Origin of the sequence: Paraburkholderia sp. J94, assembly GCF_905220285.1 — a bacterium.
Taxonomy (GTDB): Bacteria; Pseudomonadota; Gammaproteobacteria; order Burkholderiales; family Burkholderiaceae; genus Paraburkholderia; species Paraburkholderia tropica_A.
This window is the reverse complement of the sequence record NZ_CAJMZH010000018.1, coordinates 1-57213: the sequence shown is the minus strand read 5'-3', so window position 1 is coordinate 57213 and position 57213 is coordinate 1. Positions and strand designations below refer to the sequence as shown.

Annotated in this window: 50 protein-coding genes, 1 other RNA gene and 1 pseudogene (1 of these 52 only partly in view); 30 read left to right on the top strand and 22 right to left on the bottom strand. The window is 65.9% G+C overall.

Going from position 1 to position 57213, the window contains the following annotated elements:
• The 4 genes from U4Y88_RS31105 to U4Y88_RS31090 form a co-directional block, all read right to left on the bottom strand.
• Positions 1-188 carry the beginning of a DegT/DnrJ/EryC1/StrS family aminotransferase gene (locus U4Y88_RS31105; protein WP_224007276.1) on the bottom strand. 988 nt of this gene lie to the left of the window's left edge, so the window shows 188 of its 1176 coding nt (coding positions 1-188); the start codon lies at positions 186-188; its stop codon lies beyond the left edge, outside the window.
• Positions 189-291: 103 nt separating this feature from the next.
• On the bottom strand, positions 292-663 hold the full coding sequence (locus U4Y88_RS31100; protein ID WP_224007279.1) for an SMR family transporter: 372 nt from the start codon (positions 661-663) through the stop codon (positions 292-294).
• Between the two features lie 251 nt (positions 664-914).
• Positions 915-2606 (bottom strand): glycosyltransferase family 39 protein, encoded by a 1692-nt coding sequence (locus U4Y88_RS31095; protein WP_321788659.1) that lies wholly within the window; start codon positions 2604-2606, stop codon positions 915-917.
• A gap of 223 nt (positions 2607-2829) precedes the next feature.
• Positions 2830-3204, bottom strand: a complete 375-nt coding sequence (locus U4Y88_RS31090) for an Mth938-like domain-containing protein (protein ID WP_224007285.1) — start codon at positions 3202-3204, stop codon at positions 2830-2832.
• A gap of 596 nt (positions 3205-3800) precedes the next feature.
• Between U4Y88_RS31090 and U4Y88_RS31085 the strand changes: the two genes are divergently transcribed.
• The 8 genes from U4Y88_RS31085 to U4Y88_RS31050 all read left to right on the top strand — a co-directional run bounded on the left by U4Y88_RS31085 (position 3801) and on the right by U4Y88_RS31050 (position 12100).
• Positions 3801-5039: a pyridoxal phosphate-dependent aminotransferase gene (locus tag U4Y88_RS31085; RefSeq protein WP_224007288.1), complete on the top strand. Its 1239-nt coding sequence runs from the start codon at positions 3801-3803 to the stop codon at positions 5037-5039.
• Positions 5040-5112: 73 nt separating this feature from the next.
• Positions 5113-6444: a homoserine dehydrogenase gene (locus tag U4Y88_RS31080; RefSeq protein ID WP_224007290.1), complete on the top strand. Its 1332-nt coding sequence runs from the start codon at positions 5113-5115 to the stop codon at positions 6442-6444.
• A 20-nt stretch (positions 6445-6464) separates the two neighbouring features.
• Positions 6465-7916: a threonine synthase gene (thrC, locus tag U4Y88_RS31075; protein WP_224007307.1), complete on the top strand. Its 1452-nt coding sequence runs from the start codon at positions 6465-6467 to the stop codon at positions 7914-7916.
• A gap of 261 nt (positions 7917-8177) precedes the next feature.
• Positions 8178-9398 (top strand): gephyrin-like molybdotransferase Glp, encoded by a 1221-nt coding sequence (gene glp, locus U4Y88_RS31070; protein ID WP_310631772.1) that lies wholly within the window; start codon positions 8178-8180, stop codon positions 9396-9398.
• Between the two features lie 21 nt (positions 9399-9419).
• Positions 9420-9677 (top strand): molybdopterin converting factor subunit 1, encoded by a 258-nt coding sequence (moaD, locus tag U4Y88_RS31065; RefSeq protein WP_224007310.1) that lies wholly within the window; start codon positions 9420-9422, stop codon positions 9675-9677.
• Positions 9678-9705: 28 nt separating this feature from the next.
• Positions 9706-10191 carry a molybdopterin synthase catalytic subunit MoaE gene (moaE, locus tag U4Y88_RS31060; RefSeq protein WP_321788657.1) on the top strand — a complete coding sequence of 162 codons (486 nt, stop codon included), beginning with the start codon at positions 9706-9708 and terminating at the stop codon, positions 10189-10191.
• Positions 10192-10442: 251 nt separating this feature from the next.
• Positions 10443-10745 (top strand): helix-turn-helix transcriptional regulator, encoded by a 303-nt coding sequence (locus tag U4Y88_RS31055; RefSeq protein ID WP_321788656.1) that lies wholly within the window; start codon positions 10443-10445, stop codon positions 10743-10745.
• Entirely contained in the window at positions 10745-12100 is a 1356-nt protein-coding gene (locus U4Y88_RS31050) for a HipA domain-containing protein (protein WP_321788654.1), read from the top strand. The genes U4Y88_RS31055 and U4Y88_RS31050 overlap by 1 nt, the downstream gene beginning before the upstream one ends.
• Before the next feature lie 122 nt (positions 12101-12222).
• On the opposite strand, the gene U4Y88_RS31045 is transcribed toward U4Y88_RS31050, so the two are convergent.
• A complete protein-coding gene (locus U4Y88_RS31045; RefSeq protein ID WP_321788652.1) occupies positions 12223-12810 on the bottom strand; it encodes a group III truncated hemoglobin in 588 nt (195 codons plus the stop codon).
• Positions 12811-13002: 192 nt separating this feature from the next.
• Between U4Y88_RS31045 and U4Y88_RS31040 the strand changes: the two genes are divergently transcribed.
• Entirely contained in the window at positions 13003-13491 is a 489-nt protein-coding gene (locus U4Y88_RS31040) for an Rrf2 family transcriptional regulator (protein ID WP_224007325.1), read from the top strand.
• A 228-nt stretch (positions 13492-13719) separates the two neighbouring features.
• Complete coding sequence (gene clpB / locus U4Y88_RS31035; RefSeq protein ID WP_224007328.1) at positions 13720-16317, top strand: ATP-dependent chaperone ClpB; 2598 nt, start codon at positions 13720-13722, stop codon at positions 16315-16317.
• A gap of 140 nt (positions 16318-16457) precedes the next feature.
• On the opposite strand, the gene U4Y88_RS31030 is transcribed toward clpB, so the two are convergent.
• The 3 genes from U4Y88_RS31030 to U4Y88_RS31020 form a co-directional block, all read right to left on the bottom strand.
• Complete coding sequence (locus tag U4Y88_RS31030; protein WP_405045029.1) at positions 16458-16904, bottom strand: YidB family protein; 447 nt, start codon at positions 16902-16904, stop codon at positions 16458-16460.
• Between the two features lie 105 nt (positions 16905-17009).
• Positions 17010-17633 (bottom strand): helix-hairpin-helix domain-containing protein, encoded by a 624-nt coding sequence (locus U4Y88_RS31025; protein WP_321788650.1) that lies wholly within the window; start codon positions 17631-17633, stop codon positions 17010-17012.
• A gap of 315 nt (positions 17634-17948) precedes the next feature.
• The gene (locus tag U4Y88_RS31020) at positions 17949-19946 is read right to left on the bottom strand and encodes a sigma-54-dependent Fis family transcriptional regulator (RefSeq protein WP_321788649.1); all 1998 of its coding nucleotides are present in this window, start codon (positions 19944-19946) and stop codon (positions 17949-17951) included.
• 470 nt (positions 19947-20416) lie between these two features.
• On the opposite strand from U4Y88_RS31020, the gene U4Y88_RS31015 reads away from it, so the two are divergent.
• Genes U4Y88_RS31015 through lipA form a run of 6 tightly spaced genes read left to right on the top strand, consistent with a single transcriptional unit; the run spans position 20417 to position 26507 of the window.
• The gene (locus tag U4Y88_RS31015; RefSeq protein ID WP_321788647.1) at positions 20417-21478 is read left to right on the top strand and encodes an ATP-NAD kinase family protein; all 1062 of its coding nucleotides are present in this window, start codon (positions 20417-20419) and stop codon (positions 21476-21478) included.
• 51 nt (positions 21479-21529) lie between these two features.
• On the top strand, positions 21530-22306 hold the full coding sequence (locus U4Y88_RS31010) for an SDR family NAD(P)-dependent oxidoreductase (protein WP_321788645.1): 777 nt from the start codon (positions 21530-21532) through the stop codon (positions 22304-22306).
• A gap of 44 nt (positions 22307-22350) precedes the next feature.
• Positions 22351-23328 (top strand): thiamine pyrophosphate-dependent dehydrogenase E1 component subunit alpha, encoded by a 978-nt coding sequence (locus tag U4Y88_RS31005; RefSeq protein ID WP_310630014.1) that lies wholly within the window; start codon positions 22351-22353, stop codon positions 23326-23328.
• A 57-nt stretch (positions 23329-23385) separates the two neighbouring features.
• A complete protein-coding gene (locus U4Y88_RS31000; RefSeq protein WP_310630015.1) occupies positions 23386-24390 on the top strand; it encodes an alpha-ketoacid dehydrogenase subunit beta in 1005 nt (334 codons plus the stop codon).
• Between the two features lie 4 nt (positions 24391-24394).
• Positions 24395-25516 carry an acetoin dehydrogenase dihydrolipoyllysine-residue acetyltransferase subunit gene (locus tag U4Y88_RS30995; protein WP_321788643.1) on the top strand — a complete coding sequence of 374 codons (1122 nt, stop codon included), beginning with the start codon at positions 24395-24397 and terminating at the stop codon, positions 25514-25516.
• Between the two features lies 1 nt (position 25517).
• Positions 25518-26507 carry a lipoyl synthase gene (gene lipA / locus U4Y88_RS30990; RefSeq protein WP_321788641.1) on the top strand — a complete coding sequence of 330 codons (990 nt, stop codon included), beginning with the start codon at positions 25518-25520 and terminating at the stop codon, positions 26505-26507.
• Between the two features lie 183 nt (positions 26508-26690).
• On the opposite strand, the gene U4Y88_RS30985 is transcribed toward lipA, so the two are convergent.
• The 8 genes and pseudogenes from U4Y88_RS30985 to trxA all read right to left on the bottom strand — a co-directional run bounded on the left by U4Y88_RS30985 (position 26691) and on the right by trxA (position 35699).
• Positions 26691-28058: an MATE family efflux transporter gene (locus U4Y88_RS30985; protein ID WP_310630018.1), complete on the bottom strand. Its 1368-nt coding sequence runs from the start codon at positions 28056-28058 to the stop codon at positions 26691-26693.
• 7 nt (positions 28059-28065) lie between these two features.
• Positions 28066-29820: an ArnT family glycosyltransferase gene (locus U4Y88_RS30980; protein WP_224007360.1), complete on the bottom strand. Its 1755-nt coding sequence runs from the start codon at positions 29818-29820 to the stop codon at positions 28066-28068.
• Positions 29821-30130: 310 nt separating this feature from the next.
• Positions 30131-30394 (bottom strand): type B 50S ribosomal protein L31, encoded by a 264-nt coding sequence (locus U4Y88_RS30975; RefSeq protein WP_224007363.1) that lies wholly within the window; start codon positions 30392-30394, stop codon positions 30131-30133.
• 156 nt (positions 30395-30550) lie between these two features.
• Complete coding sequence (locus U4Y88_RS30970; protein WP_321788639.1) at positions 30551-31387, bottom strand: M90 family metallopeptidase; 837 nt, start codon at positions 31385-31387, stop codon at positions 30551-30553.
• Positions 31388-31401: 14 nt separating this feature from the next.
• On the bottom strand, positions 31402-32958 hold the full coding sequence (locus tag U4Y88_RS30965) for an MFS transporter (RefSeq protein WP_321788638.1): 1557 nt from the start codon (positions 32956-32958) through the stop codon (positions 31402-31404).
• Between the two features lie 161 nt (positions 32959-33119).
• Positions 33120-33629, bottom strand: a pseudogene (locus tag U4Y88_RS30960) (MerR family transcriptional regulator); the annotation flags it as partial.
• Positions 33630-33832: 203 nt separating this feature from the next.
• Complete coding sequence (rho, locus tag U4Y88_RS30955) at positions 33833-35095, bottom strand: transcription termination factor Rho (protein ID WP_027818379.1); 1263 nt, start codon at positions 35093-35095, stop codon at positions 33833-33835.
• A 277-nt stretch (positions 35096-35372) separates the two neighbouring features.
• Positions 35373-35699, bottom strand: coding sequence for a thioredoxin TrxA (gene trxA, locus U4Y88_RS30950; RefSeq protein WP_065060043.1), 327 nt, complete (start codon positions 35697-35699; stop codon positions 35373-35375).
• Between the two features lie 518 nt (positions 35700-36217).
• Between trxA and ffs the strand changes: the two genes are divergently transcribed.
• The 5 genes from ffs (at position 36218) to U4Y88_RS30925 (ending at position 41717) form a co-directional block, all read left to right on the top strand.
• Positions 36218-36316: signal recognition particle sRNA small type (gene ffs / locus U4Y88_RS30945), an RNA gene on the top strand.
• A gap of 354 nt (positions 36317-36670) precedes the next feature.
• Positions 36671-39181 carry a DNA polymerase III subunit gamma/tau gene (locus tag U4Y88_RS30940; protein ID WP_321788633.1) on the top strand — a complete coding sequence of 837 codons (2511 nt, stop codon included), beginning with the start codon at positions 36671-36673 and terminating at the stop codon, positions 39179-39181.
• A gap of 79 nt (positions 39182-39260) precedes the next feature.
• The gene (locus U4Y88_RS30935; protein ID WP_027818382.1) at positions 39261-39587 is read left to right on the top strand and encodes a YbaB/EbfC family nucleoid-associated protein; all 327 of its coding nucleotides are present in this window, start codon (positions 39261-39263) and stop codon (positions 39585-39587) included.
• Between the two features lie 211 nt (positions 39588-39798).
• Positions 39799-40395 carry a recombination mediator RecR gene (gene recR, locus U4Y88_RS30930; RefSeq protein WP_321788632.1) on the top strand — a complete coding sequence of 199 codons (597 nt, stop codon included), beginning with the start codon at positions 39799-39801 and terminating at the stop codon, positions 40393-40395.
• A gap of 38 nt (positions 40396-40433) precedes the next feature.
• Complete coding sequence (locus U4Y88_RS30925) at positions 40434-41717, top strand: CaiB/BaiF CoA-transferase family protein (protein ID WP_321788630.1); 1284 nt, start codon at positions 40434-40436, stop codon at positions 41715-41717.
• A gap of 72 nt (positions 41718-41789) precedes the next feature.
• On the opposite strand, the gene U4Y88_RS30920 is transcribed toward U4Y88_RS30925, so the two are convergent.
• The gene (locus U4Y88_RS30920) at positions 41790-42761 is read right to left on the bottom strand and encodes an NADPH:quinone oxidoreductase family protein (protein WP_224007395.1); all 972 of its coding nucleotides are present in this window, start codon (positions 42759-42761) and stop codon (positions 41790-41792) included.
• Positions 42762-43053: 292 nt separating this feature from the next.
• Here U4Y88_RS30920 and surE point away from each other — a divergent pair, with 292 nt between their 5' ends.
• The 5 genes from surE to U4Y88_RS30895 are packed head-to-tail and all read left to right on the top strand — an operon-like array spanning position 43054 to position 47794.
• Entirely contained in the window at positions 43054-43815 is a 762-nt protein-coding gene (surE, locus tag U4Y88_RS30915; RefSeq protein WP_310631414.1) for a 5'/3'-nucleotidase SurE, read from the top strand.
• Positions 43812-44966, top strand: coding sequence for a protein-L-isoaspartate(D-aspartate) O-methyltransferase (locus U4Y88_RS30910; RefSeq protein WP_321788628.1), 1155 nt, complete (start codon positions 43812-43814; stop codon positions 44964-44966). Before surE ends, U4Y88_RS30910 begins: the two co-directional genes overlap by 4 nt.
• Before the next feature lie 5 nt (positions 44967-44971).
• The gene (locus U4Y88_RS30905) at positions 44972-45874 is read left to right on the top strand and encodes a peptidoglycan DD-metalloendopeptidase family protein (RefSeq protein WP_224007404.1); all 903 of its coding nucleotides are present in this window, start codon (positions 44972-44974) and stop codon (positions 45872-45874) included.
• A 12-nt stretch (positions 45875-45886) separates the two neighbouring features.
• A complete protein-coding gene (gene rpoS / locus U4Y88_RS30900; protein ID WP_224007407.1) occupies positions 45887-46969 on the top strand; it encodes an RNA polymerase sigma factor RpoS in 1083 nt (360 codons plus the stop codon).
• A 42-nt stretch (positions 46970-47011) separates the two neighbouring features.
• Positions 47012-47794: a 3'-5' exonuclease gene (locus tag U4Y88_RS30895; RefSeq protein WP_321788627.1), complete on the top strand. Its 783-nt coding sequence runs from the start codon at positions 47012-47014 to the stop codon at positions 47792-47794.
• A gap of 39 nt (positions 47795-47833) precedes the next feature.
• Here the strand turns inward: U4Y88_RS30895 and U4Y88_RS30890 are convergent, their stop codons facing one another.
• The 3 genes from U4Y88_RS30890 to U4Y88_RS30880 all read right to left on the bottom strand — a co-directional run bounded on the left by U4Y88_RS30890 (position 47834) and on the right by U4Y88_RS30880 (position 49522).
• Entirely contained in the window at positions 47834-48709 is an 876-nt protein-coding gene (locus tag U4Y88_RS30890) for an endonuclease/exonuclease/phosphatase family protein (protein WP_321788625.1), read from the bottom strand.
• Between the two features lie 85 nt (positions 48710-48794).
• On the bottom strand, positions 48795-49142 hold the full coding sequence (locus U4Y88_RS30885) for a hypothetical protein (RefSeq protein ID WP_224007415.1): 348 nt from the start codon (positions 49140-49142) through the stop codon (positions 48795-48797).
• 161 nt (positions 49143-49303) lie between these two features.
• The gene (locus tag U4Y88_RS30880; protein ID WP_321788623.1) at positions 49304-49522 is read right to left on the bottom strand and encodes a hypothetical protein; all 219 of its coding nucleotides are present in this window, start codon (positions 49520-49522) and stop codon (positions 49304-49306) included.
• 386 nt (positions 49523-49908) lie between these two features.
• Here U4Y88_RS30880 and rlmD point away from each other — a divergent pair, with 386 nt between their 5' ends.
• Complete coding sequence (gene rlmD / locus U4Y88_RS30875; RefSeq protein ID WP_321788736.1) at positions 49909-51264, top strand: 23S rRNA (uracil(1939)-C(5))-methyltransferase RlmD; 1356 nt, start codon at positions 49909-49911, stop codon at positions 51262-51264.
• A gap of 99 nt (positions 51265-51363) precedes the next feature.
• Here rlmD and U4Y88_RS30870 read toward each other — a convergent pair whose 3' ends face one another.
• A complete protein-coding gene (locus tag U4Y88_RS30870; RefSeq protein ID WP_224007433.1) occupies positions 51364-52254 on the bottom strand; it encodes an outer membrane protein assembly factor BamD in 891 nt (296 codons plus the stop codon).
• Between the two features lie 40 nt (positions 52255-52294).
• Here U4Y88_RS30870 and U4Y88_RS30865 point away from each other — a divergent pair, with 40 nt between their 5' ends.
• Together U4Y88_RS30865 and pgeF are read left to right on the top strand one after the other, a co-directional pair.
• Positions 52295-53617, top strand: coding sequence for an RluA family pseudouridine synthase (locus U4Y88_RS30865; RefSeq protein ID WP_310631421.1), 1323 nt, complete (start codon positions 52295-52297; stop codon positions 53615-53617).
• Positions 53614-54480, top strand: coding sequence for a peptidoglycan editing factor PgeF (gene pgeF, locus U4Y88_RS30860; RefSeq protein WP_321788621.1), 867 nt, complete (start codon positions 53614-53616; stop codon positions 54478-54480). Before U4Y88_RS30865 ends, pgeF begins: the two co-directional genes overlap by 4 nt.
• Before the next feature lie 69 nt (positions 54481-54549).
• On the opposite strand, the gene U4Y88_RS30855 is transcribed toward pgeF, so the two are convergent.
• Positions 54550-54900: a hypothetical protein gene (locus tag U4Y88_RS30855; RefSeq protein ID WP_321788620.1), complete on the bottom strand. Its 351-nt coding sequence runs from the start codon at positions 54898-54900 to the stop codon at positions 54550-54552.
• 138 nt (positions 54901-55038) lie between these two features.
• Between U4Y88_RS30855 and phaC the strand changes: the two genes are divergently transcribed.
• Entirely contained in the window at positions 55039-57030 is a 1992-nt protein-coding gene (gene phaC, locus U4Y88_RS30850) for a class I poly(R)-hydroxyalkanoic acid synthase (protein ID WP_224007446.1), read from the top strand.
• Positions 57031-57213: the final 183 nt, after the last annotated feature.

Here is a 57213-nt window from a genome sequence, read left to right as displayed (position 1 = left end):
TTGAAGGTGCGCACCGGACGGCCGCCGCAATACTCGGAGAGCGCGGCTTCGAAGGCCTGGTTCTGCGGACCGGTCGTGATCCAGCCCGAGCGGAGCACGTCGACGACGCCCTGGATGGTTTCCTCGTCGATCTCGGGTTTGACGAACGGGAGGAACGGAACGGAGGACTGCGCGGATGACTGGGTCATGAGGGCTTGGCTCGTCAGAACGTCAGATAGTGGGTGAGGCTGCGGCGGCGCGGCGAAGCATGCGCCGCGGACCTTACGATTTGCTTCGAAATGGCGATGTGGCCTAGCTGCGCGCCAGCACGAACACGCCGATCAGAATGATGCCGATGCCGATGAGGCGCTGCACGCTCATCACTTCGCCGAACAGATACCAGGCCGCGAACGCGTTGACCACGTAGCCGAGCGAGAGCATCGGATAGGCGATCGAGACGTCGACGCGCGACAGGCCCACGATCCAGACCACCACGCTGAACACGTAGCAGGTGAGTCCGCCGACGATCGGCAGCTGCGTGGCGAGCTTCCAGCCGATGGGCAGGATGTTCGCACGGGTGAATTCGAAGTGTCCAACGGCATTGACACCGGCTTTCAGCAACAGTTGCGCGCAGGCATTCAGGCCGACGCCGGCCAGGATACAGATAAGGGAAATCGGATTCATCGTTCTCGATGGTCAATTCGGTTATGGGGGCGGACCGGGCGCGGGGCCGGGCGGGCCCGGCTGGCGGTTCGCGGCGGATTTTGCGTCGCCGCTCGCCAGGCATTGGCCGCAACATTGGCCGGGCGCTTGCCGCACCATCGCCGCGCACCGGGCGGCTCGGGCCTGAAGGCGCGCGAGCCGGCTGCCGGACGCGCGCCTTCAGGCCCGCAACCCGGCATTATCGCTCAAGCGCGCCGCCGCTCCGCACGGGCTCAGGGTTGCGGCTTTTCCACCACCACGCGACGCGCGTCGCGCGCGATCACCTGCATCGGGAAGCCCTGCGCGGCCAGTTCGTTGTAGCGCTGTGCGGGCAGGAGCGCCAGCGCATAGCGTTCGGCCTTCCAGCGCTGCTCCCAGTCGGCGACGGTCGGCACCCATTTCTGCGGCTCCTCGGAGATGCCGAAGGCCAGTTCGTCGGTGACTTCCACCATCGTCATCGAGTGGCGCACGTAGAAGGGCAGCGTGTGATCGAGCACGCCGACCGAATAGAACGGCGTGTCGGGCGGCAGCTTGGCGATGGCCGCGCGCACAGCGGGCGCGAGCGGCGCGCCGGAGCTCAGCGTGCCGAACACATCGTGGCCCGTGCCGGCGATGGTCGCGAGCAGCAGCCACGCGGTGCCGAGCGCCAGGGCGGGCGCGCGCGCGCCGGTCTCGGGCGTGTTCTTCGCGCGGGCGAGACGCAGGCCGATCATCGTCGCGATGAATGCGCAGGCGGCCGCCGCGAACACCCAGACCTGATATTCGCGATAGAGCGCGTTGGGGTTGCGCGAGTCGCCAAGACGCGTGAGCACGAACGAACCGGCCATCAGCGCGACGGCCAGCAGCGCATAGCCGATCAGATGACGGTTCCACTGCTTTTTCGTCATCAGCGGCAGATAGAGGCCGATGACGAGCGCGAGCGGCGGGGCGATCGGCAGCGTGTACGAGATCAGCTTCGAATGCGACGCGCTGAAGAACAGGAAGATGAACGCGCTCCAGACCAGCATCAGCGTGACGGGGGCGAAGCCGTTCGGCTGGCGCGGCGTGCGCAGCGCGTGGCGCAGGCTCTGCACGCTCACGGACAGCCACGGCAGGAAGCCCACCAGCATCACCGGCACGAAGTAATAGAACGGGCCGGGGCGGTTCTGCGCGGGCGTCAGATAGCGCTGGAACTGCTGGACGATGAAGAAGAAGTTGAAGAACTCGGGATTGCGTTCCTGCACCAGCACGAACCACGGCGCGACGATCGCGAAGAACACGATCAGGCCGCTCACGAGGTAGAGGCGCTTCCAGAGCGCCCAGTCGCGCGCGACCAGCGTGTAGAGCACCAGCACGGCGCCCGGCAGGATCAGGCCGACGAGACCCTTCGAGAGCACGGCGAGCGCCATCGAGCCCCAGCAGACCCACATCCACAGGCGCGCGGTGTTGCGCGGCAGGTTCGGGCGCTGGGCGAGCAGCAGCGCGCAGAGCGTGAGTTCCATCCAGAACGACAGGGCCATGTCGAGCGTGTTGAAGTGGCCCATCAGGTTCCAGTACGGCGCGCAGGCGAGCACGACGGCGGCGAAGAAGCCGGTGGCGGCGTTGAACACGCGCGCGCCGGTGAAGCCGATCAGCAGCACGCCCGCGAAGCCGGTCAGCGCCGTGTAGAGGCGCGCCTGCCATTCACCGATGCCGAACCAGGCAAACGTGAGCGCGTTCATCCAGGTTTGCAGCGGCGGCTTCTCGAAATACTTGTAGCCGTTGTAGCGCGGCGTGATCCAGTCGCCGGATGCGAGCATTTCGCGCGCCATTTCGGCGTAGCGGCCTTCGTCGCTCGGCAGCAGATGGCGCCAGCCGAGCGGCACGAACCAGATCACGGCGAGAGCGACGATCAGAAGCAGGATCGCGCTGCGGTTGAGCGGCAGCCGCGAGGGCGTATCGTTCATGGATTCCAGCCTGTTTTTGTCAACGTTGCAGTCGGTCGGGCGGCGGCGTGGCTACGCGCCAGGCCCGCGCGGCGCGCAAGTGTACTACGGCACGGGGAGCGTACCTGAAGGCGAGCTTAAGGCGGCGCCATCGGGCTGCTGATCCGGGGCGCGATCAAGTGTCGCGGGCTATTCGCCCCGGGGTTCGCCCTGAGGTTCGTTCAGGGGCGCGATCGCGCTTGAATCAAGCCTCGATCAGCAGCGCGAGCGCCACGCGCCGGCCCTCGGCCATCAGGATGTTGTAAGTGCGGCAGGCGGCCTTGAAATCCATCGCCTCGACGCCGATGCGCTGGGCGGACAGCGGCGCAGTCAGGCGCGGATGCGGAAAACGCAGGCGCTCGCCGCTGCCGAACACCACGACCTCGGGCTTGAGCGGCAGCAGCTGCGCGAAATGTTCGGGGGTGAGGGCGTCGAACGCGTTCACCGGCCAGGGCTGGACCGGCGAGTCGGGCATGACGAGGATGCTGCCGTTGTGGCGTTCGAGATTGATGTCGACGTAATCGGCGCCATAACCGGTGACGGTGTTCAGGGCGCCGCTGGAGTCCTGGTGTAGTTTCAAAACGGAATTCCGAGAGGTTTCGGCGAAGGTTGCGTCGAGTGTTGCGCCGGGTGCCGCGCGACGTCGCGTAATGCCGCGTAACCGACTGTGCATGCCGGGACTGCGTGTGCCGTCGCGCGCACGGCGCGGACCCGCGAGCGCCGCACGCTGCGGCTGCCCGAGGCCCGGCGCGGCCCGTGGCGGCGCTTTGCGCATTGCGGAAGTCGGCCAAAATCCGCTAAATTATAGCTTTTTAGCCGCTGCGGCGCGCCGTCGCCCCAGCGGGGTCCGGCCTGAATCGCTTCGAGCCGTCAGTCCGTGCGCCACATCCGCGCCATTCGCCTGTGACATCCTTGCCGGGCAAACGCAGCGGGCGAACGCAGCCACAAGCTGCAGACTGGTACGTTGCCCGAAGATGTCCGCCGTTTCCCGTGGTTAGCCGGAGTTGGCCTGTGCCGCAGCCACGCTCGCCCCTTGCCTCGTCAGGCTCGCGGCCCGTGCGCCGTCCGGCCCGCTTCGCTAGATACCCGGGTTAGCCGGTGCGCCGTGCCCCGGCCCGTTGCCCGATCAGCCTCTTTTTGGCCCCTTAAGACCGCTTCCCAGACCGAAAGCCCGCCGTGAAACCGATTCTCAAATCCAACAAGCTGCAGAACGTTTGCTACGACATCCGCGGGCCGGTGCTCGAGCATGCCAAGCGCCTCGAAGAAGAAGGCCATCGCATCATCAAGCTGAACATCGGCAATCTGGCGCCGTTCGGCTTCGATGCGCCCGACGAGGTCATCCAGGACATGATCCTGAACCTGCCGGGCTCCTCGGGCTATTCGGACTCGAAGGGCGTGTTCGCCGCGCGCAAGGCGATCATGCATTACGCGCAGCAAAAGGGCGTCAAGGGCGTCGAGCTCGACGACATCTACATCGGCAACGGCGCGTCCGAGCTGATCGTGATGGCCATGCAGGCGCTGCTCAACGACGGCGACGAAGTCCTGCTGCCCGCGCCCGACTATCCGCTCTGGACGGCGGCGGTGAGCCTCTCGGGCGGCACGCCCGTGCATTACATCTGCGACGAGTCGAACGCGTGGATGCCCGATCTCGACGATATCCGCGCGAAGATCACGCCGAACACGCGCGCGCTGGTTGTCATCAACCCGAACAATCCCACGGGCGCGCTGTATTCGGACGAGCTGCTGGAAGGCCTCGTCGCCATCGCGCGCGAGCACGGCCTGATCATCTTCGCCGACGAGGTCTACGACAAGATCATCTACGACGGCAAGACGCACACGGCGCTCGGCTCGCTTTCGGAAGACGTGATCACGGTCACGCTCAACAGCCTCTCGAAAAGCTATCGCGCGTGCGGTTACCGCGCGGGCTGGATGTTCCTTTCGGGCATGACGGGCGAAAACCGCCGCCGCTCGAAGGACTACACAGAAGGCCTCGGCATTCTGGCGTCGATGCGCCTGTGCGCGAACGTGCCGGGCCAGTACGCGATCCAGACGGCGCTCGGCGGCTACCAGAGCATCAACGAGCTGATCCAGCCGGGCGGCCGCCTGTATCGTCAGCGCGAACTGGCGTACAACATGCTCACGGCCATTCCGGGCGTGACCTGCGTGAAGCCGGAGGCGGCGCTGTACATGTTCCCGCGCCTCGACCCGAAGCTTTATCCGATCCAGGACGACCAGCAATTCATCCTCGATCTGCTGCTGCAGGAGCGCGTGCTGCTCGTGCAGGGTACGGGCTTCAACTGGAAGCAGCCGGATCACTTCCGCGTGGTGTTCCTGCCGAACGTCGACGACCTGACCGATTCGATCAACCGGATCGCGCGCTTCCTCGACGGCTATCGCCAGCGTCACGGCACCTGAGCTTCAGCGCCAACGCCACGCAAGCCACGCAAAACGCATTTCCTTTTCACACACTTAGACGAACACACGCTGCATGGAACCGATCAAAGTAGGTCTCTTGGGCTTCGGCACGGTGGGCAGCGGCACCTTCACGGTACTGCGCCGCAACCAGGAAGAAATCAAACGCCGCGCGGGCCGCGGCATCGAGATCGCGCGCATCGCCGTGCGCAATCCGGCCAAGGCCACCACGGCGCTCGGCAGCGAAGCCGGCAGCGTCGACCTGACGACCGACTTCAACGCCGTCGTCGACGATCCGTCGATTTCGATCATCGCCGAAATGATCGGCGGCACCGCGCTCGCCAAGGACCTCGTGCTGCGCGCGATCGCCAACGGCAAGCACGTGGTCACGGCCAACAAGGCGCTGCTGGCGGTGCACGGCACGGAAATTTTCCAGGCCGCGCGCGCCAAGGGCGTGATGGTCGCGTTCGAAGCGGCGGTGGCGGGCGGCATCCCCATCATCAAGGCGCTGCGTGAAGGTCTCACGGCCAACCGCATCCAGTACATCGCCGGCATCATCAACGGCACGACCAACTACATCCTCTCGGAAATGCGCGAGCGCGGCCTCGACTTCGCGACCGCACTGAAGGGCGCGCAGGAACTGGGCTACGCCGAAGCCGACCCGACCTTCGACATCGAAGGCGTGGACGCCGCGCACAAGGCCACGATCATGAGCGCGATCGCGTTCGGCGTGCCGGTGCAGTTCGACAAGGCTTATGTGGAAGGCATCAGCAAGCTCGACGCCATCGACATCAAGTACGCGGAAGAACTCGGCTATCGCATCAAGCTGCTGGGCATCGCGCGCCGCACGGAGAAGGGCATCGAGCTGCGCACGCACCCGACGCTGATCCCGGCCAAGCGCCTGCTCGCGAATGTGGAAGGCGCGATGAACGCGGTGGTCGTGCACGGCGACGCCGTGGGCACCACGCTTTACTACGGCAAGGGCGCGGGCGCGGAGCCGACGGCTTCGGCGGTCGTGGCCGATCTCGTGGATGTGACGCGCCTGCACACGGCCGATCCCGAGCATCGCGTGCCGCATCTGGCGTTCCAGCCGGACAGCCTGTCGAACACGCCGATCCTGCCGATCGACGAAGTCACGAGCGGCTACTACCTGCGCCTGCGCGTGGCCGACCAGACCGGCGTGATGGCCGACATCACGCGCATCCTGGCCGACAGCGGCATCTCGATCGACGCGCTGCTGCAGAAGGAGTCGGAGGAAGTGGACGCACAGGGCAAGGCGGAGACCGACATCATCCTGATCACGCACGAGACGGTCGAGAAGAACGTCAACGCGGCGATCGCGCAGATCGAAAAGCTGGCGACCGTGAAGTCGTCGGTGACGAAGCTGCGCATGGAAGGACTGAACTAAGGTAACGCAAGGACCAGGCAATGAATTACGTATCCACGCGCGGCGCGGGCGCCGGCGAACATCATGCGTTCTCGGACATCCTGCTGGGTGGCCTCGCGCGCGACGGCGGCCTGTATCTGCCGGCGCAGTATCCGCAGATCGGCAAGGAAGAACTCGCGCGCTGGCGCGGTCTCTCGTACGCGGACCTCGCGTTCGAGATCCTCTCGAAGTTCAGCGACGACATTCCCGCCGACGACCTGCGTGATCTCACGCGCCGCACCTACACGGCCGCCACGTACTGCAACGTGCGCCACGGCGAGGACGCGAGCAAGATCACGCCGCTGACCACGCTCGGCGAGGAAAACGGCACGCAGCTTTCGCTGCTCGAACTCTCGAACGGCCCGACGCTCGCGTTCAAGGACATGGCGATGCAGCTGCTCGGCAACCTGTTCGAGTACGCGCTCGCCAAGGCCGGCCAGCAGCTGAACATTCTCGGCGCGACCTCCGGCGACACCGGCAGCGCCGCCGAATACGCGATGCGCGGCAAGAAGGGCGTGCGCGTGTTCATGCTCTCGCCGCACAAGAAGATGAGCGCGTTCCAGACCGCGCAGATGTTCAGCCTGCAAGACCCGAACATCTTCAACCTCGCGGTGGAAGGCGTGTTCGATGACTGCCAGGACATCGTCAAGGCGGTCTCGAACGATCACGCGTACAAGGCCGCGCACAAGATCGGCACGGTCAACTCGATCAACTGGGCGCGCGTCGTGGCGCAGGTCGTCTACTACTTCGCGGGCTATTTCGCGGCCACGAAGAGTAACGACGAGCGCGTCTCGTTCACGGTGCCCTCGGGCAATTTCGGCAACGTCTGCGCGGGCCACATCGCGCGCATGATGGGTCTGCCGATCGAGAAGCTCGTGGTCGCCACCAACGAGAACGATGTGCTCGACGAGTTCTTCCGCACCGGCGTCTACCGCGTGCGCGCCTCGGCCGAGACGTATCACACGACCAGCCCGAGCATGGACATCTCGAAGGCCTCGAACTTCGAGCGCTTCGTCTATGACCTGCTGGGCCGCGATCCGGCGCGCGTCGCGCAGCTGTTCCGCGACGTGGAAGAAAAGGGTGGCTTCGATCTCGCGGCGAGCGGCGACTTTGTGCGCGTGCAGCAATTCGGCTTCGTGTCGGGTCGCAGCAGCCACGACGACCGTATCGCGACGATCCGCGACGTCTACACGCGCTACAAGACGATGATCGACACGCATACGGCCGACGGCGTGAAGGTCGCGCGCGAGCACCTGCAACCGGGCGTGCCGATGATCGTGCTGGAAACGGCGCAGCCGGTGAAGTTCGGCGAGACGATCCGTGAAGCGCTCGATCGCGAAGCCGAGCGTCCGGCGGCGTTCGAAGGCCTGGAGGCGCTGCCGCAGCGCTTCGAAGTCGTGGCCGCCGACGCGAAGCAGGTGAAGGACTACATCACCGCGCATACGCAGGACTGATCGTCCACGATGCTGTGCACGTCTCGGGCGCGATCGGCTCGCGACGTGCACAGACGCCTTCAGGGCGAATTCACGGCATAAGGGCACGCGGCGCAAGGCCGCCTGCCCGCCGCTACAATAACGGCAGACCCACTGCCGAAGGCGCCGCGCGGAGTGCATCGCGTTTGCGCCGCGCCCAGCACGCCACTCATCCCGCCCATGTCCACGCCCCAAGTTCCGAATTCCGGTAGCCCCGCCGGCACCAGCGCGCCGCGCCCGCCGATGATCTCGACCGCCGATGCGCTCGCGACCCTGCTCGCCGCCGCGCAGCCGCTCGCCCAGACCGAAACGCTCTCGACCTTCGACGCGCTCAATCGCGTGCTGGCGGTCGAAGTGGTGTCGCCGCTCGACGTGCCGCCGATGAACACGAGCGCGATGGACGGCTACGCCGTGCGCGCGGCCGAGTTGCATCAGGGCAGCCGCCGTCTGCCGGTCTCGCAGCGCATTCCGGCCGGTCACGCGCCGCAGCCACTCGCGGCGGGCACGGCGGCGCGCATCTTTACGGGCGCGACCGTGCCGCCGGGCGCCGATGCCGTCGTCATGCAGGAGCAGACCGAAGCCGGCGACGGCGAAGTGACGATCCTGCACACGCCCAAGGCCGGCGAATGGATCACGGCCCAGGGTGCGGACATCAAGAAGGATTCGGTGATCCTGCCGGTGGGCACGCGCCTTTCGCCGGCGGCGCTCGGGCTGGCGGCCTCGGTCGGCTGCGCGACGCTCACGGTCACGCGCCGCGTGAAGGTGGCGGTGTTCTTCACCGGCGACGAGCTGACGATGCCCGGCGAGCCGCTCAAGCCCGGCGCGATCTACAACTCGAACCGCTTCACGCTCACGGGCCTGCTGCGCAATCTGGGCTGCGACGTGACCGATTACGGCATCGTGCCCGATCAGCTCGACGCGACGCGCGCGACCTTGCGCGAGGCCGCCGCGCAGCACGATCTGATTCTCACGTCGGGCGGCGTCTCGGTGGGCGAGGAAGATCACGTGCGCCCGGCCGTGGAGGCCGAAGGCCATATCGGCATGTGGCAGATCGCCATGAAGCCGGGCAAGCCGCTCGCGTTCGGCGCGGTGCGCCGCGGCGAGGGGGCGGAGCAGGCGGGCGAGGCGTTCTTTATCGGGCTGCCCGGCAATCCGGTGTCGAGCTTCGTGACCTTCCTGCTGTTCGTGCGCCCGTTCCTGCTGCGTCTCGCGGGCGTTGCGCATGTGAGCCCGCGCGCGCTGTCGCTGCGCGCCGACTTTACGCAGACCAAATCGGATCGCCGCAACGAGTTTCTGCGCGCGCGCGTGAATCCGGCGGGCGGTCTCGATCTGTTTTCGAACCAGAGCTCGGCGGTGCTGACCTCGACGGTCTGGGGCGACGGCATCATCGACAATCCGCCGAATCATGCGATCAGCGCGGGCGAAATCGTGAGCTTCATTCCCTTTACCGAACTGCTGTACTGAGCCTGAACTGAGCTTGAACCGATGAAAATCCAGCTGAAATTTTTTGCGAGCGTGCGCGAGGCCCTGGGCGTCGCCGATGAGACGGTCACGCTGCCCGACGGCATTGCCACGGTCGGCGACGTGCGCGGCTGGCTGCGCGCGCGCGGCGGCGTCTGGGCCGAGACGCTGGCGGAAGGGCGTTCGCTGCGCATGGCGTGCAACCACGTCATGACCGACCCGCGTACGCGTATCACCGAAGGCTGCGAAGTCGCGTTTTTCCCGCCCGTCACGGGCGGCTGAAACCCTCACGGCCACAAGGAGAGCAGTCATGCCCGTGCGGGTTCAGACCGAGGATTTCGACCTGACGACGGAAGTCGCGCAATTGCGCGCCCACAATCCGTCGATTGGCGCGGTGGCGTGCTTCGTCGGCACCGTGCGCGACCTGAACGACGGCAGCGCCGTCGCGGGGATGGAGCTCGAGCACTATCCGGGCATGACGGAAAAGGCGCTGGAGACCATCGTCGATGAGGCGCGCAAGCGTTGGCCGGGCATCGAGGTGCTGATCGTGCATCGCGTCGGCCAGCTCGCGCCGCTCGACCAGATCGTGCTGGTCGCGACGACCTCGAAGCATCGCGGCGACGCCTTCGCATCGTGCGAGTTCGTGATGGACTATCTCAAGAGCGAAGCGCCGTTCTGGAAGAAGGAAGCGACCGAGCACGGCGCGCGCTGGGTCGATGCGCGTGAAAGCGACGATGCGGCGCTGGCGCGGTGGGGCATCGAGTCGGGGAATGCGGCCTTGGGCAAGCCGGATTGAGGCGGCTTGAGTCCCTTTGAGCCGCTGGCTTGCTGTTGTTCCTGGAATATCAGAATAACAATCGAACCGGGCCCATTCGCGGAATAATTCCTGAATATTGAGAACAATGCCTGTGATGAGCGGGCGGTGTCGCTTTATTCCTGAAATTTGCGAACTATCGGGGAAATGCAGCTTCCAAGAGGATAATTCTGATATTCTCGGAATTATCGCTGCGCCGATCGGCGTGTTTCATCACTCTGGACGCCCACGCCATGCCCCGCACCTTGCCTCGCCCGATCAAACGTCCGAATCCGCTGGCGCCGGACATGGCCGCGCTCGGCCTGCTCGTGCGCAACCGGCGCGCGCAGAGCGAACTGCGTATCGACGATGCCGCGCAAATGCTGGGCGTCTCCAAAGACGTGCTCTCACGGCTCGAAAACGGGCGCTCCGTCAGTCTCGATAAGGTTTTCCTGATTCTCAACGGACTCGGGTTGAGCCTTTTGGTGCTTCCGCGCAGCGAAGCCACGACCGCGCTGCGCAAGTTGATGCCGGTTGAGGCGCAGGAGGCACCCTGATGGCCGCCCACACGCTGCGTGTCACGACCGGCGACGCACCTGTCGGCACGCTGAGCTTCGAATCGCGCGAGGAGCGCTACGGCTTCGATTACGACGCGGCCTGGCGTCAGCGCGACGATGCTTTTCCGCTCTCGCCGCACATCCCGCTCTCGGGCGAGGTCGCGGCGCCGGGCGCAGTGCAGCGTTTCTTGCAGAACTTGCTGCCGGAGGGACGCGCGCTCGACGTCGCTTCCATCGTCAATCAGATCTCGAAGGAGAACGTCTTCGGGCTCGTGCGCGTGCTCGGCAAGGAGCCGGTCGGCGCGCTGAGTTTCGCGCCAACCGCGGATCTGTCCAGCGCTCCGGGTGAGGCCGCGCTGCCGCTGCGCCGACCGATTTCGGCGGAGGAACTGAGCCAGCGCATCCGTGAGCGCGATCTCGTCGATTTCCCGGTCTGGGACGGCAAGGTGCGGCTCTCGGTTGCGGGCTACCAGGACAAGCTGCAGGTGCTGGCGGAAGGCACACGCCTCGCGCTCGCGGACGGCGCCCTCAGTTCGACGCACATCCTCAAGCCCGAGTCGCGCAATGCCGTGACGCCGCATATGGTCGCCAACGAGCATTTCTGCATGACGCTGGCGGCGCGGCTGGGGCTGAAGGTCGCGCCGGTCGAGATCCGTCGCATCCCCGAGCCGATTTTGCTGATCGAGCGTTTCGACCGCGAAGTGGCGTTCGATCCCGTCGATGGCGAGACCGTGATCGCTGTGCGCAGGCGGCATGTGATCGACGGCTGTCAGGCGCTCGATCTGCCCGTGTCGTTCAAGTACGAGCGCAACTTCGGCAATGTCGCCGACGTGCGCAATATCCGCGAAGGCGTGAGCTTTGAAAAGCTGTTCGCGCTCGAACCGTATTTCGACAATCCGCTGTCGACGCGCACGTTTCTCGTGCGCTGGGCCTTGCTGCACGCGCTGATCGGCAATAGCGACGCGCATGGCAAGAACATCTCGTTTTTCATGCGAGCGTCGAATCTGGAGCCCGCGCCGCTGTACGACCTCGTGTCGGTGAACGCGTATGGCGAGCACGTCGAGCAGGACATGGCGATGGCCTATGGCGACGTGTTCCGGCTTCAAGAACTCACGCCGTACGCGCTCGCGGATTTCGCCCAGCGCACCGGCACGCAGCCGCGTTTTCTGGAGCGCGAGATGGTGCGCATGGCGCGGCAGGCGAGTGCGCTCGCGCCGGAACTGGCGCGTGCCGAGGTCTATGTGGGCGAGGAGCGGACGCTGGTGGACGAGGTGGCGCGTTTTGTCGTCGCGCAAAGTCAGGCGCTGCTGAAACTCGCGCCCGAGGTGCCGAAGGTCGATCGCAATCTGTTCTGATGCTGTGGCGCCGTTATGCGCATAAAACGGGGCAGATCGCGCCGTGAGGGATTGAAACTGAGCTCACGATTAATTGCAACTAACAGCCAAGAAGCGCCGACGCCGATAAAAAACAGCGGAGCTTAATCCGCGCGATCGGCTTCGTCGGCGTCCATCGACCGGCCGATGATGCGGGTCGGAAACGGCTCGCCAGGCGGGCGGGTGGGCAGGTCGTGATCGTGCCCCAGACCGGCGGGGCGGCGGCGCGGCGCGACCGCGTCGAGCAAGGCCTGCTGTTCGGGCGGAATCTGATAGTCCCAGCCGAACTTGCTCAATTGCAGGCTCTGCGCGATACGCAGCGCGGGTTCCATGAACTGAAGCGCGGCGGCGGGCTCGTAACGCGCCTGGACGGTGTCGAGGAACAGATGCAGCCAGCGGCTGAAATGGCGCGGCTCGACGCCTTCCACCGGATTGTGGGCCTGCTGCACATTGCCGCGGTACGTTTTCGTGCCGAGCACAAGACTCGACCAGAAGCGCACCATTTTCGGCAGATGGTCGTCCCAGCGACCGGCCAGCATGCCGTCGAAGACCGGACCGAGCAGCGCGTCCGCACGCACACGGTCGTAGAACGCGTAGACGAGTTCGCGGATGTTCTCTTCGGTCGGCTCGGCGTAGGGGGCGGCAGGAACGTGAGCTTCGTTCTGCGTGGAAGCGGGATGGGCGTCGGTCATGTTGCGCTGGTACGGATGATGCGGAGGGTACGTAAGCCGCGGCACATTCCGATACGGTCGGAAATGCCGGAAAATACCTGGAAATACGAAGCGTTCATGATACCCGGGCAGCGCAAAACCCGCATGAACGCTGCATGTTATCTTAGACGCATTAGCGTCACGATTGACCTGACTCATTTTTTAACGATCGCCATGAGACTGACCGACTACACCGACTACTCGCTGCGCGTGATGCTGTATCTCGCGCTGCGCCGCGACGGCCTGGCGACGATCCAGGAAATCTCCGACGCCTACGGCATCTCGAAGAACCATCTGATGAAGGTCGTGCAGCGGCTCGGCGAACTCGGCTGGGTCGACACCATTCGCGGCCGCAACGGCGGCCTGCGGCTCGCGCCGGCTTCGCTCGCGCTGAGCGTCGGCACGGTGGTGCGCCATACCGAGAGCGATTTCGCGCTGGTCGGCTGTTTTCCCGACGAGCACGGCGAGCGTCGCGGCTGCGTCATCGAACCGCAGTGCCGTCTCAAGCATGCGCTGGCGGCCGCGCGCGACGCCTTCCTCGCCGAACTCGACCGCCACACCATCGGCGAACTGGCGCAGCCGGAGAGTGAGCTGAGCAGCGTGCTCGGCATCTCGGCCATCAACTTCATGCCGCGCGCGAAGCCGGCCAGCGCCGCGCGCTGACGGCGCTGGCCGGCGTCCGCTTTACGCCGGTTTTCGCGTCGAACCTCGCGACGCGCGTTGATCAGACAAATCTGCGATTTTCACGGCCGTCCCGCTGCGGGCGGCCGTCTGCGCATCCAGAACGCTTCCATACTAAAAATCGGAAAAAATGACGGCCTGTGCGCTTGAAACTGGCGCAATGACCCTTAAATTTGGTGACAGTCAAGATTACTGGAGGTCTCGTTTTAAATGAGAATCGACAAGCTCACCACCAAGTTTCAGGAAGCACTCGCCGACGCACAAAGCCTGGCCGTCGGCCGGGACAATCAATACATCGAACCGGTCCATTTGCTGGCGGCGCTCGTCGCGCAACAGGACGGTTCGGCGCGCTCGCTGATGTCGCGCGCGGGCGTACAGGTTCAGGCGCTGCAAAACGCGCTCAACGACGCCATCAACCGCCTGCCGCAGGTGCAGGGCACCGACGGCAACGTGCAGGTCGGGCGCGAGCTCACGGGCCTGCTCAATCAGGCCGACAAGGAAGCGCAGAAGCTCAACGACACCTATATCGCGAGCGAAATGTTCCTGCTCGCCGTCGCCGACGACAAGGGCGACGCGGGCCAGATCGCGCGCAAGAACGGTCTCACGCGCAAGGCGCTCGAAGCGGCCATCGTCGCGGTGCGCGGCGGCGCGCAGGTGCATAGCCAGGACGCCGAAAGCCAGCGCGAGGCGCTCAAGAAATACACGGTCGATCTGACCGAGCGCGCGCGCGCCGGCAAGCTCGATCCCGTGATCGGCCGCGACGACGAAATCCGCCGCTCGATCCAGATCCTGCAACGCCGCACCAAGAACAATCCGGTGCTGATCGGCGAGCCGGGCGTGGGCAAGACGGCCATCGTCGAAGGCCTCGCGCAGCGCATCGTCAACGGCGAAGTGCCGGAAACGCTCAAGGGCAAGCGCGTGCTCTCGCTCGACATGGCCGCTTTGCTGGCGGGCGCGAAGTATCGCGGCGAGTTCGAGGAGCGCCTGAAGTCGGTGCTCAGCGACATCGCCAAGGACGAAGGCCAGACCATCGTCTTCATCGACGAGATTCACACGATGGTCGGCGCGGGCAAGGCCGAAGGCGCGATGGATGCGGGCAACATGCTCAAGCCGGCGCTCTCGCGCGGCGAGCTGCACTGCATCGGCGCGACCACGCTCGACGAATATCGCAAGTACATCGAGAAGGATGCCGCGCTCGAACGCCGCTTCCAGAAGGTGCTCGTCGACGAGCCGTCGGTCGAGGCGACCATCGCGATCCTGCGTGGCCTGCAGGAGAAGTACGAGCTGCACCACGGCGTGGAAATCACCGACCCGGCGATCGTCGCGGCGGCGGAACTGTCGCATCGCTATATCACCGACCGTTTCCTGCCGGACAAGGCCATCGACCTGATCGACGAAGCCGCTTCGAAGATCAAGATGGAAATCGATTCGAAGCCCGAAGAGATGGACAAGCTCGATCGTCGTCTGATCCAGCTGAAGATCGAACGCGAAGCCGTCAAGAAGGAAAAGGACGAAGCGTCGCAGAAGCGTCTGCAGCTGATCGAAGAGGAAATCGATCGACTGAGCCTCGAATATAAGGACCTCGAAGAGATCTGGACCGCCGAGAAGGCCGCGGTGCAGGGCAGCGCGCAGATCAAGGAAGACATCGACAAGGTGCGCGCCGAGATCACGAAGTTCCAGCGCGAAGGCAAGCTCGAAAAGGTCGCGGAATTGCAGTACGGCAAGCTGCCGCAACTGGAAGCGCAGCTCAAGCAGGTCGCGCAGGCCGAGGCCACCGAGCAGAACAGCCCGAAGCGTCATCGTCTGCTGCGCACGCAGGTGGGCGCCGAGGAAATCGCGGAAGTCGTGTCGCGGTCGACCGGCATTCCGGTCTCGCGCATGATGCAGGGCGAGCGCGAAAAGCTGCTGCTGATCGAAGACAAGCTGCATGAGCGCGTGGTCGGCCAGGACGAGGCGATCAACGCGGTGTCGGATGCGATCCGCCGTTCGCGCGCCGGTCTCGCGGACCCGAACAAGCCCTACGGCTCGTTCCTGTTCCTCGGGCCGACGGGCGTGGGCAAGACCGAGTTGTGCAAGGCGCTCGCGGGCTTCCTGTTCGATTCGGAGGATCACCTGATCCGTATCGACATGAGCGAGTTCATGGAGAAGCACAGCGTCGCGCGTCTGATCGGCGCGCCGCCGGGCTACGTCGGTTACGAGGAAGGCGGTTATCTGACCGAGGCCGTGCGCCGCAAGCCGTATAGCGTGATCCTGCTCGACGAAGTCGAGAAGGCGCATCCGGACGTGTTCAACGTGCTCTTGCAGGTGCTCGACGACGGCCGCATGACCGATGGCCAGGGCCGCACCGTCGACTTCAAGAACACGGTGATCGTGATGACGTCGAACCTCGGTTCGCACCTCATTCAGTCGATGCACGGCGAGCCGCAGGAAGCGGTCAAGGAAGCGGTCTGGAACGAAGTGAAGCTGCAGTTCCGCCCCGAGTTCCTGAACCGGATCGACGAAGTCGTCGTGTTCCATGCGCTCGGCAAGGACAACATCGAGTCCATCGCGAAGATCCAGTTGCAGCGTCTGCGCGAGCGTCTGGAAAAGCTCGACATGGAACTCGTGGTGTCGGACGAAGCGCTCGGCAAGATCGCGGATGTCGGCTACGACCCGCTGTTCGGTGCGCGTCCGCTCAAGCGCGCGATCCAGCAGGAGATCGAGAATCCGGTCGCCAAGCTGATCCTCGCGGGCAAGTTCGGGCCGAAGGATGTGATTCCGGTCGACGTTCAGGACGGCAAGCTCGTGTTCGAGCGCGTCGTGCACTGAACGCACCGAGTGAGCATCGGGCGCGATGGTGATGCGTCGCGCTACGAATGAAAAGGGCTCCCCAATCGGGGAGCCCTTTTTTCATGGGCGATGCGAAAGCGCCAACGCGCAAGAGACGCGCCGCGCCTCACTTCACCTCATCAAGCCTGCTTGTTGCCGCCGCCGAACAGCGCGGCGAGGCCGCCGAGCGTGCCGAGCACGCTTTCGCTGTTGATCTGGCCGCCTTGCGGCACTTCGCCGTTCGGCGTGCCCGCGTTCACGACGTGCGGCAGCACCTGGGCGAGCAGGCCGCTGACCTGGTCGGGCTGCATGCCGACCTTCTGCGCGAGACCCGAGACCACGTCCGAGCCGAGCACATTGTGCAGTTGATCGGGCGACACGGCCTGGTTCTCGCCGTTGCCGACCCACGATTGCACGACGTCGCCGAGACCGCCTTGCTGGAACTTCTGGATGAGGCCGTTCAGGCCGCCCGGCTGGTTGTTGACGAATTCCATCGCGAGTGCGAGGAGTTGGGCCTGGCCGCCGCCTTGTTGCTGTTGCGACGAACCGAGCAGGGAACCGAGGGTATCAAGCAGGCTCATGACGATCTCACTGAATGATGGCCGCGACGGGGGACGCGGCCGGAAAATCGGACGGCGCGCATCGGGCGCGCCGCGGGACGGCTGAAAGTGCCGGAAAGCGGGTGCGCGGTATCAGGCGCCCGAGGCGGCCGCGTCGGAAGCGGCCTTGCTCTTCTTCGACTTCTTGCCCTTCTTGGCTTTGGTATCCGAGGCGGCGTCCGGCGCGGTGGCGGCGGGCGCGGCCGAACCCGCCTGCGCGGCGCTCGCGGCGGCGGCTTCCTTGTCCTTCTTGCTCTTGCGCTTGGACTTGCTGGCCGTGGCGTCCGAGGCGGCCGGCGCGGTCGTGGCCGTCGGGGCCGTCGTAGCAGGCGTGTGGGTCATCGGGTTCGGCGCGGTGCCGGTCGTGGCGGCGGGCGCGGCCGTTGTGGCCGGGGTCGCCGCCTTGCCGCTCTTGGCCGACGCGGCGGGCTTACCCGCCGGCGGCGCCGACGAACCGTTGATCGTCAGGCCCGCGGCTTCGAGATTCTGCACCGACTTCGGCCCGATGCCCTTCACGCGCGTGACGAGATCGTCGGCGTCCTTGAACGGGCCGTTCTTGCTGCGTTCGTCGAGGATCGCCTTGGCGTGGGCCGGGCCGATGCCCTTGACCGATTCGAGCGCCGCCTGATCGGCGGTATTGACTTCGACAGCCGCGGCGAACGCGGCGGACAGCGACAGACCGAGTGCGAGGAACAGCATCAGCAGCTTCTTCAGCATGGCAATCACTCCATTGAGGGCAATTCGAATTCGGTTAGCCGGGAACGGACGACGCATCCAGTCGGTAGGGCGCTGCGCTATCAGGATAGGACAGTTCGCGCATCCGTGGACGGGAAGCGGTCGATTTATACCGAGCGTTTCGTGGCAAGACAATCGCACCGCACAATATTTAATACTTCTGTGCATTGTGGCGGCGGCCGATCGCGGCAAATCACGGCGAATCGCGGCGGGCGCAACGAGCGCGCGTGCGCCAGGACGGTGCGCGCGTTCGGAAAACTGCGGCTGGAGCGTCGGAAAAACCGTAGGCGCAAACGCTCAGGCCCGATGCGGGCCGACGATACCGTGCTTCGCGATACGCCGATAAAGCGTCGCGCGCGAGATGCCGAGCGCGGCAGCGGCGGCGTCGGGACGCCAGCGGTGCGTGGTGAGGGCGGCGAGGATGCGGGCGCGCTCGGCGTTGCCGGTTTGACCGGTAGCGCGTTCGCTCGACGGCGCCGTGGCGCCGCATGGATCGCACGGCGAAACGGCCAACTGCGCCGCGAGATCGGCGCTCAAATGCCGCGCTTCCACGCGCACGGTGTCGCACACCGCGCATGCGTAGCGCATGGCATTGCGCAACTGGCGCAGATTGCCGGGCCACGCATAGTCGGCGAGTTGCGCGGCCAGCGCGGCGTCGAGCCCGAGCGGGCGGCCCGCGGCCTGCGCTTCCTCGGCGAATACCGCGTCGATCAGCGTGCCGATGTCGCGCCGTTCGCGCAGCGGCGGCAGCGTGAGCACCGCGCCGCTCAGGCGGTAATAGAGATCGTCGCGAAACGCGCCCGCCGCGGCCATCTGCGCGAGATCGCGGTGCGTCGCGCAGATCACGTCGAGATCGACACGCAGCGGCGTCTCGCCGCCGAGCGGCAGCACTTCGCCTTCGGCGAGCACGCGCAGCAGGCGCGTCTGCAACGCGAGCGGCATGTCGCCGATTTCGTCGAGAAACAGCGTGCCGCCATCGGCCAGCGCGATCTTGCCGCGCGCGCCGTGACGCCGCGCGCCCGTGAACGCGCCCGGCGCATAACCGAACAACTCGCTCTCGATCAGCGACTCGGGCAGCGCGCCGCAATTCACCGCGACGAACGGCCGGTTGTGGCGCGGCCCCGCATCGTGGATCGCGCGCGCGAATACTTCCTTGCCCGCGCCGGTTTCGCCGAGCAGCAGAATCGGCAGACGCTTGCCGACCACGCGCTGCGCGATGCGCGCGTTCTCGGCCACATGCGCGTCGGCGCTGCGCAGGAAGGGGCCGAGCGCGCTGCGGTCGTGCGTTTCCTCGGCGCGCGTGGTGCGCATGGCGTGTCCGTCGCGCACGTCGCGCAGCGGCACCGCGCCATGCACGCCCGCCGACGCGGTGCGCCCGAGCGGCGCGCGGATACGCGCGTAAAGCATCGCGCCGCTCGCACGCAGACGCAGCGACGCGATGGCTTCGATGCGGCCGATATCGCGCAGCTGCACGTGTGACGAATCAAAAATCTCGTCGATATGACGCGGGCCTTCGAGGCCCGGAATGATTTCGCGCGCGCGCCGGTTCGCGGCGACCACGTTGCCGTTTTCGTCGAAGGCGATCAGCAGTTCGGGCTGCGCCTCGACGTAATTGCGGCTCTGATGGCCGAACAGGATCCAGCACGACGACGTGCGATGCAGGAAATAGCCGTCCTCGATGAGCGTCGCGCTTTGCCGCACGAGTTGATTGACGATGCGCTGGCTCTCGCGCCCGTCGGGCGACTGCACGGCGGAGGCATCGAGCACGCCGATCAGTTCGCCGCCCGGCGCGAAGATCGGCGCGGCGCTGCAGGTGAGCGTGGTGAACGCGGCGCGGAAATGATCGGTCTTGTGCACGGTGATCGGCGCGAGATCGGCCAGCACGCTCGCGATGCCGCAAGTGCCTTCCTCGCTCTCCGACCAGCACGAACCGATATGCAGGCCCGCGTGCTTGAAGTCGTTGCGGCGCTCCCGGTCGATGCGGTAGTCGATGGTCACGCCGTGCGCGTCGGTGAGCATCACGCAGTAATCGGCGTCGCGCACCACGTCGTGCAGGCGCGTGAGGCACTGGCCCGAGGCGCGCAGAAACGATTCCTCGCGCTCGCGGATTTCGCGCAGTTCGGCGGCGCTCAGTACGCGCGGACCGATCACCGAACCGGGGTCGAGCTGATAGCGCTCGAACGAGCGCTGCCACGACGATTCGAGCCGCGCCGAGCCGGACGGCGCGGGCACGCGGCCTTCGACGGCGTCGCGCACGCGCGCGGCGTGGCGGGTGGGAGCGAGGGCGTAGGGCATGGCGGTTCCAGTCGAATCCAGACCAATCCAGGCGGGGACGCGGAGCGCGCGCGGCGTCCGGCGGGAACCTGTTGTAGCACATCCGGCGCGCGCGATCACACCGCAGCGCAGCAAGCGAGACGGCTGAGACGATCGTCTCAGCGCGTCGCGAGACGCGCATGTGTCGCTGCACAACGGCGGCTCGGGCACGTCGTGCGGGGCGCGGCGCGATGCGGGCCGCGTGTCTCGCTGCACTGCATGGCGTCTCAGTGTCGATTGCCGCGCTCGCTGAGACGCGGCGGCGCGGCGCGGCGCATCGTGCCGGGCGAGCGTGGAACGGCCGCAAAGCCCCGTCGCAGCGGCATTTCGCCCGCGCGAGCGGGCGGCGCGGGCGCATTGGCATAACGCTTGCAGAGTCTGCGGACAAAGGCGGCGTGCAAGCGTCGCTGACACAAGGCATCCGCCCATGCGCGGATCAGGAGACAAAGCCCGTGACGACGCCCGTGACCGTAGGCGTGATCGCGAACCCGGCTTCGGGTCGCGACATCCGCCGCTTGACCACGCATGCTTCCGTGTTTCCGACGGCCGAGAAAGCCAACATGGTCGTGCGCTTGCTCGCGGGCCTCGGCGCGTTCGGCGTCGATCGCGTAATCACGTTGCGCGACAAGACCGGCGTGGCCGCGCTCGTGCTGCGCGCCCTCGAAACGCATGCGGCGGTGGCGCGCCACGAGCGCTGGCCCACCGTCGATTTCATCGATCTGCCGATCAGCGACAGCGCCGCCGACACGCACGCGGGCGTCGCCCGCATGGTGCGCGAGCAGGTCGCGCTGATCGCCGTGCTCGGCGGCGACGGCACGCATCGCGCGGTCGCGGCGCATTGCGGCGACACGCCCTTGCTCGCGCTCTCCACGGGCACCAACAACGCGTTCCCCGAACTGCGCGAGGCCACCGTGGCGGGCCTCGCGGGCGCGCTCGTCGCGACGGGCGCGGTGCCCGCCGAAACCGCGCTCTCGCGCAACAAGCGGCTGGTGGCGCGCTGCGTCGAAGGTCCGGCGCTGGGCCGCGAGGAAATCGCGCTGGTCGATGTCTGCGTGTCGCGGCAACCGTTCGTCGGCGCGCGGGCGATTTCGGATAGTTCGGATATCGAATCGTTATTTCTGGCCTTCGCGCCGCCCGACGGCATCGGGCTCGCGTCGATCGGCGGAGCATGGGCGCCGGTCGGGCGCGACGCGGCGCACGGGCTGCACATGACCTTCGGTGCGCCCACGGACGCGAGCGGCGAGGGCGTGCCGATCCTCGCGCCGATCGCGCCGGGCCGCATCGAGCGGCTCAACATGCGCACCTGCCAGCGGCTCGAAGTGGGCATGCCGATGCCGCTGGACGCGGGCCACGGCACGCTCGCCTTCGACGGCGAACGCGAGATCGAACCGGCGCGCGGCGACCGCTACGAAGTCGCGCTCGACTGGGACGGTCCGTTGACGGTCGATGTCGCGCGCACGCTGCGCTACGCGGCCTCGCATCAGTTGTTGCGCGAGGCGGCGGCGCGCGCTTGACGGCGCGTTTGACGACTTTTCTGCCCACACCCTCAACCAGGAGACATCAGCATGGACGAACCACTCAAAGGCCGGGTCGCGATTGTCACCGGCGGCGCGCGCGGCATCGGGCGCGGCATCGCGCTCACGCTCGCTCAGGCGGGCGCCGACGTGCTGCTCGCCGATCTGCTCGACGAAGCGCTCGCGCAGACCGCGAAGGACGTGCAGGAACTCGGCCGCCGCGTGGTCACTTGCAAGGTCGACGTCACGCAGTTCGCGCAGGTCGAAGCGATGGTCGCGCGCGCGATTTCGGAACTCGGTGGCCTCGACATCCTCGTGAATTGCGCGGGCGTGATTTCGATTCATCCGGTCTCCGAACTATCGGAGCGCGACTGGGACTTCGTCATGGACGTCAACGCGAAGGGCACGTTTCTTGGCTGCAAGGCGGCGCTGCCGCATCTGCTGATGCAAAAGCGCGGCCGCATCATCAACGTCGCGTCCATTGCGGGCAAGGAAGGCTTTCCGAATCTCGCGCACTACAGCGCCTCGAAGTTCGCGGTGGTCGGCTTCACGAACGCGCTCGCGAAAGAGGTCGCGCGCGAAGGCATCACGGTGAATGCGATTTGCCCGGGCATCGTGCGCACCTACATGTGGGACCGGCTCTCCGACGAATGGAAGAACGAAGGCGAGAGCGTCGAGCAATCGTGGCAGCGCCATCAGCTCGCGCTGATTCCGCAGGGCCGCGCGCAAACGCCGGAGGACATGGGGCGGCTCGCCCTGTTCTTCGCGACGATGGACAACGTCACCGGGCAGTCGGTGAACGTCGATGGAGGCTTCACGTTTCATTGAAGGCAACGCAGGCACGACTCATTGTGTTTCATCAGGAGACAACCATGTCGAATCAGTTGAACAAGGAGCAGTTGCTCGCGGCGTATCGCTCGATGCGCACGATCCGCGAATTCGAGGAGCGTCTGCACGTCGAGTTCGCGACCGGCGACATTCCGGGTTTCGTGCACCTCTACGCGGGCGAGGAGGCGTCGGCGGTCGGCGTCATGAGCCATTTGAACGACGCCGATTACGTGGCCACCACGCACCGCGGCCACGGCCATTGCATCGCCAAGGGCGTGGACGTGCGCGAGATGATGGCCGAGATCTATGGCCGCGAAACCGGTTCGTGCCGCGGCAAGGGCGGCTCGATGCATATCGCCGATCTCTCGAAGGGCATGCTGGGCGCGAACGGCATCGTCGGCGCGGGCGGTCCGCTCACGTGCGGCGCGGCGCTCGCGGCGAAGCAGAAGAAAACCGGCGGCGTGGGCGTGTGCTTTTTCGGCGATGGCGCGTCGAACCAGGGCGTGATTTTCGAGTCGATGAATCTCGCTTCGGTCTGGCGTCTGCCGGTGATTTTCGTGGCTGAGAACAACGGCTATGCGGAAGCGACATCGTCGACGTGGTCGGTGGCCGCGGACAATATCGCCGACCGCGCGAATGGCTTCGGTATGCCTGGCGTGATCGTCGACGGATTCGACTTCTTCGCGGTTTATGAAGCGCTAGGCGAAGCCATCGCACGGGCGCGCAACGGCGGCGGTCCGACGCTCGTCGAGATGAAACTCTCGCGCTATTTCGGCCATTTCGAAGGCGATGCGCAAACTTATCGCGCGCCCGGCGAAGTGCAGAAACTGCGCGAGGAAAAGGATTGCCTCAAGCGCTTCGAAGAACGCGTGGTGCGCGCGGAACTCGCGAGCACCGACGATCTGCGCAAGGTCGATGCCGAAGTCAAGGCGCTGATCGACGACGCGGTCGCCAAGGCGAAAGCCGCGCCGCTGCCCGCGCCCGAAGCGCTGTTGACCGATGTGTACGTGTCGTATCCCTGAGCGGCCCGCTGCGCGGGTAGCCACAGTTAATCAGGATTCCAGATCAAGGAGACGAAAATGGCACGGAAAATCACCTATTCGCAGGCGATCAACGAGGCGCTTGCACAAGAGATGACGCGCGACGAAAGCGTGATCGTGATGGGCGAGGACAACGCGGGCGGCGCGGGCGCGCCCGGCGAGCAGGACGCGTGGGGCGGCGTGCTCGGCGTGACGAAGGGGCTGTACGGCAAGTTTCCGGGCCGCGTGCTCGATACGCCACTCTCGGAAGGCGGCTTTATCGGCACGGCGGTGGGCGCGGCGGCGTGCGGTCTGCGGCCGGTGGCGGAGCTGATGTTCATCGACTTCATGGGCGTGTGCTTCGACCAGATCTTCAATCAGGCGGCCAAGTTCCGCTATATGTTCGGCGGCAAGGCGGTCACGCCCGTGGTGATCCGTACGATGTGCGGCGCGGGCTTGCGCGCGGCGGCGCAGCACTCGCAGATGCTCACGTCGCTGTTCACGCATATTCCGGGGCTCAAGGTCGTGTGCCCGGCCACGCCGTATGACGCGAAGGGGCTCATGATCGCGGCGATCCGCGACAACGATCCGGTGATCTTCTGCGAGCACAAGCTGCTCTACACGATGGAAGGCGACGTGCCCGAGGAGTCGTATTCGATTCCGTTCGGCGAGGCCAATATCGTGCGCGACGGCGACGACGTGACGATCGTCACCTACGGGCGCATGGTGCATTACGCGCTCGATGCGGCGCAGAAGCTCGCGAAAGACGGCATTGAAGCGGACGTAATCGATCTGCGCACGACCTCGCCGCTCGATGAAGACACGATCCTCGAAAGCGTGAGCCGCACGGGCCGCGTGGTGGTCGTCGACGAAGCGAATCCGCGCTGTTCGATCGCCACGGACATCGCCGCGCTGGTCGCGCAGAAGGCGTTTCACGATCTCCAGGCGCCGGTCGGCATGGTGACCGCGCCGCATACGCCGGTGCCGTTCGCGGCCTCGCTCGAAGACCTCTATATCCCGTCGGCGGATCAGATCGCCGCCGCCGCGCGCGCCGCAAGGAGCTGAAGTCATGCCGATTCACATGATCACGATGCCCAAATGGGGCTTGTCGATGGAGCAGGGCCAGGTGAACGGCTGGCTCAAGTCGCCCGGCGACAAGGTCTCGAAGGGCGACGAACTGCTCGACGTCGAGTCCGACAAGATCGCCTCGGGCGTCGAGTGCGCGTTCGAAGGCATCTTGCGACGACAGATCGCGCAGGAGGGCGATACGCTGCCGGTGGGCGCGTTGCTCGGTGTCGTCGCCGATGCGGAAACTTCGGATGCCGAAATAGATGCGGCCGTCAGCGAATTTCAGCGCGATTTCGTGCCCGCGAAAGCGGGCGACGCCGACGCGGGGCCGCAGCCGGAGAAGGCGCAGATCGGCGGGCGCACCGTGCGCTGGCTGAAGCTCGGCGAGGGCGATGCGACGCCCGTCGTGCTGATTCACGGTTTCGGCGGCGATCTCAACAACTGGCTGTTCAATCACGCCGATCTCGCGGCGGGGCGCACGGTCTGGGCGCTCGATCTGCCGGGGCATGGCGAGTCGGGCAAGGCACTCGAGAGCGGCGCGCTCGACGAACTCGCGCAGAGCGTGATCGATTTTATCGACACACAGAAGATCGAGCGAACGCATCTGGTCGGGCATTCGCTGGGCGGTGCGGTCGCGATGGCTGTGGCCGAGCGCGTGCCCACGCGCGTGGCGTCGCTCTCGCTGATCGCGAGCGCGGGTCTCGGCGACGAAATCGACGGCGCGTATATCGACGGTTTCGTGAGCGCGGCAAACCGCAATGCGCTCAAGCCGCACGTGACCAAGCTGTTCGCCGATCCGGCGCTCGTCACGCGTCAGCTTGTCGAGGACCTCGTGAAGTACAAGCGGCTCGAAGGCGTGCAGGATGCGCTCGCCAAAATCGCCTCGCAGAGCTTCGCGGGTGGTGCGCAGCGGCGCGTGTTCCGCGACCGGCTCTCGACGCTCGCGCCGAAAGTGCTGGTGATCTGGGGCGACGCCGACCAGATCATTCCGGCGCGGCACGCGCAGGGTCTCGCGCCGACGGTGCAGGTGGAGGTGATCGCGGGCAAGGGGCATATGGTGCAGATGGAGGCCGCCGCCGAGATCAACCGCCTGCTCAAGGCGTTCTTCGACGCGGGAGGCTGAGATGGAGCACGCCGGGTCCGACACGCCGCGCGCCGGCGACACCGCGCTCGGCCAGCACGGCTTGCGCAGCCGCGAGAAGCTCGCGCGCATTCCCGTCAAGATCGTGCCGGCGGGCGAGGGCGCGGCGTTGCCCAAGCCGCCGTGGCTGCGCGCAAAGCCGATGATGAGCACGACGGTGGCCGACGTCGCGGCCGTGCTGCGCGAGCATCGCCTGCATTCGGTGTGCGAGGAGGCGATGTGCCCAAATATCGGTGAGTGTTTCGCGCAGCGCACGGCCACGTTCATGATCATGGGCGGGCTGTGCACGCGGCGCTGTCCGTTCTGCGATGTCGCGCACGGGCGGCCCGCGCCGCTCGACGAGGACGAGCCCGCGCATCTCGCGGCGGCGGTCGCGGCGCTCGGTTTGCGGCATGTGGTGATCACGTCGGTGGATCGCGACGATCTGCGCGACGGCGGCGCGGCGCATTTCGCGCGCTGCATCGCGAGTGTGCGCGAGCGTGTGCCGGGGATCGGAGTTGAAGTGCTGACGCCGGATTTTCGCGGACGCATCGAGCGCGCGCTCGACGCGCTCTCGGCGGCGTGGCCCGATGTGTTCAATCACAACGTCGAGACGGTGCCGTCGCTGTATCGCGCGGCGCGTCCGGGCGCGGATTATCACGGCTCGCTGCGGCTGCTGGCGCGTGCGAAGGCGATGAACGAGGCACTCGTGACGAAGTCGGGGCTGATGGTCGGCCTCGGTGAAACCGACGCGCAATTGCTGGAGACGATGCGCGATCTGCGCGCGCACGACGTGGAGGTGCTGACGATCGGGCAGTATCTGGCGCCGTCGCGGTTTCATTTGCCGGTGCGGCGCTACGTGCATCCCGATGAGTTCGCGGCGCTGCGTGAAGCGGGGCTGGCGATGGGCTTTCGCGAGGTGGTGGCGGGGCCGCTCGTGCGCTCGTCGTATCACGCGGCGCAGACGGTGGAGGCGGCGCGCGCAATGGTGTGAAATTACGTGCGCTTGGTCTGGTCTGTTATGCAACTAACTGCCAAGCGCGTGCGCAACCAAAACCGGGAGTCAGTGGTGCGCAGACGCCTTTAGCCAAGCCGGCCGCTTGTCTTTAGCGATGGCGACCTTGCATCGTCGCCATCGTTTCCATCGTTTCCATCGTTTCTAACCGCATCGCCGAGATCAGGCGTGAGTCCGCAAATACCGCGTGCTCACGCGCTGCAAATACACTGCGAGCCCCGCGCCCGCGATCACGAGACTGGCGGCGTTGGCGAGCCAGAAACCGCGCGCGCCGGTCGCCCAGACGGGCAGGTTGCCGAACACATCGAAGCCGAGCGCATAGCCGCCGCCCAGCCCCACGCCCCAGAGCGCGATCGCATAGATCACGGTCGGCACCACGGCGACCTTGTAGGCGCGCAGCGCGAACGCAGTCGTGATCTGCAACGCGTCGAACACGTGATACACCGTGACGATCGCGACGAGCGGCATCGCCGCAATCGCCACCGCCGGATCAGGCGTATACCCGCCGATGATCAGCGGCCGCAGCACGAAAACGACCGCACCGTACACGCAGGCGATCGCGACCGCCGTCATCACGCCGTGGCGCGCGAGCGTGCGCGCTTCGGCATGGCGTCCCGCGCCCAGCGCCTGCGCGACCAGCGTCGAGGTCGCCACGCCGATCGAGAGCGGCGTCATGTACAGCACCGCGCCCATGTTCCCGGCGATCTGATGGCCGGCGAGCGTCGTCGTGCCCAGCCGCGCGATGAAAATCGCCATGAAGGTGTAAGACGTCACCTCGATCAGATACGACAGCCCCATCGGAATGCCGAGCTTGAGCAGTTCCGCCTGGCGCTTCCATTCGGGCCAGCAGAAGTGCTTGAAGATCTCGAACGGCTCGAACACGTCGACGCGCGTGAAGGCAATCGCCGCACACAGCGCGAGCGCCCAGTTGATCGACGTACTCGCGAGCGCGCAGCCGGGACCGCCGAGCGCGGGCACGCCGAGTCCGCCGAAGATCAGCCACGTATTGAGCGGCACCTTGACGATCAGCGCGCCCACTTGCAGGAACATCACGAGACGCGGCCGCCCAACGGCATTGGCGAGCGAACTGTAGATGCGAAACGCCAGCGCGGCGGGCAGGCCGAAGGAAAGCAGCCGCAGATAACCGATGGTGCGCTCGCGCAGCGCTTCGGGCGCGCGTGCGAGGTCGAGCAGCGGGCCGGGGAAATAGAGGATCGTGAAGCCGATCGCCATCAGCACGAGCGCGAGCCAGAAGGCTTGGCGCACTTCCTCGCCGATCTCGGTGTCCTTGCGCGCGCCGTAGAGTTGCGCGGTGACGGGCTGAAGCGCCGTCAGAATCCCCGTGAGGCCGATGTAGACGGAGACGTAAATCGACGAACCGAGTCCGAGTGCGGCGAGGTCGAGCGCCGAGTAGCGGCCCACCATCGCCGTATCGATCACGCCGAACGCGATGATCGCGAGCTGGCCGACCAGCACCGGCCACGCGAGGCCGGCGATGCGCCGGATGTCGGCGAGGAACGTCGTCGTCACCGCGGCCTCAGTCGGGGCGCTTGCGCCAGACGTGCTTTTTCACGGGCGGTTGCGGGCGGTCGATGCGCACGTAGAGGCGGAAGCGCTCGTCGCGGTCGGCCACACGGCGGCCTTCCCAGACCAGCTTCCAGACGAAGTTCGACATCGAGCTCGGCTCGCCGAAGTCCTGGGTGTCTTGACGCAGGATCACGTCGCAATCCTCGTCGAACGAGAAATGCATCTTGCCGAAGTAGGCGAAAGTGGCGATCTGCGCGTCGCCGAGGCGCACGGGCGAGATGCACTGATAATCGGCGGGCAGGTGGGCGGCGATCTGCTGCGCCACGTCCTTATAGGTCCGGCTGTAGTTCACGACGGGCAGCCAGAGCGTCATCAGCAGCACCCACATCAGCGTGGTGCCGCCGCTCGACAGCACGACGCTGCGCCACAGCACCTTCGGGTGCCGCGCCACGCGCCATTGCACGAGCGCCATCCAGCAGAGCGTCACGGCCACGGCGCAGACGAACGAGAGAATCTTGAATTGCGGCGCGAAGCCCGGTGCGAGGCGCGCGAGATTGCGCGCGAGCGGAGCCGGGAAGCCCGTCATGCCCGCCAGCCACACGAGCCAGACGAAGGTGCTGAGGATCGTGAAGCTGAGCACGGCGAACCAGTCGATCGCGTTGATCGCGCCGCGCTTGAGTGTCGGCAGCGCGAAGGCGGCGAGCACGCACACGGCGGGCAGCACGAGCATGAACAGGCGATTGGTTTCGTGGCTCTGCACGACCACGAGGATCAGCAGCGGCACGATCACCGAAAGCGGAATCGCGATGTGCGGCGCGCGGCGCAGGCCCGCCCAGCTTACCCAGGCCCAGATCGCGAGCGGCCAGGCCGGCCACGTGAACAGCGGCAGGTTCTTGGCCGCGTAGCGCAGCACCGTGCCGGGCGGCCCTGCGAACGCGTTGACGTTGGTGCGCGCCCACTGGTTGAGGAACCAGACGCCGTCGTCGGGATAGATATGCAGCGTGAGCAGCGGCCACGACAGGCCGACCACGAGCGCGACCGGCAAACCGGCCACGAGCAGCCAGCGCGAACGCGTTTCGGGCGCGATGGCCAGCATCGCGAGCGTGCCGATCAGCAGGGCGCCCACCAGCACGGGACCGCTTGCGAGCATCACGATGCCGAGCGCGAGGCCCCACCAGAGCGCGCCCTGGATCGGCTTGTCGATCGCGCGCACGAGGCCGTAGACCAGCATCGCGATGCCGACGAACTGCATCAGTTGCGGCGTGGTTTCGTGGCCGCGCTCGGCGAGACCGAAGCAGGCCAGCAGGATCAGCACGGCGCCGTCGGCGAGCGTGCGGCCGTAGTCGCGCGGCTCGGGCTCGCCGCCGAACGCGTATTTGAACGGCTGCACTTCGGGGCGGCGGCCGAGCAGATAGGCGCTGTACCAGACGAACGCGCAGGCCAGGCAGAACAGCACGCCGGTGGCGATGCGCGAGGCGTTGCTCGCGTCCACCCACGGTGCGAACACGCGGATGCACAGCGCGCCGAGCCAATAGCCGAGCGGACCGTTCTCGGTCACGTACTTGCCGACCAGGTTGGGGAGCAGCCAGTCGTGCGAGGTGCCGCCGGCCATGGTCCACATCACGCCGAAGCCGGCCGCATCCTCGTTCTTCCACGGATCGCGGCCGAACAGGCCGAACGACGCGAAGATGATACAGATGGTCAGCAGCAGCCAGCGCGGCAGGGCGCTGGTGGCGGAGGCGGTGAGGCGAATGGCTGGCTTCATGCAGTGCGGAGGAATTCGAGTAAGCGCAATGGCCGCGCGCGGCCGTTGCGGAGCATCCGGCATTCTAGCCGGGCGGGCTCGCGCGCGTCACGGCGGCTGGCGCCCGTCATCTGTTGCCAACGCTTGCCGGCGCAATAAAACGGCGGTGAGCAGGCCGTGGATCAGCGTCTGGCAGACGCGTCGCAGCAGGCGTCGCGGCAAGCGTCGGAAATATTCGGTAAGGCGCGCCGGACAACAAAAAAGGGCAGCCTGGGCTGCCCTTTTCGTACACGTCTGTGCGGGTTCCGGCACGATGACCGGAGAGCGAAGCTTACTTCGTTGCCTTGCCCGTAGCGCGTGCGCCGAACTTCTTGTTGAACTTCTCGACGCGGCCGGCCGTGTCCATGATCTTCTGCGTACCCGTGTAGAACGGGTGCGATTCCGACGAGACTTCGATCTTTGCGAGCGGGTAGGTCTTGCCGTTGAATTCGGCGGTTTCGCGCGTCTGGATGGTCGAGCGCGTCACGAAACGGAAATCGTTCGACACGTCGATGAACAGAACTTCGCGGTAATTCGGGTGAATGCCTTCTTTCATGGTCTTTCCTTAAATCTGGCGGTAGCCAACCCACGTTGCCCGCAACACCCATGTCGCGGCGCTTTTCGCGCGAGCCACTTGCCCAAGGTCGAAAAACCGCGATTATGCCAGAAAATCAGCTGGTTGGCGAATTTTTGCAGGCCCGCAACAGGTTTTTCAGGCCGGCTGGCCGTCCAGTGCGCCGACCCGCGCCGGATCCTGACGGTAATAGCGCGCGAGCAGCCGATAAAGCTCGGGATATTCGGCCTCGAAGGCCTTCGGCGTGACGAACAGCGCCTCGCTGCACACGGCGAAGAACTCCGACGGATGATCGGCGGCATAGGGATCGATCAACGAATCGCGCTCGAAACGCTTCCAGCGCCGTTCCGGCACCGCATCGACCTTGTCGCAGAACTGGTCGTAGGCATTGTCGAAGACATCGGCCCACGTCTGCGCGTCGAGCGGCGCGTGCCAGCGGCGATAAAGGGGCGGATGGCCGTCGGTTTCGCCGTTGAGCATGTCGATCTTGTGCGCGAACTCGTGGATGACGACGTTGTAGGCGTCGCTGCCGTCGGTCATCTGCGCATCTTCCCACGAGAGGATCACCGGGCCGCCTTCCCACGCCTCGCCGCTCGCGTCATGCTCGACTTCGTGCACGACGCCGTCCTCGTCCTCGACGGTCTTGCGGATCACGAATTCGCCCGGATAGACGATCACGCCGACCCAGCCCTTGTAGAGATCGAGCGACAGATTGAGCACGGGCAGCGACGCCTGCGCGGCGATCGCCACGGTCATCGCGTCGGTGAGTTCGAGATCGTGCGCGGTCGAGAATTCCTTCTGCGCGAGGAACAGGCTCGTGATTTCGCGCAGACGCACGAGATCGGCGGCATCGAGGTGGCCGAGAAAGGGCAGTCCGTCGAGCGTCGCCTGCCAGAGCGCGTCGTCGATCGCATGGGTGCGCAGCGCCTTTTCGCGGCGGCGCGCGCCGAACCAGCTGGAGAGTTTCGAGAGCATCGCGTCGGTTGTGTTCAGTCGATCTGCTTTTGCCACATGGCGAATGCCGCGCCGACGAGGGCCGCGCCCATCAGATAGTAGAAGCCGTCGAGCGAAGTCAGAAAGCTCGCCTGCTGCGCCACCATCCGACTCACCTGCGCGAGCGCGAGGCTGTGCGCTTCGCCCGGCGGGCGGCCGAGCGCCTCGAAGGTATGTGTCAGCTTCTCGAGCGTGTCCTGAAAGATCGGGTTGAGCGGATTCACGAATTCCACGAGCCGCGTCTGGTGCAGCGCTAGCCGATGCTGCTCGACGATGATGACCGTGGCCGTCGCGAACGATATCGTCAACTGACGGACGATGTTTTTCAAGCGGTAACCGTGGGTGAATTCGTCGATGTCGAAGATGCGGAAGGTGAGATTCGCCACCGGCAGGACGATAAAAAGCAGCAGCAGGCCGCGCAGCAGCAGCGGCGGAATCAGCCACGACTGGCTGACGTCGGGCGTCATCTTCGTCATCCAGAACGCCACGAAAAACGTCAGCAGGAAGCCCGGCACGATGATCCATTTCTTGTGCGTGACGAACTTCGCGTAGCGGAAGTAAAGAAACAGCGCGGTGGCGGAAATCAGCGAGGTGATGCCGGTCAGTCGCCCCGCGTTCTCGACCGGATAGTTCAGGCCGCTTTCGAGAAAGCGCGAGACCAGATAGCTGAGCACCGTGCTCATGTAGTAGTAGAACATGTACAGCAGCAGCCCGACCTGGAACGGCCGCTCGCGCAGCGCGTGCAGTCGCACGAGCGGCTTCGGATGGTGCCACTGGTGCCAGACGAACCAGGCGAGCGAGCCGATGCCCGCGAGCGTCAGCAGCGGAATTTCCGGCGACGTCGTGAAGAGTTCGAAGCGCACCTGCTGCATGGCGATCTGCAGCGCGCCTTGCGCGAACGCGAAGATGATGTACGGCCAGAAGTGCGACTCGCCGCGCTCCTCGGGCAGCAGGTGGCCGGAATTGGGCAGCGCGAGCAGGGCCAGCACGGCGTAGAGCACGCCCGCCGGCGCGGAAAACGCGAACAGCGCGCGCCAGCCGAAATACGACACCAGATAGCCGCCGACGAGCGGCGCGAGCGCGCTGGAAAGCACGATCAGGATCAGGAATGCGCGCGTCGCGACGGGGCGCTGCTGCGGCGTGAAGCTGATCTGGATGAGGATGCGGCAGGTGCCCATCATCGGGCCGATGAAGTAGCCCTGGAAGCCGCGCGCGAAGGCCAGTTCGATCGACGATTCGCAGAGCGCCGCCGCGACCGAGCCCGCGGCATAGAGCAGCAGGCAGCCGCCCACGTAGCGACGGTAGCCCATGCGCTCGACCCACCATTGCTGTTGCAGGATGCCGAGCACCGCGCACACGGCATAACTGCTCGACGACCAGACGAGTTCATCGGGCGAGGCGTTGATGCCGCCCGCGATATAGCTCGTGAAAAACGAAAAAATCGCGTTGTCGTAGTAGTCGAGTCCGGTCGCGATGGCGAGGACCCAGGGGAAGAAGTCGCCGCGCAGGCGCGCGGCGCTGAAGATCGGTTCGCGGGCGGAGGTGGAGCTCATGCGCGTTCGCCTCCGTCTTCGTCGTCGGCCTGTTTTTGCGTGCGCTTCTGGCCGCGCTTTTCCGCGCCTTTGCTGACACGCGCGTGGCCGGGTTTGTTCGCCGACTTGAGCGCGGCGGCGGGCGTTTTGGCGTGGGCGGGCGCAAGCAGCGCCGCGTTGCGTTCGGCGTCCTTGCGGCGGCGCGAGGCGGCGAGGCGTTCGTCGATCAGCGCTTCGGACGGCTCGCCCGCGAGGCGGCGCTTCAGGTAATCGAGATCGTCGGCGAGTTCGGCGCGCACGCTTTGCGCTTCCTTCAACTCGCGCCGTACGGCGCCGATGCGCGCGTCGAGCGTGTCGATCTGTTGCGCGAGCGCGTCGGCGATCTGTTGCAGCGATTCGTGCGAGTAGCGCCGACGTCCGTCGCCGACCGATTCCAGCGGACGCTTGAGCATTTCGGTGATGCCGTGCAGCGAAAAGCCGAGCGCTCGCAGGCGCAGAATGCGCGCGAATTGCTCGAGATCGTGTTCGTCGTAGAGACGGTAGCGGCCTTCGCTACGCGTCGGGGTAACGAGGCCGCGTTCCTCGTAGTATTTGAGCGTGCGTGGCGTGACGTTCAGCCGCAAGGCGGCGTCGCGCACGGTGAGGAGCGGGTTGGCGTCCGGGGTAAGGTCCGGTTTGGCGTGTCTGGACATCGGCGGCCGGCCGGGTAGACGGCGGCAGTAAAGATAGACCCGGATTATAGTTCAACGTGAACGTTCACGTTCAGGTTGTGGCCGGGTGCATCCGCAACGGTTTATTGCGTGAAATCAGTAGTGAAACGAGGCGAGAAATGAAAAACGCCCGCTTGGAGCGGGCGTTCTTGTCGTGCCTGAGGCAGCGAGCGGGGCGCGAGGCCTTAGCCGCCGCGGCGCATCATGTCGAAGAACTCGGAGTTGTTCTTCGTCTGGCGAATCTTGTCGAGCAGGAATTCCATTGCTTCGACTTCGTCCATGTCGTGGATGAACTTGCGCAGCACCCAGATCTTCTGGAGGATGTCCGGCTTGATCAGCAGTTCTTCGCGACGCGTGCCCGACTTGTTCAGGTTGATCGACGGGTAGACGCGCTTTTCCGCGAGACGGCGCTCGAGGTGCACTTCCATATTGCCCGTGCCCTTGAATTCTTCGTAGATCACGTCGTCCATGCGGCTGCCGGTTTCGATCAGCGCGGTGCCGATGATCGTGAGCGAACCGCCTTCTTCGATGTTACGAGCCGCGCCGAAGAAGCGCTTCGGACGTTGCAGCGCGTTGGCGTCCACACCGCCGGTCAGCACCTTGCCCGAAGCCGGCACGACCGTGTTGTAGGCGCGCGCGAGACGTGTGATGGAGTCGAGCAGAATCACGACGTCGTGCTTCATTTCGACGAGACGCTTGGCCTTTTCGATCACCATTTCGGCGACCTGCACGTGACGCGCGGCCGGTTCGTCGAAGGTGGAGGCGATCACTTCGCCGGCCACCGAACGCTGCATTTCCGTCACTTCTTCAGGACGCTCGTCGATCAGCAGCACGAACAGGACCACGTCGGGGTGGTTCTGCTTGATGGCGTGCGCGATGTGCTGAAGCATCACGGTCTTACCGGACTTGGGCGAAGCGACCAGCAGGCCGCGCTGACCCTTGCCGATGGGCGCGATCATGTCGATGATGCGGCCCGTCACGTTCTCCTCACCGCGCATTTCGCGCTCGAGCAGCAGCACCTTGTTCGGGTGCAGCGGCGTGAGGTTCTCGAACATGATCTTGTGCTTCGAGGCTTCCGGCGGCTGGCCGTTGACCTTGTCCACCTTCACGAGCGCGAAATAGCGTTCGCCGTCCTTCGGCGTGCGCACTTCGCCTTCGATCGTGTCGCCGGTGTGCAGGTTGAAGCGGCGGATCTGCGACGGGCTGATATAGATATCGTCCGTGCTGGCGAGATACGAAGTTTCCGGCGAGCGCAGGAAGCCGAATCCGTCCGGCAGCACTTCGAGCGTGCCGTCACCGAAGATCGTTTCGCCCGTCTTGGCGCGCTTTTTGAGAATCGCGAACATCAGTTCCTGCTTGCGCAGGCGGTTCGCATTTTCGATCTCGAGGCCATTGGCCATCTCGATCAATTCGGACACGTGCAGAGACTTGAGCTCGGAAAGATGCATACGGAGAACCCGTCGGGAAGGGAGCGACGAAAAGAAGTCAGGGGGAAAAGAACGAGCGGAACCGCTCAAGGACTTATATAAGGGCGCCGGATACGACGCTTTATGAATTCTAGCATAGCACACGCCAGAAACCGTCAGTGAAGCCCAACGGTATGTTTCGGCATGTTTTTAGCGTGCATGTTGTCGGCTGACAACATGGCGCGATACAGACCTGGCGTGCTTTTCAGCTCCGCCGCGGCTGCCGTGAGGGCAGGGTGCGCGGCGGTGGCAGCGCCTTTTACAGGTGGCTGTCCAGGAACGCGGTGAGCTGCGACTTCGAGAGTGCGCCGACCTTTTGCGCCGCGACGGCGCCGTTCTTGAAGAGGATCAGCGTGGGGATGCCGCGCACGCCGAACTTCACCGGCGTCGATTGATGCTCGTCGACGTTGATCTTCGCGACTTGCAGACGGTCGCTATAGTCCTTCGCGACTTCGTCGAGAATCGGCGCGATCATCTTGCAGGGGCCGCACCATTCGGCCCAGAAGTCCAGCAAGACGGGCTTATCGGATTTAACGACGTCCTGTTCGAACGATGCGTCGCTGATGTGCTTGATTTGTTCGCTCATTGTATGAATACCTCTTTCGGATCGAGGCTGATTGAATTGCTCGCCACGATACACCAAAAACCAGAATATATCCGGCGATGCCCAAGCCTTGCCGGGCGGGACCGGATCGAGTCGCCAAGGCTGCCCTGACAACGATCGACGCCAGTGTAGCCTAAATCCCTATGCGTTGCCGACGGTGATAGTACGCAGGTCGGCAGCAGGGTTTCCTTCTTTTTCTCCAACATTTCGTGCGTTGCGTGCACGGTTTGCGTGCCGTGGAGCTTGCATGCACCTGTCGATTGTCCGCGTGCCGCGCAGCCTGACTGCGTGCTGCCGCACTGTCTTTCCACGATCCACCGACGTTGCGCACAATCTCGATATGGTGGCGCGGCGCGCGTTTGCAAGCACATTTGCAAGTGCATTTGCCAATGTGCGTGCATCCGTCAAACCCCGGTGGAGCGGGCGCTCAGCCGCGTCGCGCAAAGAGTTTTGCAGTGCGGCATTCTCAATTCGGTGCAAGCGATGTTAGAATGCGACGTGACGGGCCTCCTCGCATGGTGGGGCGGTCAACCTGGTCAGGTCGGGAACGAAGCAGCCACAGCCGTTTTCCGCCAGTGCCGAGGGTCAGGCTCGTCACCTTCGCTTTTTTTCTGGCGATTGTTCTTCTAGCGCATCGCGCGCGTCTGTTGTATCCATCCCCGGTGTCAGTCTCAGTTGTTGCGCAAGGTTCGCACCTCGCCGCTCAATTCCCCGTTTCTTCAAGATTTTTTCGCCGCAGGCTTTTCGCGTCGCGCTGTTGCGTGTTGGTGCGCGTGCCGTGACGTTGTTCGTGCCGTTTCGCGCACACGCCGGGCGTTTCGCGCGCGGTTTCGCATGCGTTCGCGCACGCCTTCACGCACGCGTCGCGGATCAGGTCCGGCGCGCCCGCACACAAGGCGTTCGGCGCTTTCCGATTCATCGGAGCGCGCGGGCGTTACTGATACAATTTCCAGATGACCTATCAAGTTCTCGCACGCAAGTGGCGACCGAAGGATTTCGCTTCGCTCGTCGGACAGGAGCACGTGGTGCGCGCGCTCACGCATGCGCTCGACGGCGGCCGTCTCCATCACGCGTACCTGTTCACGGGCACGCGCGGCGTGGGCAAGACGACGCTCTCGCGCATCTTCGCCAAGGCGCTCAATTGCGAGACCGGCGTGACGTCCAAGCCGTGCGGTGTGTGTCGCGCGTGCCGGGAAATCGACGAAGGGCGCTTTGTCGACTATGTGGAAATGGACGCGGCGAGTAATCGCGGCGTCGACGAAATGGCCGCGCTGCTCGAGCGCGCGGTCTACGCGCCGGTCGATGCGCGCTTCAAGGTCTATATGATCGACGAAGTGCACATGCTCACGAACCACGCCTTCAACGCGATGCTGAAGACGCTGGAGGAGCCGCCGCCGCACGTGAAGTTCATTCTCGCGACGACCGATCCGCAAAAGATTCCGGTCACCGTGCTCTCGCGCTGCCTGCAGTTCAATCTGAAGCAGATGCCCGCGGGCAATATCGTCGAGCATCTGACGCATATTCTTGGCGAGGAAAAGGTCGAGTTCGAGTCGCAGGCGCTGCGCCTGCTCGCGCGCGCCGCCGACGGCTCGATGCGCGACGCGCTCTCGCTCACCGACCAGGCAATCGCGTACTCGGCCAACCAGGTGACGGAAGAGGCCGTGCGCGGCATGCTCGGCGCGCTCGACCAGAGTTATCTGATTCGCCTGATCGACGCGCTGGTGGCCGGCGACGGTCCCGGCGTGCTGGCGATCGCCGACGAAATGGCGCTGCGCAGCCTGTCGTTCTCGACGGCGCTGCAGGATCTCGCGAGCCTGTTCCATCGCATCGGCTGGGCGCAGTTCGCGCCGGCTTCGGTGCTCGACGAGTGGCCCGAGGCCGACGATGTGCGCCGCTTCGCGCAGGCGCTGAGCCCCGAGCAGGTGCAGCTCTATTACCAGATCGCGACGCTGGGCCGCAGCGAACTGGGTCTCGCGCCCGACGAGTACGCGGGCTTCACGATGGCGCTGCTGCGCATGCTGGCGTTCGAGCCTTCGGTGAGTGCGGGCAGTGTCGGCAGCGCGCCGGCGTCGAAGCCGGCCGTGGCGGGTGCGACGGGTGCGCGTGCGACGGCTCCCGCAGTGAGCGCCGCGCCGGTGTCGCGCGCGGACGTGCAGTCGCAGGTTGCCGCGCCCGTCGCTACGGCGGCGCCCGCGCCGCGCGCGAGTGCGCCGGTCGCGCCGAGCGTTGCGGCTCCGGCTGCCGCGCCTGTCGTCGAGGCGAAGGCGGTTGAAGCCGCGCCTGCCGAACCCGCCAGGGCGGAAGTGAGCGCGGCGCAGCCGCGTGTCGTGCCGCCGTGGGAAGACGAAGATGCCGCTGCATCGCAGCCCGCGCAGGTTCAGGCCGATGCAGATACCGCGCCGAGCGAAGCCGCGAGCCCTGTAGCATCGGTGGAAGCGCCGGTCGAAGCCGTTGTGCAACCGGCAGCCGAGCCAGCCGCAGAGGTTGAGCCCGTTGCGGCCGCGCCTGCTCCGGCCGAGAAAGAACAAGCCCAACCGTCGCAGCAAACCCCCGACGACCCGTTCGAATCGTCCGCACCGGCCTCCGGTCGTAGCGGTGCGAGCGCGGCGCTCGATCTGCTGCGCAACAAGGGCCTGCGCGTCTCGACGGACCGCTCCGCCGCGCGCACGCCGGCCGGCGCCGCCGCGCCTGCAGCGCCCGCGCCGAAGCTCGACAAGCCGCGCATGGAAGTGAAGGTGCCGACGCCCGATCCCGCGCGCCGCGCCGCCGCCGCGCAGGAAGCGCAGGCGCGTCAGCCGCGCGCTGCGGCTGCGCGTCAGGACGCATCGGGCGCGCCGCCGTGGGGCGGCCAGTTCGACGACATGCCGCCCGACGACTACATGCCGCTCGGCGCCGACGACGCCTATTTCTCGTCGTCCGATGACGGCTTCGCGCCGTCGTTCGACAGCGAGTCCGCCGCGCCGCGCGCGAGCGCCGCGAATGCGCCGGCATCGGCAGGATCGGCGAATGTGGTCGACGTCAGCAAGCTGCCGCCGGGCATCGCGCTCGACGCCATCGGCTTCAACGGCGATTGGCCCGCGCTGGCCGCCACGCTGTCGCTCAAGGGCATTTCGTATCAGCTCGCGTTCAACAGCGAACTGACCGCGCTCGACGGCGACGTGCTCAAGCTCAGCGTGCCGGTGCCGCAGTACGCGGAAAGCTCGCAGGTCGCCAAGCTCAAGACGGCGCTCGCGGAAGCGCTCGGCAAGCCCGTCAACGTCGATGTGACCGTTGGTCCGGCGCGCCGCACGGCTGCCGCGCTCGACGCCGCCGCGCGCGCCGAGCGTCAGCGCGACGCCGAACGCACGATCGGCGCCGATCCGTTCGTGCAGCAACTGATCCGCGACTTCGGCGCGAGCATCGTGCCCGGTTCGATCCGGCCGATCGCGCCCGAAGCCGCGCAGGGCGGCCAGGCCGCCCATTGAATTGCGCCGTGCGGCGACGGAGCGCCTGCTTCGTCGCCGCACGCGCGACGCATCACCCTGATCCACAAGGAGCAATGAAATGTTGAAAGGCCAACTCGCCGGGCTCATGAAGCAAGCCCAACAGATGCAGGAAAACATGAAGAAGGCGCAGGAGCAGCTGGCCCAGATCGAAGTCGAGGGTCAGGCGGGCGCCGGTCTCGTCAAGGTGACGATGACCTGCCGCAACGACGTGCGCCGCGTGTCGATCGATCCGAGCCTGCTCGCCGACGACAAGGACATGCTCGAAGACCTCGTCGCCGCTGCGTTCAACGACGCCGTGCGCAAGGCCGAAGCCACGTCGCAGGAAAAGATGAGCGGCATGACGGCCGGTCTGCCGATTCCGCCGGGCTTCAAGATGCCGTTCTAAAGCGGCTGCCGCGCGCTGCCGGTCCGTGTGGACCGGTGTCGCGCGCAATCGCGGCGCGCCCTGCGCCGGGCCGTGCGTGCGCGCCGCCCGGGCCGTTTGATCGCGCGCCGCGCTCGCATTCATCGCACGCCGATCGTCCGCTTGCCGTGCGCGCGTATCGCGTGCTTATCGTGTGCTTATCGCGCTTACTGTTTTGCCACGCTGAATCCGCATGAAACAACCTTCCGCCCTGTCGGCGCTCGTCGAGGCGCTGCGCGTGTTGCCCGGCGTCGGGCCGAAGTCGGCGCAGCGCATGGCCTATCACCTCATGCAGCACGACCGCGAGGGCGCTGAAAAGCTCGGCCGCGCGCTCACGTTCGCGACCGACCACCTCAAGCATTGCGAGAAGTGCAACACGTTCACCGAAGCTCAGGTGTGCGAAACCTGTCTCGACGACGAGCGCGATCGCACGCTGCTCTGCGTGGTCGAGACGCCTGCCGACCAGATCATGCTCGAACAGACCCTCACGTATCGCGGGCTGTATTTCGTGCTGATGGGCCATCTGAGTCCGCTCGACGGCATCGGTCCCAAGGAAATTCATTTTGACCGCCTCGTGAAACGCGCCTCGGACGGCGTCGTCAAGGAAGTCGTGCTCGCGACCAACTTCACGAACGAAGGCGAGGCGACCGCGCACTATCTCGGCCAGACGCTCAAGGCGCGCGGCCTCACGGTCACGCGCCTCGCGCGCGGCGTGCCGGTGGGCGGCGAACTCGAATACGTCGACGCGGGCACGATCGCGCGCGCGATGCTCGACCGCCGCTCGATGTAAGCGGCGCGGGCCGCAGCAAAAGACACGAAAGGAGACGTATGAGCGCAGCCGAATCCAACGAATCCGGCGCTGGCGTCGGCAATGGCGCTGGCGCGAAAAGCGCGGGCCCGCTTGCGGGCGTCAAGGTGCTCGAACTCGGCACGCTGATCGCGGGGCCGTTCGCGGCGCGTTTTCTGGGCGAGTTCGGCGCCGAGGTCATCAAGATCGAGGACCCGAAGGGCGGCGATCCGCTGCGCAAGTGGCGCAAGCTCTGGCCCGAAGCGGGCGGCACCTCGCTCTGGTGGGCCGTGCAGGCGCGCAACAAGAAGTCGGTGACCGTCAATCTCAAGGCCGAAGAGGGCAAGGAGATCGTGCGTCGCCTGGCGGCGGAAGCGGATATCGTCGTCGAGAACTTCCGGCCTGGGCTGCTCGAAAAACTCGGCCTCGGTTACGACGTGCTCTCGAAGCACAATCCCGGTCTTGTGATGGTGCGGCTGTCCGGCTATGGGCAGACCGGGCCGTATCGCGATCGTCCGGGCTTTGGTGCGATTGCCGAATCGATGGGCGGTCTGCGCCACATCACCGGCTATCCCGAACTGCCGCCGCCGCGTATCGGCATTTCGATCGGCGATTCGATCGCGGCGCTGCATGGCGTGATCGGCGCGATGATGGCGCTGCATCACCGCAACATGAACGGCGGCAGCGGCCAGATCGTCGACGTGGCGCTCTACGAAGCCGTGTTCAACATGATGGAAAGCGTGGTGCCCGAGTACGGCGTCTACGGCATGGTGCGCGAGCGCACCGGCGCGTCGCTGCCGGGCATCGTGCCGTCGAACACGTATCCGTGCCGCGACGGCAGCATCGTGATCGGCGGCAACAGCGATCCGATCTTCAAGCGCCTGATGACGGCGATCGAGCGCGAGGATCTCGCCAACGATCCCGCGCTCGCGCACAACGACGGCCGCGTGCCGCGCACCGCCGAGATCGACGGCGCGATTGCCGCGTGGCTCTCGACGCGCACGATCGACGAGGCGCTCGACGTGCTCAATGCCGCCGACGTGCCCGCGGGCCGCATCTACAGCGCCGCCGACATGTTCACCGATCCGCAGTTCGCCGCGCGCCAGATGATCCAGCAGTTCCGCTGGCAGACTAAGGATGCGAAGGGCGAGTCGGGCGAGGGCGTCGATATCGCGCTGCCCGCCGTCACGCCCAAGCTCTCGGCGACGCCTGGCGACACGCGCTGGCTCGGACCGGCGCTCGGGGAACATACCGACGAAGTGCTGCGCTCGCTCGGCTACGACGCCGATCAGATCGCGCGGCTGCACGAGCAGCAGGTCGTCTGATCGTTGCCGCTGCAAAAACAAAAGGCTCGCACCCGGCGAGCCTTTTTTCATGGTGCGCGATGCGCGCGTGCGTCAGGGCTCGATCACGATCTTGCCCGTGACCTTGCGCGACGCCATGTCCTTGAGCGCCTGCGCCGTTTCTTCGAGCGTGTAGCGTTTCGAGACATAGGGCTTGAGCTTGCCTGCGCCGATCCAGCCGACCATCTCCGCAAACGCAGCCGCATTGTTCTGCGGCTCGCGGCGCGCGAAATCGCCCCAGAACACGCCGACGAGGCTCGCGCCCTTGAGCAGCGCGAGGTTGAGCGGCAGCTTCGGAATCTCGCCGTTGGCGAAGCCGACCACGAGATAGCGACCGCGCCAGCCGATGCTGCGGAACGCCGGTTCCGCATACTCGCCGCCGACCGGGTCGTAGATCACGTCGGGGCCTTTGCCGTCGGTGAGCGCCTTGATGCGCTCGCGCAGATCCTCGGTCGTGTAGTTGATGGTCGCGTCGGCGCCGAAGCGGCGGCAGACGTCGAGCTTCTCGTCGCTCGATGCCGCCGCGATCACGCGCGCGCCGAGCGCCTTGCCGATCTCCACCGCCGCAAGGCCCACGCCGCCCGCCGCGCCCAGCACGAGCATCGTCTCGCCCGCGCGCAGCGCCGCACGGTCGACCACCGCGTGATGCGAGGTGCCGTAGGCGAGCGTGAACGCGGCGGCCGTCGCGAAGTCGGCGCCTTCGGGCAGCGGCACGCAGGCGGCCGCTTCCGCGATGGCCTGCTGCGCGAAGCCGCCGTTGCCCACGTACGCAACGACGCGCGTGCCGGGCGCGAGCTTCACGCCTTCGCCCGCCGCGCGCACGACGCCCGCGACTTCGGCGCCGGGCGTGAACGGCAGCGGCGGCTTGACCTGATATTTGTTCTCGATGATCAGCACGTCGGGGAAGTTGACGGCCGCGGCTTTCACGTCGATGACGACCTGGCCCGCGCCGGGCACGAGGTCGGGCAGTTCCTCGATCGAGAGCGTGTCGGGCGGGCCGTACTGGTTGCAGCGGATTGCGCGCATCGTGTCTCCTGTCTTGTCACTTCGGTCATGGATACTGCACAGCAGCACAGTGTACGGCAATCCGACGGATTGCGAACGATCGTGCGATTTGTTTCATGCGCCGACGATCGTGAAGGCGCTGACGTAGCGGATCCCAAGGTAAGACGAATCGCGCGCGCCGAGATGAAGAAAATGGCCCTGCGATTTCATGAAAGCGATAGTAGGAATGCGCCGCGCGCGAAGTCGTAAGCGGCGATGCAGCAGGCCCCCGCCTGTCGTTCGCCTGCCTTCTTTCCTCGGTTACAATCGGCTGATGCGAATCCTGATCAGCAACGACGACGGTTACCTCGCCCCCGGCCTTGCCGCGCTTTACGAAGCGCTCAAGCCGCTCGGCGAAGTCACGGTGATGGCGCCCGAGCAGAACTGCAGCGCCGCTTCGAACTCGCTCACGCTGTGGCGCCCGCTTTCGGTGTTGCGCTCGGCCACGACGGGCTTCTATTACGTCAACGGCACGCCTACCGACTCCGTGCATATCGCGCTCACGGGCATGCTCGACCACAAGCCCGATCTCGTCGTGTCCGGCATCAACAACGGCCAGAACATGGGCGAAGACACGCTCTATTCGGGCACGGTCGCGGCGGCCACCGAGGGCATCATGTTCGGCGTGCCCGCCATCGCGTTCTCGCTCGTCGACAAGGACTGGGTCCATCTCGATTCCGCCGCGCGCGTCGCCGCCGACATCGTCAAGCATTACCTCGAACACCCGTTGCCGGGCAGCCCGCTGCTGAACGTCAACATTCCGAACCTGCCGTACGAGGCACTCGGCGACTGGCGCGTCACGCGCCTCGGCAAGCGCCATCCCTCGCAGCCTGTGATCCGCGAAACCAATCCGCGCGGCGAGCCGATCTACTGGATCGGCCCGTCGGGCAGCGCGCGCGACGCGAGCGAGGGCACGGACTTCCACGCAGTCGCGAACGGCCACGTGTCGATCACGCCGCTGCAACTCGACCTCACGCATACGCAATTGTTGCCGGCGACGCACGACTGGGTGCGCCAGGGCGGCGGCGCTTCATGACGGGCGAGCGCACGAAGCGTTTCCCGCTGGGCCTCGCGGATCTGGTGCGCGAGCCGCGCCGTCGCGACGACGCGCGCGGTTCTCTTGCGAGCCCGAGCAAACCCGGCGTGGCGAAAAGCAGCGCCGCGAAGCCTGCGCCGCTCGGCGCGCGCGTGCCGGGTGCGTCGGGTACGCCGGGCATCGGCGGCATCGCGGGATCGGGCGGCGTCAAGGCCGCCAAGGCGCCGGGCGCCACGCATAGCGCGGCCTCGCCCGCGCGCAAGTCCTCGCATCCCGGCCAGCTGTCCGGCAATCCGCTTGGTAATCCATCCGGCAAGTCGGCGGGCGGTTCGTTGAGCGGCGCATCGGCCAAGCCGCGCGCCGATCTCGCCGGGCGTTCCGCGCAATCGTTTTCGGGGGCAAGCTCGCCGTCCGCGCGGCCCTCGCAGCCGCATACGGCCGCGCCCGTGCGCACCCACGTGACGCCCAGTGCGGGCGCGCCAGGCGTCGCGCTCAACGGCGCGCTCGCGCTGACTTCGGAACGGGTGCGCGAACGCATGGTCGAACGCCTGCGTGCCAATGGCGTGACCGATCCGCGCGTGATCCAGGCGCTCGCGGCCGTGCCGCGCCACATGTTCGTCGATCCGGGCCTCGCGGCTCAGGCCTACGAAGATGCGGCGCTGCCGATCGGCCATCACCAGACCATCTCGAAGCCTTCGGTCGTCGCCCGCATGCTGGAACTCGCGGGCGCGGGCCGGGAGCTCGACCGCGTGCTCGAAATCGGCACCGGCTGCGGCTATCAGGCCGCGGTCTTGAGCCGGATCGCACGCGATGTGTATTCGATTGAACGCATCAAGCCGTTATACGAGCGCGCGAAGACGAATTTGCGTCCGCTGCGCATCCCGAACATCCGCCTGCATTACGGCGACGGACGGCTCGGTTTGCCGTCGGCGGCGCCGTTCGATGCGGTGGTGATCGCCGCCGCGGGCTTCGACGTGCCGCAGGCGCTGCTCGAGCAGCTCGCCATCGGCGGGCGGCTCGTGGCGCCGGTCGCTGAGCAGGGCGAGGCGACCCAGGTGCTCACGCTCGTCGAGCGCACGGGCCCGGCGCAGTGGCGGGAGTCGCGGCTTGATCGCGTTTTCTTTGTCCCTTTAAAATCCGGAGTGATCTGAAACCGATGAGTATGTTGCGCGCGATGCAAAGAAAACGCTTGAATATCGACCTGACCGCGGCCCAACGCAGTGCCTCGGTCATCGCGCTCTGTCTCCTGACGGCCTGCGCGACGCGTCTCGACAACGCGCCCGTCGTGGACCGCACCGCACCGCTTGGCACGGCCGGCGCGCAGCCGCCGGTGCCGCTCGGGCCGCCGCCTCCGGGATATTACCGGGTGAAGCCGGGCGATACTCTCTATAGGATTGCGCTCGAAAACGGTCAGAACTATCGCGACATCGCCACGTGGAACAACCTCACCAATCCGAACCAGATTGAGGTGGATCAGTTGCTGCGTGTCGTGCCGCCGGGTGCGAGCAACGCCGCGGCCTACACGCCGGGCGTCGTCACCGCGCCGGTGCCGGGCATGGCTGCTTCGCCGCAGCCGGGCTCGCAGGCTGCGATGCCGCCGATGATCGGCTCGGGTGCGAACGCCACGTCGGCGCCGCAAGCCGCTGTGCCGCCCGCTGCCAGCACGGGCGACATGGCCGCGGCGCCGGGCGGCAGCATTGCGCTCGCATGGCCGGCGCGCGGTCCGGTGCTCAACGGCTTCGACGATTCGAAGAACAAGGGCGTCAATATCGGCGGCGCGGCGGGCGATCCGGTCAAGGCGGCAGGTGATGGCCGCGTGGTTTATGCCGGAAATGGGCTGCGCGGTTACGGCAATCTCATTATCATCAAGCATGACGCCACGTTTTTGACAGCGTACGCACACAACCGGGCTTTGATGGTAAAAGAGGGCGATGCGGTCACGAAGGGCCAGAAAATTGCCGAAATGGGCAATACTGACTCCGATCGCGTGATGCTGCATTTCGAAGTACGCCGTCAGGGCAAGCCCGTCGACCCACTGAAGTACTTGCCGCCGCAATAAAGCGAGCCGACCATGCCGAAATCGAAGCGCCGTCTGCAGCAAGCCGAGTCTGACAGTCAAGCCGCCCAGGTTTCGGTGGAGGACGGCGCGCAGGCGGCCGACGACGAGGAGCGCGATCTCGAGGAGCGCGAGGAACGCGAGGAGCGTGAATCGGGCTCGGAAGAGAGCGGCAGCCGCGAAGGCGAAGAGGGCGCAGCGCCCTCGGACGCCGACGATTTCCGCGCGATCCTGCAGGCCGAACTCACGGCCGACACCATCCAGCATTATCTGAACCGGATCAGCGTCAAGCCGCTGCTCACCGTCGAGGAGGAGCAGCGCTACTCGCGTCTCGCCAAGGCAGGCGAGTTCGAGGCGCGTCAGGTGATGATCGAGCGCAATTTGCGCCTCGTCGTCAGCATCGCGAAGGGCTATCTGAATCGCGGCGTGCCTTTGCTCGATCTCATCGAGGAAGGCAATCTCGGACTCATGCACGCGATCGAGAAGTTCGATCCTACGCGCGGCTTCCGGTTTTCTACCTACGCCACCTGGTGGATCCGTCAGAGCATCGAACGCGCGATCATGAACCAGGCGCGCACGGTGCGCCTGCCGGTGCATGTGATCCGCGAACTCAATCAGGTGCTGCGCGCCAAGCGCCATCTTGAGAAGAATTCGCTGAACGCCAACGCGGCGTCGGACCGGCGCGACGCGAGCATCGACGACATCGCCTATCTCACCGGCAAGACCACCGAGGAAGTCACCGACATCCTCGCGCTCAACGAGCACACGGCCTCGCTCGACGCGCCGCTCGATCTCGACCCCGCGAGCAGCCTGCTCGACCTGCTGTCCGACGACCAGAGCCAGTCGCCCGACGCCGAGGTGCAGCACCGCGAACTGGAGACGCTCACGCGTGCGTGGCTCGGCCGTCTGTCGGACAAGCATCGGCATGTCATCGAACGGCGCTTCGGCCTGAACCATATCGAACCGGCCACACTCGAAGAACTGGCCGACGAAATGGGCCTCACGCGCGAACGCGTGCGGCAGATCCAGCAGGAGGCGCTGGTGCGCCTCAAACGCTTTTTCGCATCGAACGGCGTACGCAAGGACGCCGTCCTCTAAGAACAACTCATCCGGCGCGGCCGATCCGCGCCGTCATCCGGTATGACACCTGTACTCGTATTCGACATCGAGACCATTCCCGATGTGGACGGCATTCGCCGTCTCGACGATCTGCCCGCCACGCTCAGCGACACCGAAGTCGCCGAACACGCGTTCGCCGCGCGCCGCGAGAAAACCGGCAGCGATTTCCTGCCGCATCATCTGCAACGCGTGGCCGCGATTTCCTGCGTGTTCCGCGACGGCCAGGGCTTTCGCGTGCGCTCGCTCGGCACGCCCGGCGACGGCGAAGCGAAGCTGATCGACTCGTTCTACCGCACCATCGAAAAGTATTCGCCGCAACTGGTGTCGTGGAACGGCGGCGGCTTCGACCTGCCCGTGCTGCATTACCGCGCGCTGGTGCACGGCATCCGCGCGGTGCGCTACTGGGAAATGGGCGACGCGGACCGCGAGTTCAAGTGGAACAACTACATCAGCCGCTATCACTCGCGCCACACCGACCTGATGGACCTGCTCGCGATGTATCAGGCGCGCGCCAACGCGCCGCTCGATGCGCTCGCGAAGCTGTGCGGCTTTCCGGGCAAGCTCGGCATGGACGGCGGCCAGGTGTGGACGGCGTTCCAGGCTGGCCAGATCGAGGAAATCCGCAATTACTGCGAGACGGACGTGGTCAACACGTATCTGCTCTATTGCCGCTTCCAGATGATGCGCGGTGGCTTCAGCGAACGCGAATACGCGGACGAGATTACCTTCGTGAAGCAGTCGCTCGCGGCCGAAACGGCGCCGCACTGGGACGAATATCTGAAGGCGTTCGGCGACGCCGAATGAGCCAGCGCGGCGCGTGACGCCGCGCTTTCCGGCTCGGGATCAGTCGATTTCGAGCACGACCGGCTGATGGTCCGACGCGCGCGTCGCGCCGTCGAACTCGCAGCGCGTGAGCCGCGCGCTCAAATCCTCCGTGACGAACACGAAATCGCAGCTGATTGGCCCGTCCGACCATTGCTGCGTGTCGTAGACGCCCGCCGTGGGCGGCGGCGTCGCGCCGGGATGCAGCGCGGTCCAGGCGTCGACGAACGACGGGCTATCGTCGATCGCCTCCAGCATGCGCCGATAGGCGGCGCTGTTCCACGCACTGTTGAAATCGCCGCAGACGATCGCACTCGCGGGCCGCGCTGGGCGCGCGAACGGGCCCTCGGCGTTTTCGGCGGGCGCGGGCTGCGCCGCGTGCCCGGCGGCTTCCTGTTGCAGGCGACGCAATTCGTCCACCTGGGCGAGCCGTTGGCGCTCCGAATAAAACTCCAGATGCGTGACGAGCACGCGCAGCGCGCCGCCTTCGGTTGTCGCGCCCGAGACGTCGATGACCGCTTCGAGCGCCACGCGCTGCATCGAGGGCGCGGCCTCGTCGGCGGGCCAGGGCAGCAAGTGGCGAAACACCTGCGCGACGGGCAGCCGCGTTGCGAGCGCATTGCCGAACTGCCGGCGAGGCGCGCTGGCTTGGCCAGAAGCGGGGGGCAGATCGGCGCCAATCGCCTCGATCACCGTAAAGCCCGGCAGCAGCGCGGCGAGTTCCGCGAATTGATCGTCGCCGGGACCGCCCGGCAGCGCGTGAAAGCCGCGCGTGATTTCCTGCAGGCACAGCACGTCGAAGTCGGCGAGACGCCGCGCTTCGCGCACGGTGCGCGCGAGATCGACAATGCCCGACGCGTCGCGGCCCCATTGCACGTTCCAGCTCACGAGTTTCATGACGGGCTCCCGAGATTGCGCGATGACCGGATCGAGACAGTATCGCGCGGGAAGCCGCGCAGGAACCACGCCCGCCTGGTGCGGATCAGCGGCGCGTCACGCTGTAGTCGGCCGAATGCCAGGCCACGGCCGGCCCCGCGCTCGCGCGGACCAGTGCCGGATTGCAGGCTGCGCGCGCGGTGGCGATCACCGTCTGGCGCTTGAAGTAGATCGCGAACGGCACGTCGCCGTATTTTCCGAGCGCATACTGGAAGCATTCGTTGCCGCTTTCGCCGTAGAAGCGGTCGGGCGGGCCGACGCGCTTGATGACGTCGTTCTGCGTCATGCCGGGCGCCACCAGCGACATGACGGTTTCCGGTTTGGCGGTCGGGGCGGAGCAGGCGGCGAGCGTCAGCGCGGCCGCGCCGAGTGTGCAGCAAAGCAGGGTTTTCATGGCGATGTCGAAAATTTTGATGGGGAGTGCAACGAGTACGCCGAGCGCGGTGCCGTTTCCATCAGAAGAGTCCGAAAGCGATCGGGCGATCTGATCGGGAATCCGAACTGCCGTGTGTGAGCGCGGACAAGCAGGCTGGGCGCGGGTGCGGGCGCGCGACGCTAGTCGAGCAGCAGATGCACGGCCAGCCAGATCACGCCGATCACGAACACCGGCGTGCCGAGGATGGCTGCCGCGAAGCAGTAAGAGCGCCTGCGCGCGGCGCTGCCCGCCGACGCGCCGGTTGGCAACGCGTCGATCAGCGGCGCGAGACAGGTGACCGCCACACACAACAAGGCGAGCGGGATCGCAAAACCAGGGGTGGAAATGAGCGTGTTCATGATGTCGGGTCCTTCGTGCCGATGGCGCTGGCACATCGCAAGAACCATCGTACTGACGGGCGTCATGCACGAGGATCAGACAAGTCTGAAAGCGCTAGGGCCCAATATCAGACGGTCCGACAGGCCGTCCGCGTCGACGAATTGAGCGGCCAGTGCGCATCCTGCGACGGCGCGCATGAGGCCGCCGCCGCCGAATCGACTACAATCTCGCCTTCGCCTAAAAAATCCACCCCCCACTGTCTGTCAGGAATCCGCTGGTGTCCCAAGCTGCCCCCGACCCCCAAGCCGAAACGCTCCACGCCGAGCCCGCGCAAGCCGGCGCGATCCCCATCGCGCCCTCGAAGAAGCGCAGCAAGCGCGAACGCCGCGCCGAAAAGCGCGCCGCCGTGGAAGCCTCGGTCGCTGATGCCCCAATTCTCGAAATCGAGTCGCTCGACATTGAGGCGCGCGGCGTGGGCCGCACCGTCACCGAATCGGGCGAGCCGGGCAAGGTGATCTTCGTCGAGGGCGCGCTGCCGGGCGAGCGCGTCACTTATCTGAGCTATCGCAAGAAGCCGACGTTCGAGCAGGCGGAAGTCGTGAGCGTGCTGCGTGAAAGCGTGATTCGCACCAAGCCGCAATGCCCGTTCTTCGGCAAGTGCGGCGGCTGCTCGATGCAGCATCTGGACGTGCGCGCCCAGATCGCCGTCAAGCAACGCGTGCTCGAAGACAATCTCCAGCACCTGTCGAAGGTGCGTTCGGAGACCATGTTCCGCCCGATCCACGGACCGTCCTGGGGCTATCGCTATCGCGCGCGCCTGACCGTGCGCAATGTGCCGAAGAAGGGCGGCGTGCTGGTGGGGTTCCACGAGCGCAAGAGCAGCTATGTGGCCGACATGACGAGCTGCGAAGTGTTGCCGCAGCACGTTTCGGCGATGCTGGTGCCGCTGCGCAAGCTGGTGGAAGGGCTGTCGATCCGCGATCGCATGCCGCAGATCGAGCTGGCCGTCGGTTCGAGCGTGACGGCGCTCGTGCTGCGCATCCTGGAGCCGATCACGGCCGCCGACGAAGATCTGCTGCGCGCGTTCGCCGACGAGCACAACGTGCAGTTCTGGCTGCAGCCGAAGGGCCCGGAAACGGTGTTCCCGTTCTATCCGCTCGACACGCCGCTCGACTACACGCTGCCGGAATTCGGCATCCGCATGCCGTTCAAGCCGACCGACTTCACGCAGGTCAATCATCAGATCAACCGCGTGCTCGTGGGCCGCGCGCTGCGTCTGCTCGCGCCCGAACCGGGCGACCGCGTGCTCGATTTGTTCTGCGGCATCGGTAACTTCACGCTGCCGCTGGCGCGCCTGTCGCGCGAGGTGGTCGGCATCGAGGGCAGCGAACAGCTGACGACGCGCGCGCTCGAAAATGCGCGCGCCAACGGCGTGGACGGCCATACGTCGTTCGCCTGCCGCAACCTGTTCGAAGTCACCGCCGACGACATCCGCGCACTCGGTCACTTCGACAAATATCTGGTCGATCCGCCGCGCGAAGGCGCGCTCGCGGTGTCGCAGGCGCTCGCCGAGATCGCGCAGAGCGGCAACGGCCCGCTGCCCAAGCGCATCGTCTACGTGTCGTGCAGCCCGGCGACGCTGGCGCGCGACGCGGGCGTGCTCGTCAACGAAGCCGGTTATCGCCTCAAGGGCGCAGGCGTGGTGAACATGTTCCCGCACACCTCGCACGTCGAATCGATCGCGCTGTTCGAGCGCGACTGAGCGAACAGGCCAGGCAGGCGCCGCCGCGAGCGGCGCCAAGGCATAAAAAAACGCCACGGAAAACCGTGGCGTTTTTTCTGTCAGGCGACGATGCAGCGCTTACCAGAGCTGCCACCAGGACTTGTTGGCGTCCTTGCTCGGGCGCGCGTGACCCGTGACGTACGGGCTGTCCGGGAACGTGGCGGCGAGCACGCGGCGCGTGTCGTCGGCCATTTGCGGCTGCTCGAGCTTCTGATACGACAGCATCATGATGTGCAGCGCGTCTTCGATCGCCGGGGCGCTCTTGTACTCCGTGATCGCGAGCTGCGCGCGGTTGATGGCCGCCACGTAGGCGCCGCGACGATAGTAGTAGTCGGCCGCATGCACTTCGTGCGAAGCCAGCGCGTTCACGATGTAGCGCATGCGCTGCGCCGCGTCGGGTGCGTACTTGCTCTGCGGATACTTGTCGACGACCACCTTGAACGCGTCATACGACTCGCGCAGCGACTTCGGATCGCGCTCGCTCATGTCCTGGCCGGAGAAGCGGCCGAACAGACCGAGGTCGTCGTTGAAGTGGATCATGCCCTTCAGGTAGTACGCGTAGGCGATGTCCGGGTGATCCGGGTGCAGCTGGATGAAGCGATTGATCGCCTGGTCGGCGGCATCGTTCTCGTTGTCCTTCCAGTTGCAATAGGCGACGTTGATCTGCGCCTGCTGGGCGAAGTGGCCGAACGGATCGCGGCCCTCAAGCTGCTCGAAGTATTTCGCGCACTTGCCCCAGTCGCCGCCGGACAGCGCGTCCTGGGCCTCCGTATATAATTTGTTGTTGTTCCACGTTGCCGTTTCGTCGGTCTTTTCCGGCAGGCCGTGGCAGGCCGCGACAGCGGCAATCGCAGCGCCGCAGGCGGCAATGCGAATGACGTTGCCAATCTTGCCGAGCGTTTGTGCTCGTGCCGCGTTCCGGGCCACCGCATATTGGGCCAGTTTCGTAATCGTGTTCAAGGCTCGCATTTTCCAGTCCAGCTTCAGGTCCACAGGTGACCCAGACTCAATGACCCGTTCAGTTACTCCGGGTGCCGGCGCTCCCGGCGCCCAAAACAGCATCAGCGATTATAGCCTGGGCGATGACCCCAATGCCGCAGCAGCCAATGAAGCGCTTGACGACGACCTGATCGGCGACGTCTCCGAAGGCGCTTCAGGCGCTATTTCCGGCGATGTTCCGGCGGGAATTCCGCGCACGCGTCAGGCGCAGCGGGACCAGGAGGCGCGCCGCGCCGACGTGCCCGACGAGCTTGCGGGCGAGCGTCTCGACAAGGTGCTCGCCAAGGTTTTCCCCGAATTTTCGCGTAACCGGCTGCAAAGCTGGATCGAGGCGCAGCGCGTGCTCGTCGACGGCAAACCGGCCAAGGTGCGCCAGCCCGTGCCGCTTGGCGCGACGATCGAGCTCGTGCCCGACCTGCTGCCCGAGCAGCTCGCGTTCACGCCCGAGCCAGTGCCGCTCGAAGTTATTTACGAAGATGACGCGATTCTCGTCATCAACAAGCCCGCGGGGATCGTCGTCCATCCGGCGGCGGGCAACTGGAGCGGCACGATCCTCAACGGCCTGCTGCACCGCTACGGCGAGGCGGCGGCGGGGCTGCCGCGCGCGGGCATCGTGCACCGGCTCGACAAGGAAACTTCCGGGCTGATGGTGGTCGCGCGCACGCTCGAGGCGCAAACCGACCTCGTGCGCCAGCTGCAGGCGCGCACCGTCAAGCGCCGCTATCTGGCGCTGGTGTGGGGCAATATCGCCGACGAAGGCACCATCGACGCGCCGATTGGCCGCGATTCGCGCGAGCGCACGCGCATGGCGATCGTGAAGGGCGCGTCGGGCAAGCCCGCGCGCACGCATTTCCGCCGCATCGACAAGACGCTCTGGCATAACCAGCCCGTCAGCGCGATCCATTGCGATCTGGAAACCGGCCGCACGCACCAGATCCGCGTGCATTGCGCGGCGGTCGGCCATCCGCTGCTCGGCGATCCGGTCTACGGCCACGCGCGCGGCAAGCGCTCGGTCGCGGCGCTGCCCAACGGCTTCGCGCGTCAGGCGCTGCACGCGTGGCGCCTCGGCCTCATCCATCCGGTCACGGGTCGCGCGATGCAGTGGCGCGCCGAAGTGCCCGACGATATGGACGAGCTGATCGAGGCGCTCGGCTTCGGTTCGGAAGAGGACGAAGACGGCTTCGACGACATGTTCGACAGCGCCTACACGGACGAGGGCTACGTAATCGGCAGTAACGAAGAGGATTACGCAGATGACCACGACGACGAGGATGACGAGCACGAAGACGACGGCGATCACGAAGATCACGGCGAAGGAGACAAGCGCGCATGACGACGACCTGCCCGGAACTGACCGCCGCCGATCTGCTGCATCCCGACTGGCGCGTGTCGCCGCGCGTGCGCGCGTTCGTCACCACGCGTAACGGCGGCGTGAGCGCGCCGCCGTTCGGGCGCTGGCAGGTTGCGGGCGATATCGGCGGCGAAGGCGTCGATCTGCCCGGCGGCATGAATCTCGGGCGCGGTTCGGGCGACGATCTCGATCAGGTCGAAGCCAATCGCGCGCGCCTGCTCGCGCACGCGGGCGTCCCGGCCGCGTGGCTCAAGCAGATCCACGGTCCACGCGTGGTGGATGCGGTGGACGCGCTGGCCGCCGCGCGCGCGGGCACGCCGCTCGAAGCCGATGCGAGCGTGACGGACCAGCCCGGCATCGCCTGCACGGTGATGGTCGCCGACTGCATGCCGGTGCTGCTGTGCGATCCCGAAGGCCGCGCGGTGGGCGCCGCGCACGCGGGCTGGCGCGGCCTCGCGGGTGGCGTGATTGAAGCGACGGCGCGTCGCGTCGCGGCGCTCGCCGGCTGCGAGACGGGCGCGCTGCACGCGTATCTCGGACCGGCGATCGGTCCGCAAGCCTTCGAAGTGGGGGCAGACGTGCGTGACGCGTTCATGAATCACGTCGATGCTGTCGACGCCGCACAACGCGCGGCGACCGCCGCCGCGTTCGTGCCGCGCCCCGAGGCGCCCGGCAAATTCCTCGCTAACCTCGCTGCACTCGCGCGCCTGCGCCTCGCCGACCTGGGCATCGCGCACGCGAGCGGTGGCGATATGTGCACGTTCACCGATCGCGAGCGCTTCTACTCGTATCGGCGCGAACCCGTCACGGGCCGCATGGCCGCGCTGATCTGGATCACACCTTGAGCCGGATCTGACGCAAGGCATCGCTTGCGTCGTTATCTGCGTCGTGTATCTGCGTCTTGTCCCTGCGTCTTAACCCTGCATCGCCCGCAAACTGCGCGCTTCCATCGTCGTTCGATCGACCCGGAAGCGCGCGTTTGCATTCCCTTTTGCATTCACGATTCGCCGCATCTTCGCATCCTGATTCACCTCCTGATTCGCAGCATATTTTGCTGCGCTGCACCGTTCATGACGCCATAGGGCGAAGCATGCGTCGCGAATCGAATCGGCGATTCGTCTGGCGCGTCGCAAGCACTTGCGCGCACGCGATTTTTTGTGCTGCACCGCATCGATCTTTTTAGACGCGCGATTTAAGCGAAGGATTACATCGGGAAAACGATAATAAAAAAAATATCGCAGTGCGGCAAAATCGGGAACAAGCATTGACACGCTTTGCGGTGGGGAGCAAAAATGTCCCTCACCTGCGGGACAGGACGCAACGAGGCGCATGGCAGTAGCGCAGCGTTCGCGGCCCACCTGCCTCTCAACCAGTCCTTCGGGACACATCGGTCAAAAGCAGGCATGACGGCATCTCAACGTTCCACGACGACCCCCGGTGCGGGCGCTTCAGACGGTGCACAGTCTTTCTTTCCGAATTTCACGCCGGACGCGGCCGGTATGCAGCACATGCTCGAAGCGTGGACGCAGGCCTGGCGCAACGCCATGAATGCTGCGCAACAAACGGGCGCGCAGCAGTGGGGCCAGGCGGCCCAGCCGGGCGCGAACGGCGCGGCTGCGAATCCATTTCAGGCGGCCTTCGGCGCGGCGTTCAATCCCACGGCTTTTAATCCTTCCGCGTTCGCTCCGCCGGGATTCAACCCAGCGGCCTTCAATCCCGCAGCGTTCAATCCGGCTGCGATGAACCCGTCGATGGGCTCGCCGTTCAGCGCCTTCGAAGCGTTCAAGATGCCCTCGGCGTCGATCGAACCCACGCGATTGCAGCATCTCCAGGCCGAGTATTCGCGCGACGCCATGGAACTGCTGCGCGAAGCGTCGGCGGCCACGCCCAAGGCGCCCGAACTCAAGGACCGCCGCTTCAGCGCCGACGCGTGGAAGACCACGCCCGCGTATGCGTTCACGGCCGCGTGGTATCTGCTCAACGCGCGCTATCTGCATGAACTCGTCGACGCGCTCGACACCGACACGAAAACGCGCGAGCGCATCCGCTTCGTCGTGCAGCAATGGACGGCGGCGGCATCGCCGAGCAACTTCCTCGCGCTGAACCCCGAAGCACAGAACGCGCTGCTCGAAAGCCACGGCGAAAGCCTGCGTCAGGGCGTGATGAATCTGCTCGGCGACATGACGCGCGGCAAGATCTCGCAGACCGACGAATCGCGCTTCGTGGTGGGCCGCAATCTCGCGACCACCGAAGGCTCGGTCGTCTACGAAAACGCGCTGTTCCAGCTGATCCAGTACAAGCCGCGCACGGCCACCGTGCGCGAGCGGCCGCTGCTGATCGTGCCGCCGTGCATCAACAAGTTCTACATCCTCGACCTGCAGCCCGAGAACTCGCTCGTCGCCTACGCGCTGGAGCAGGGGCAGCAGGTGTTCCTCGTGTCCTGGCATAACGGCGACGCCACCATTGCCGACAAGGACTGGGACGACTACATCGAAGACGGCGTGCTGCGCGCGATCGAAACGACGCGCAGCATCAGCGGCCGCGAGCAGATCAACACGCTCGGTTTCTGCGTGGGCGGCACGCTGCTCGCCACGGCGCTGGCCGTCGCGGCGGCGCGCGGCGAACATCCGGTTTCGTCGATGACGCTGCTCACCGCGATGCTGGATTTCAGCGACACGGGCGTGCTCGACGTGTTCGTCGACGAGGCGCATGTGCAGATGCGCGAGCAGACCATCGGCGGCAAGAACGGCGGCGCGCCGGGCCTGATGCGCGGCATGGAGTTCGCGAACACGTTCTCGTTCCTGCGTCCGAACGATCTCGTCTGGAATTACGTCGTCGACAACTACCTCAAGGGCCGCACGCCCGCCGCGTTCGATCTGCTCTACTGGAACAGCGACTCGACGAGCCTGCCGGGTCCGATGTACGCGTGGTATCTGCGCAATACGTATCTGGAAAACAAGCTCCGCGAGCCGGGCGTGCTCACCGTGTGCGGCGAGGAAGTGGACCTGTCGCGCATCGATGTGCCGACGTTCATCTACGGCTCGCGCGAGGATCACATCGTGCCGTGGCGCAGCGCGTATGCGTCGGTGCCGCTGCTCTCGGGGCCGCTCAAGTTCGTGCTGGGCGCGTCGGGCCATATCGCGGGCGTGATCAATCCGCCGTCGAAGAACAAGCGCAGTTTCTGGAGCGTCGAAACCGACGCCAAACATCTGCCCGACGAGGCGGACGACTGGTTCGGCGAGGCCGCGGAGCAGCCAGGCAGCTGGTGGCCCACGTGGGCCGAATGGCTCGACCAGTTCGGCGGCAAGAAGGTCAAGCCGCGTGCGCAGGCTGGTTCTGCGGAGTTTCCCGAGATCGAGCCCGCACCGGGCCGGTATGTGCAGCAGCGCGAGTGATACGCGCGCAGGCACGCAAGGAAATGACGGGTTTTTAACTTGACTGGGTGGGCGTCTCTCGCAGAATCGCGCCGCCCGGAGGAACTGAAAATGACTGAGATTGTGATCGTTTCGGCCGCACGTACCGCGGTAGGCAAATTCGGCGGCTCGCTGGCGAAAATCGCCGCGCCGGATCTGGGCGCT

Excerpts from the sequence above, each read along its gene's own strand:
- U4Y88_RS31100 (WP_224007279.1), bottom strand. The coding sequence starts at position 663 with ATGAATCCGATTTCCCTTATCTGTATCCTGGCCGGCGTCGGCCTGAAT.
- U4Y88_RS31095 (WP_321788659.1), bottom strand. The coding sequence starts at position 2,606 with ATGAACGATACGCCCTCGCGGCTGCCGCTCAACCGCAGCGCGATCCTG.
- U4Y88_RS31080 (WP_224007290.1), top strand. The coding sequence starts at position 5,113 with ATGGAACCGATCAAAGTAGGTCTCTTGGGCTTCGGCACGGTGGGCAGC.
- thrC (WP_224007307.1), top strand. The coding sequence starts at position 6,465 with ATGAATTACGTATCCACGCGCGGCGCGGGCGCCGGCGAACATCATGCG.
- glp (WP_310631772.1), top strand. The coding sequence starts at position 8,178 with ATGATCTCGACCGCCGATGCGCTCGCGACCCTGCTCGCCGCCGCGCAG.
- moaD (WP_224007310.1), top strand. The coding sequence starts at position 9,420 with ATGAAAATCCAGCTGAAATTTTTTGCGAGCGTGCGCGAGGCCCTGGGC.
- moaE (WP_321788657.1), top strand. The coding sequence starts at position 9,706 with ATGCCCGTGCGGGTTCAGACCGAGGATTTCGACCTGACGACGGAAGTC.
- U4Y88_RS31055 (WP_321788656.1), top strand. The coding sequence starts at position 10,443 with ATGCCCCGCACCTTGCCTCGCCCGATCAAACGTCCGAATCCGCTGGCG.
- U4Y88_RS31050 (WP_321788654.1), top strand. The coding sequence starts at position 10,745 with ATGGCCGCCCACACGCTGCGTGTCACGACCGGCGACGCACCTGTCGGC.
- U4Y88_RS31045 (WP_321788652.1), bottom strand. The coding sequence starts at position 12,810 with ATGACCGACGCCCATCCCGCTTCCACGCAGAACGAAGCTCACGTTCCT.
- U4Y88_RS31040 (WP_224007325.1), top strand. The coding sequence starts at position 13,003 with ATGAGACTGACCGACTACACCGACTACTCGCTGCGCGTGATGCTGTAT.
- clpB (WP_224007328.1), top strand. The coding sequence starts at position 13,720 with ATGAGAATCGACAAGCTCACCACCAAGTTTCAGGAAGCACTCGCCGAC.
- U4Y88_RS31025 (WP_321788650.1), bottom strand. The coding sequence starts at position 17,633 with ATGCTGAAGAAGCTGCTGATGCTGTTCCTCGCACTCGGTCTGTCGCTG.
- U4Y88_RS31020 (WP_321788649.1), bottom strand. The coding sequence starts at position 19,946 with ATGCCCTACGCCCTCGCTCCCACCCGCCACGCCGCGCGCGTGCGCGAC.
- U4Y88_RS31010 (WP_321788645.1), top strand. The coding sequence starts at position 21,530 with ATGGACGAACCACTCAAAGGCCGGGTCGCGATTGTCACCGGCGGCGCG.
- U4Y88_RS31005 (WP_310630014.1), top strand. The coding sequence starts at position 22,351 with ATGTCGAATCAGTTGAACAAGGAGCAGTTGCTCGCGGCGTATCGCTCG.
- U4Y88_RS31000 (WP_310630015.1), top strand. The coding sequence starts at position 23,386 with ATGGCACGGAAAATCACCTATTCGCAGGCGATCAACGAGGCGCTTGCA.
- U4Y88_RS30995 (WP_321788643.1), top strand. The coding sequence starts at position 24,395 with ATGCCGATTCACATGATCACGATGCCCAAATGGGGCTTGTCGATGGAG.
- lipA (WP_321788641.1), top strand. The coding sequence starts at position 25,518 with ATGGAGCACGCCGGGTCCGACACGCCGCGCGCCGGCGACACCGCGCTC.
- U4Y88_RS30980 (WP_224007360.1), bottom strand. The coding sequence starts at position 29,820 with ATGAAGCCAGCCATTCGCCTCACCGCCTCCGCCACCAGCGCCCTGCCG.
- U4Y88_RS30975 (WP_224007363.1), bottom strand. The coding sequence starts at position 30,394 with ATGAAAGAAGGCATTCACCCGAATTACCGCGAAGTTCTGTTCATCGAC.
- U4Y88_RS30970 (WP_321788639.1), bottom strand. The coding sequence starts at position 31,387 with ATGCTCTCGAAACTCTCCAGCTGGTTCGGCGCGCGCCGCCGCGAAAAG.
- U4Y88_RS30965 (WP_321788638.1), bottom strand. The coding sequence starts at position 32,958 with ATGAGCTCCACCTCCGCCCGCGAACCGATCTTCAGCGCCGCGCGCCTG.
- rho (WP_027818379.1), bottom strand. The coding sequence starts at position 35,095 with ATGCATCTTTCCGAGCTCAAGTCTCTGCACGTGTCCGAATTGATCGAG.
- trxA (WP_065060043.1), bottom strand. The coding sequence starts at position 35,699 with ATGAGCGAACAAATCAAGCACATCAGCGACGCATCGTTCGAACAGGAC.
- U4Y88_RS30940 (WP_321788633.1), top strand. The coding sequence starts at position 36,671 with ATGACCTATCAAGTTCTCGCACGCAAGTGGCGACCGAAGGATTTCGCT.
- U4Y88_RS30935 (WP_027818382.1), top strand. The coding sequence starts at position 39,261 with ATGTTGAAAGGCCAACTCGCCGGGCTCATGAAGCAAGCCCAACAGATG.
- recR (WP_321788632.1), top strand. The coding sequence starts at position 39,799 with ATGAAACAACCTTCCGCCCTGTCGGCGCTCGTCGAGGCGCTGCGCGTG.
- U4Y88_RS30925 (WP_321788630.1), top strand. The coding sequence starts at position 40,434 with ATGAGCGCAGCCGAATCCAACGAATCCGGCGCTGGCGTCGGCAATGGC.
- U4Y88_RS30920 (WP_224007395.1), bottom strand. The coding sequence starts at position 42,761 with ATGCGCGCAATCCGCTGCAACCAGTACGGCCCGCCCGACACGCTCTCG.
- surE (WP_310631414.1), top strand. The coding sequence starts at position 43,054 with ATGCGAATCCTGATCAGCAACGACGACGGTTACCTCGCCCCCGGCCTT.
- U4Y88_RS30910 (WP_321788628.1), top strand. The coding sequence starts at position 43,812 with ATGACGGGCGAGCGCACGAAGCGTTTCCCGCTGGGCCTCGCGGATCTG.
- U4Y88_RS30905 (WP_224007404.1), top strand. The coding sequence starts at position 44,972 with ATGAGTATGTTGCGCGCGATGCAAAGAAAACGCTTGAATATCGACCTG.
- rpoS (WP_224007407.1), top strand. The coding sequence starts at position 45,887 with ATGCCGAAATCGAAGCGCCGTCTGCAGCAAGCCGAGTCTGACAGTCAA.
- U4Y88_RS30895 (WP_321788627.1), top strand. The coding sequence starts at position 47,012 with ATGACACCTGTACTCGTATTCGACATCGAGACCATTCCCGATGTGGAC.
- U4Y88_RS30890 (WP_321788625.1), bottom strand. The coding sequence starts at position 48,709 with ATGAAACTCGTGAGCTGGAACGTGCAATGGGGCCGCGACGCGTCGGGC.
- U4Y88_RS30885 (WP_224007415.1), bottom strand. The coding sequence starts at position 49,142 with ATGAAAACCCTGCTTTGCTGCACACTCGGCGCGGCCGCGCTGACGCTC.
- U4Y88_RS30880 (WP_321788623.1), bottom strand. The coding sequence starts at position 49,522 with ATGAACACGCTCATTTCCACCCCTGGTTTTGCGATCCCGCTCGCCTTG.
- U4Y88_RS30870 (WP_224007433.1), bottom strand. The coding sequence starts at position 52,254 with ATGCGAGCCTTGAACACGATTACGAAACTGGCCCAATATGCGGTGGCC.
- U4Y88_RS30865 (WP_310631421.1), top strand. The coding sequence starts at position 52,295 with ATGACCCGTTCAGTTACTCCGGGTGCCGGCGCTCCCGGCGCCCAAAAC.
- pgeF (WP_321788621.1), top strand. The coding sequence starts at position 53,614 with ATGACGACGACCTGCCCGGAACTGACCGCCGCCGATCTGCTGCATCCC.
- U4Y88_RS30855 (WP_321788620.1), bottom strand. The coding sequence starts at position 54,900 with ATGCTTGTTCCCGATTTTGCCGCACTGCGATATTTTTTTTATTATCGT.
- phaC (WP_224007446.1), top strand. The coding sequence starts at position 55,039 with ATGACGGCATCTCAACGTTCCACGACGACCCCCGGTGCGGGCGCTTCA.